General features: G+C 62.4%; 56 protein-coding genes and 1 pseudogene. 43 read left to right on the top strand and 14 right to left on the bottom strand.

Translation table 11 applies throughout. From position 1 onward, the window contains the following. Positions 1-288, top strand: a pseudogene (locus C666_RS07050) (ABC transporter ATP-binding protein); the annotation flags it as partial. Between the two features lie 16 nt (positions 289-304). On the opposite strand, the gene C666_RS07045 reads toward C666_RS07050, so the two are convergent. Then, the gene (locus C666_RS07045) at positions 305-1,507 is read right to left on the bottom strand and encodes a cyclic di-GMP phosphodiesterase (protein ID WP_004336012.1); all 1,203 of its coding nucleotides are present in this window, start codon (positions 1,505-1,507) and stop codon (positions 305-307) included. A 195-nt stretch (positions 1,508-1,702) separates the two neighbouring features. Between C666_RS07045 and thrH the strand changes: the two genes are divergently transcribed. Together thrH and purU are read left to right on the top strand one after the other, a co-directional pair. Further along, the gene (thrH, locus tag C666_RS07040) at positions 1,703-2,314 is read left to right on the top strand and encodes a bifunctional phosphoserine phosphatase/homoserine phosphotransferase ThrH (RefSeq protein WP_004336010.1); all 612 of its coding nucleotides are present in this window, start codon (positions 1,703-1,705) and stop codon (positions 2,312-2,314) included. Positions 2,315-2,421: 107 nt separating this feature from the next. Next, a complete protein-coding gene (gene purU / locus C666_RS07035) occupies positions 2,422-3,297 on the top strand; it encodes a formyltetrahydrofolate deformylase (protein ID WP_004336009.1) in 876 nt (291 codons plus the stop codon). 51 nt (positions 3,298-3,348) lie between these two features. Here the strand turns inward: purU and C666_RS20390 are convergent, their stop codons facing one another. Continuing rightward, complete coding sequence (locus C666_RS20390; protein ID WP_154666135.1) at positions 3,349-3,537, bottom strand: hypothetical protein; 189 nt, start codon at positions 3,535-3,537, stop codon at positions 3,349-3,351. A 169-nt stretch (positions 3,538-3,706) separates the two neighbouring features. Between C666_RS20390 and C666_RS07030 the strand changes: the two genes are divergently transcribed. Together C666_RS07030 and C666_RS07025 are read left to right on the top strand one after the other, a co-directional pair. After that, entirely contained in the window at positions 3,707-4,906 is a 1,200-nt protein-coding gene (locus C666_RS07030; RefSeq protein ID WP_004336004.1) for a tyrosine-type recombinase/integrase, read from the top strand. Further along, positions 4,903-5,970, top strand: a complete 1,068-nt coding sequence (locus tag C666_RS07025; protein WP_004336001.1) for a PDDEXK nuclease domain-containing protein — start codon at positions 4,903-4,905, stop codon at positions 5,968-5,970. Before C666_RS07030 ends, C666_RS07025 begins: the two co-directional genes overlap by 4 nt. Before the next feature lie 8 nt (positions 5,971-5,978). Here the strand turns inward: C666_RS07025 and arsH are convergent, their stop codons facing one another. From arsH to C666_RS07000, 5 genes are read right to left on the bottom strand one after another with little or no spacing between them, the layout of a single operon-like run. After that, positions 5,979-6,701, bottom strand: a complete 723-nt coding sequence (arsH, locus tag C666_RS07020) for an arsenical resistance protein ArsH (protein ID WP_004336000.1) — start codon at positions 6,699-6,701, stop codon at positions 5,979-5,981. Then, the gene (arsC, locus tag C666_RS07015) at positions 6,694-7,116 is read right to left on the bottom strand and encodes an arsenate reductase (glutaredoxin) (RefSeq protein ID WP_004335997.1); all 423 of its coding nucleotides are present in this window, start codon (positions 7,114-7,116) and stop codon (positions 6,694-6,696) included. Before arsC ends, arsH begins: the two co-directional genes overlap by 8 nt. Before the next feature lie 16 nt (positions 7,117-7,132). After that, complete coding sequence (gene arsB / locus C666_RS07010; protein ID WP_004335995.1) at positions 7,133-8,209, bottom strand: ACR3 family arsenite efflux transporter; 1,077 nt, start codon at positions 8,207-8,209, stop codon at positions 7,133-7,135. 11 nt (positions 8,210-8,220) lie between these two features. Then, a complete protein-coding gene (locus C666_RS07005) occupies positions 8,221-8,715 on the bottom strand; it encodes an arsenate reductase ArsC (protein WP_004335994.1) in 495 nt (164 codons plus the stop codon). A 4-nt stretch (positions 8,716-8,719) separates the two neighbouring features. Further along, positions 8,720-9,043, bottom strand: coding sequence for an ArsR/SmtB family transcription factor (locus tag C666_RS07000; protein WP_004335993.1), 324 nt, complete (start codon positions 9,041-9,043; stop codon positions 8,720-8,722). A gap of 294 nt (positions 9,044-9,337) precedes the next feature. Between C666_RS07000 and radC the strand changes: the two genes are divergently transcribed. Then, complete coding sequence (gene radC, locus C666_RS06995) at positions 9,338-9,934, top strand: RadC family protein (protein ID WP_425427281.1); 597 nt, start codon at positions 9,338-9,340, stop codon at positions 9,932-9,934. A gap of 163 nt (positions 9,935-10,097) precedes the next feature. Here radC and C666_RS06990 read toward each other — a convergent pair whose 3' ends face one another. Both C666_RS06990 and C666_RS06985 read right to left on the bottom strand, forming a co-directional pair. After that, positions 10,098-11,858, bottom strand: a complete 1,761-nt coding sequence (locus C666_RS06990) for a UvrD-helicase domain-containing protein (protein ID WP_028792029.1) — start codon at positions 11,856-11,858, stop codon at positions 10,098-10,100. Positions 11,859-11,860: 2 nt separating this feature from the next. Continuing rightward, positions 11,861-13,666, bottom strand: a complete 1,806-nt coding sequence (locus tag C666_RS06985) for an ATP-dependent nuclease (RefSeq protein ID WP_004335990.1) — start codon at positions 13,664-13,666, stop codon at positions 11,861-11,863. 637 nt (positions 13,667-14,303) lie between these two features. Between C666_RS06985 and C666_RS06980 the strand changes: the two genes are divergently transcribed. The 4 genes from C666_RS06980 (at position 14,304) to C666_RS06965 (ending at position 18,666) form a co-directional block, all read left to right on the top strand. Continuing rightward, positions 14,304-15,140: a DUF932 domain-containing protein gene (locus C666_RS06980; protein WP_004335989.1), complete on the top strand. Its 837-nt coding sequence runs from the start codon at positions 14,304-14,306 to the stop codon at positions 15,138-15,140. 79 nt (positions 15,141-15,219) lie between these two features. Beyond that, complete coding sequence (locus tag C666_RS06975; protein ID WP_004335988.1) at positions 15,220-17,295, top strand: ParB/RepB/Spo0J family partition protein; 2,076 nt, start codon at positions 15,220-15,222, stop codon at positions 17,293-17,295. Positions 17,296-17,357: 62 nt separating this feature from the next. Next, entirely contained in the window at positions 17,358-17,573 is a 216-nt protein-coding gene (locus C666_RS06970) for a hypothetical protein (protein ID WP_086013351.1), read from the top strand. Between the two features lie 778 nt (positions 17,574-18,351). After that, positions 18,352-18,666 carry a DUF736 domain-containing protein gene (locus C666_RS06965; RefSeq protein WP_004335985.1) on the top strand — a complete coding sequence of 105 codons (315 nt, stop codon included), beginning with the start codon at positions 18,352-18,354 and terminating at the stop codon, positions 18,664-18,666. 290 nt (positions 18,667-18,956) lie between these two features. Here C666_RS06965 and C666_RS06960 read toward each other — a convergent pair whose 3' ends face one another. Next, the gene (locus C666_RS06960) at positions 18,957-19,274 is read right to left on the bottom strand and encodes a helix-turn-helix domain-containing protein (protein ID WP_425427282.1); all 318 of its coding nucleotides are present in this window, start codon (positions 19,272-19,274) and stop codon (positions 18,957-18,959) included. A 269-nt stretch (positions 19,275-19,543) separates the two neighbouring features. Between C666_RS06960 and C666_RS06955 the strand changes: the two genes are divergently transcribed. The 9 genes from C666_RS06955 to C666_RS06915 all read left to right on the top strand — a co-directional run bounded on the left by C666_RS06955 (position 19,544) and on the right by C666_RS06915 (position 27,010). Next, positions 19,544-19,894 (top strand): DUF2958 domain-containing protein, encoded by a 351-nt coding sequence (locus tag C666_RS06955; protein ID WP_028792031.1) that lies wholly within the window; start codon positions 19,544-19,546, stop codon positions 19,892-19,894. Between the two features lie 343 nt (positions 19,895-20,237). Next, positions 20,238-21,008: a DUF2285 domain-containing protein gene (locus C666_RS06950; protein WP_004335980.1), complete on the top strand. Its 771-nt coding sequence runs from the start codon at positions 20,238-20,240 to the stop codon at positions 21,006-21,008. A gap of 112 nt (positions 21,009-21,120) precedes the next feature. Continuing rightward, positions 21,121-21,396, top strand: a complete 276-nt coding sequence (locus C666_RS06945) for a helix-turn-helix domain-containing protein (protein ID WP_004335979.1) — start codon at positions 21,121-21,123, stop codon at positions 21,394-21,396. 26 nt (positions 21,397-21,422) lie between these two features. Next, complete coding sequence (locus C666_RS06940; protein WP_004335978.1) at positions 21,423-22,280, top strand: replication initiator protein A; 858 nt, start codon at positions 21,423-21,425, stop codon at positions 22,278-22,280. A gap of 253 nt (positions 22,281-22,533) precedes the next feature. Continuing rightward, positions 22,534-23,172: a ParA family partition ATPase gene (gene parA / locus C666_RS06935; protein WP_004335977.1), complete on the top strand. Its 639-nt coding sequence runs from the start codon at positions 22,534-22,536 to the stop codon at positions 23,170-23,172. Continuing rightward, a complete protein-coding gene (locus C666_RS06930) occupies positions 23,169-23,432 on the top strand; it encodes a hypothetical protein (protein WP_004335976.1) in 264 nt (87 codons plus the stop codon). Before parA ends, C666_RS06930 begins: the two co-directional genes overlap by 4 nt. Beyond that, a complete protein-coding gene (locus tag C666_RS06925; protein WP_004335975.1) occupies positions 23,429-23,974 on the top strand; it encodes a DUF2840 domain-containing protein in 546 nt (181 codons plus the stop codon). Before C666_RS06930 ends, C666_RS06925 begins: the two co-directional genes overlap by 4 nt. Beyond that, a complete protein-coding gene (locus C666_RS06920; RefSeq protein ID WP_004335973.1) occupies positions 23,971-24,567 on the top strand; it encodes a S26 family signal peptidase in 597 nt (198 codons plus the stop codon). Before C666_RS06925 ends, C666_RS06920 begins: the two co-directional genes overlap by 4 nt. Before the next feature lie 457 nt (positions 24,568-25,024). Then, positions 25,025-27,010 (top strand): relaxase/mobilization nuclease domain-containing protein, encoded by a 1,986-nt coding sequence (locus C666_RS06915; RefSeq protein WP_004335972.1) that lies wholly within the window; start codon positions 25,025-25,027, stop codon positions 27,008-27,010. A gap of 9 nt (positions 27,011-27,019) precedes the next feature. On the opposite strand, the gene C666_RS06910 is transcribed toward C666_RS06915, so the two are convergent. Continuing rightward, positions 27,020-27,595, bottom strand: a complete 576-nt coding sequence (locus C666_RS06910; protein ID WP_004335970.1) for a TetR/AcrR family transcriptional regulator — start codon at positions 27,593-27,595, stop codon at positions 27,020-27,022. Positions 27,596-27,721: 126 nt separating this feature from the next. Here C666_RS06910 and C666_RS06905 point away from each other — a divergent pair, with 126 nt between their 5' ends. After that, positions 27,722-28,453: an SDR family oxidoreductase gene (locus C666_RS06905; protein WP_004335969.1), complete on the top strand. Its 732-nt coding sequence runs from the start codon at positions 27,722-27,724 to the stop codon at positions 28,451-28,453. A gap of 32 nt (positions 28,454-28,485) precedes the next feature. Here the strand turns inward: C666_RS06905 and C666_RS06900 are convergent, their stop codons facing one another. Then, positions 28,486-29,421, bottom strand: coding sequence for a LysR family transcriptional regulator (locus tag C666_RS06900; protein ID WP_004335968.1), 936 nt, complete (start codon positions 29,419-29,421; stop codon positions 28,486-28,488). Here C666_RS06900 and C666_RS06895 point away from each other — a divergent pair. The 12 genes from C666_RS06895 (at position 29,420) to C666_RS19705 (ending at position 41,407) form a co-directional block, all read left to right on the top strand. Continuing rightward, positions 29,420-29,926, top strand: coding sequence for a DUF4148 domain-containing protein (locus tag C666_RS06895; protein WP_051537090.1), 507 nt, complete (start codon positions 29,420-29,422; stop codon positions 29,924-29,926). The two genes, C666_RS06900 and C666_RS06895, sit on opposite strands and share 2 nt — an antisense overlap. 70 nt (positions 29,927-29,996) lie before the next feature. Then, entirely contained in the window at positions 29,997-30,758 is a 762-nt protein-coding gene (locus tag C666_RS06890) for an SDR family oxidoreductase (protein WP_004335966.1), read from the top strand. A 35-nt stretch (positions 30,759-30,793) separates the two neighbouring features. Continuing rightward, positions 30,794-31,717: an SDR family oxidoreductase gene (locus tag C666_RS06885; RefSeq protein WP_028792033.1), complete on the top strand. Its 924-nt coding sequence runs from the start codon at positions 30,794-30,796 to the stop codon at positions 31,715-31,717. Continuing rightward, entirely contained in the window at positions 31,710-32,201 is a 492-nt protein-coding gene (locus C666_RS06880; RefSeq protein ID WP_004335964.1) for a DUF1097 domain-containing protein, read from the top strand. The genes C666_RS06885 and C666_RS06880 overlap by 8 nt, the downstream gene beginning before the upstream one ends. Further along, on the top strand, positions 32,198-32,803 hold the full coding sequence (locus C666_RS06875) for a flavodoxin family protein (RefSeq protein ID WP_004335963.1): 606 nt from the start codon (positions 32,198-32,200) through the stop codon (positions 32,801-32,803). Before C666_RS06880 ends, C666_RS06875 begins: the two co-directional genes overlap by 4 nt. Further along, the gene (locus tag C666_RS06870) at positions 32,800-33,120 is read left to right on the top strand and encodes a DUF3861 domain-containing protein (protein WP_028792035.1); all 321 of its coding nucleotides are present in this window, start codon (positions 32,800-32,802) and stop codon (positions 33,118-33,120) included. The genes C666_RS06875 and C666_RS06870 overlap by 4 nt, the downstream gene beginning before the upstream one ends. A 21-nt stretch (positions 33,121-33,141) precedes the next feature. Beyond that, a complete protein-coding gene (locus C666_RS06865) occupies positions 33,142-34,341 on the top strand; it encodes an efflux RND transporter periplasmic adaptor subunit (protein WP_306415762.1) in 1,200 nt (399 codons plus the stop codon). Continuing rightward, positions 34,341-37,445 (top strand): efflux RND transporter permease subunit, encoded by a 3,105-nt coding sequence (locus C666_RS06860; RefSeq protein ID WP_051019881.1) that lies wholly within the window; start codon positions 34,341-34,343, stop codon positions 37,443-37,445. Before C666_RS06865 ends, C666_RS06860 begins: the two co-directional genes overlap by 1 nt. Beyond that, on the top strand, positions 37,442-38,860 hold the full coding sequence (locus tag C666_RS06855) for an efflux transporter outer membrane subunit (protein ID WP_081593395.1): 1,419 nt from the start codon (positions 37,442-37,444) through the stop codon (positions 38,858-38,860). The genes C666_RS06860 and C666_RS06855 overlap by 4 nt, the downstream gene beginning before the upstream one ends. A gap of 73 nt (positions 38,861-38,933) precedes the next feature. After that, positions 38,934-39,629 carry a putative quinol monooxygenase gene (locus C666_RS19300; protein ID WP_004335958.1) on the top strand — a complete coding sequence of 232 codons (696 nt, stop codon included), beginning with the start codon at positions 38,934-38,936 and terminating at the stop codon, positions 39,627-39,629. A 122-nt stretch (positions 39,630-39,751) separates the two neighbouring features. Beyond that, complete coding sequence (locus C666_RS06845) at positions 39,752-40,264, top strand: DoxX family protein (RefSeq protein WP_211206724.1); 513 nt, start codon at positions 39,752-39,754, stop codon at positions 40,262-40,264. Positions 40,265-40,273: 9 nt separating this feature from the next. After that, positions 40,274-41,407, top strand: a complete 1,134-nt coding sequence (locus C666_RS19705) for a DUF3500 domain-containing protein (protein ID WP_081593393.1) — start codon at positions 40,274-40,276, stop codon at positions 41,405-41,407. An 11-nt stretch (positions 41,408-41,418) separates the two neighbouring features. Here the strand turns inward: C666_RS19705 and C666_RS19700 are convergent, their stop codons facing one another. After that, entirely contained in the window at positions 41,419-42,576 is a 1,158-nt protein-coding gene (locus C666_RS19700; RefSeq protein WP_211206723.1) for an alpha/beta hydrolase, read from the bottom strand. A gap of 91 nt (positions 42,577-42,667) precedes the next feature. After that, positions 42,668-43,198: an ester cyclase gene (locus C666_RS19695; protein ID WP_157280483.1), complete on the bottom strand. Its 531-nt coding sequence runs from the start codon at positions 43,196-43,198 to the stop codon at positions 42,668-42,670. Positions 43,199-43,591: 393 nt separating this feature from the next. Here C666_RS19695 and C666_RS19690 point away from each other — a divergent pair, with 393 nt between their 5' ends. The 11 genes from C666_RS19690 to trbL all read left to right on the top strand — a co-directional run. Further along, positions 43,592-44,536 (top strand): LysR family transcriptional regulator, encoded by a 945-nt coding sequence (locus C666_RS19690; protein WP_004335953.1) that lies wholly within the window; start codon positions 43,592-43,594, stop codon positions 44,534-44,536. 14 nt (positions 44,537-44,550) lie between these two features. Next, complete coding sequence (locus C666_RS06830) at positions 44,551-44,796, top strand: EexN family lipoprotein (protein ID WP_442478145.1); 246 nt, start codon at positions 44,551-44,553, stop codon at positions 44,794-44,796. A gap of 134 nt (positions 44,797-44,930) precedes the next feature. After that, positions 44,931-47,066, top strand: a complete 2,136-nt coding sequence (locus C666_RS06825; RefSeq protein ID WP_425427284.1) for a conjugal transfer protein TraG — start codon at positions 44,931-44,933, stop codon at positions 47,064-47,066. Beyond that, a complete protein-coding gene (locus C666_RS06820; protein ID WP_004335949.1) occupies positions 47,063-47,539 on the top strand; it encodes a ribbon-helix-helix protein, CopG family in 477 nt (158 codons plus the stop codon). The genes C666_RS06825 and C666_RS06820 overlap by 4 nt, the downstream gene beginning before the upstream one ends. Next, the gene (gene trbB / locus C666_RS06815; protein ID WP_004335945.1) at positions 47,536-48,582 is read left to right on the top strand and encodes a P-type conjugative transfer ATPase TrbB; all 1,047 of its coding nucleotides are present in this window, start codon (positions 47,536-47,538) and stop codon (positions 48,580-48,582) included. Before C666_RS06820 ends, trbB begins: the two co-directional genes overlap by 4 nt. After that, entirely contained in the window at positions 48,579-48,965 is a 387-nt protein-coding gene (locus tag C666_RS06810) for a TrbC/VirB2 family type IV secretion system protein (protein ID WP_004335943.1), read from the top strand. The genes trbB and C666_RS06810 overlap by 4 nt, the downstream gene beginning before the upstream one ends. Next, the gene (locus tag C666_RS06805) at positions 48,962-49,231 is read left to right on the top strand and encodes a VirB3 family type IV secretion system protein (RefSeq protein WP_004335940.1); all 270 of its coding nucleotides are present in this window, start codon (positions 48,962-48,964) and stop codon (positions 49,229-49,231) included. Before C666_RS06810 ends, C666_RS06805 begins: the two co-directional genes overlap by 4 nt. A gap of 10 nt (positions 49,232-49,241) precedes the next feature. Next, a complete protein-coding gene (gene trbE / locus C666_RS06800; protein WP_004335938.1) occupies positions 49,242-51,689 on the top strand; it encodes a conjugal transfer protein TrbE in 2,448 nt (815 codons plus the stop codon). After that, a complete protein-coding gene (gene trbJ / locus C666_RS06795; protein WP_004335935.1) occupies positions 51,686-52,417 on the top strand; it encodes a P-type conjugative transfer protein TrbJ in 732 nt (243 codons plus the stop codon). Before trbE ends, trbJ begins: the two co-directional genes overlap by 4 nt. 11 nt (positions 52,418-52,428) lie before the next feature. Beyond that, the gene (locus C666_RS06790) at positions 52,429-52,767 is read left to right on the top strand and encodes a hypothetical protein (protein ID WP_004335932.1); all 339 of its coding nucleotides are present in this window, start codon (positions 52,429-52,431) and stop codon (positions 52,765-52,767) included. 5 nt (positions 52,768-52,772) lie between these two features. Next, on the top strand, positions 52,773-53,712 hold a 940-nt coding region (gene trbL, locus C666_RS06785), incomplete at its 3' end, for a P-type conjugative transfer protein TrbL (protein WP_442478144.1).

Genomic DNA, 53,712 nt, shown 5'->3' with positions numbered 1-53,712 from the left:
CGCAAGGCCGACCGCGCCCAGGCCGCGGCCGACCGCCAGGCGCGGCTGGCCGCGCGCCGCCCGCTGGTGAAGGAGATCGAGCAGATCGACAAGCGCCTGGCGGCATGGAGCAAGGAAAAGGCCGAGATCGACGCGCGCCTGGCCGATCCGGCCCTGTACACCGGCCAGCAGGCCGGCGAGGTGCCGGCCTTCAACAAGCGCCAGGCGGAGCTGGCCGGGCGCATCGAGGAGGCCGAGCTGCGCTGGCTCGAACTGCACGAGGCGCTGGAGGCGATTCCGGCCGATTGAGCCTTGCGGCCGCGCCTCAGGCCGGCAGCCACAGCGCCGGATCGATGTTCCAGGCGTCGAAATCCTCGTGGCCGACGATGTGGTCCTGCGAGCGGCGCAGGTCGATGGTCTCGGGGTTCAGGTAGTGGCCGTGGATATGGAAGATGACCTTCACCACCGGCTGCATCAACTGTTCCGTGTTCTGGGACTGCACCACTGCCAGGCGCTGGCTTTCGAGCCGCACCAGCGAGCCCGTCGGGTAGATGCCGACCGCGCGGATGAAGGCGTGCACCAGTTCCGGCTTGAAGTGGAACTTGCTCCATTCCAGCAGCTTGCGCAGCGCCTCGGTGGCCGGCATGCCCTTGTGATAGACGCGGTTCGAGGTGATGGCGTCATAGACGTCGACGATCGCCCCCATCTGGCCGTACAGGCTGATTTCGTCGCCCTTGAGCTTGTTCGGGTAGCCGGTGCCGTCGAAGCGTTCGTGGTGCTGCGCGGCGACGTCCAGCGCGATGTCGCTGATGCCCGGCGTGGCCCCCAGGATGATCTTGCTCTGCACGACGTGGCTCTTCATCTTCACGAATTCGGCGTCGGTCAGCTTGGCCGGCTTGTTCAGGATGTCGTCGGGCACCCTGGCCTTGCCGACGTCATGCAGCAGGGCGCCGACCGCGATCTCGTGGATGATCTCGCGCGGCAGTTCCAGCGCGCGCGCGAACGAGGTCAGCAGCGCACAGACCGAAACCGAGTGCTGGAAGGTGTACTCGTCGTGCGCCTTCAGCCGCGCCAGCGGCAGCAGGGCGTCCTGGCGGCTGAAGATCGAATCGACGATGCGCGCCACCAGCGGCTCGATCTGTTCCATCTCGATCTGCCTGCCCAGCCGGACGTCGACCATCACGTCGCGCACGATGCGATTGGCTTCGCCATGCAGGCGGCGCGCGCGCTCGACCTCGTGCCCGAACGACGGCTTGCGCGCCGATGCCGTGGTGCTGGCCGCGAGGGCGTGCATGGCCTTGTCCACCGCGTGCGCGTGGTCCGCCTGCGTCGGCGCCTCGGCCACGTCCAGGCCGCGCTCGGTGTCGATGTAGAGTTCATGCACGCCCAGCGCCCGCACCTTGGCCGCAACTTCTGCCGTATCGACGGCAAAGCGGTTGCGCACGAAGTTGTGCTCCATCCAATCGCAGTTCAGGTCATGGATGTACATGCCGGGTTGAAGCTTGTCGATGGGAATGAGCTTGATCATAGGGGTACGGGCACACCATTTGCCGGGAGTATTCCACCTGGTGCCAGCATACGCCACTGGGATTGCCCGGTAGTCGAGAAGTTGCGCACGGGTCGATGCTTGCGCGGAACGCCTTGTCGGGCCGACACGATTCGGCGCGGGAGCGCCGATGCTAGAATTGCGGCTTTGCCAAAATCTTGTCCGCAGGAGCGTACGGTGCGTATCGTCTGTCTCGACCTCGAAGGTGTGCTGGTCCCCGAAATCTGGATCGAATTCGCCGAGCGAACCGGCATCCCCGAACTACGCCGCACCACGCGTGACGAGCCCGACTACGACACGCTGATGAAGTACCGCCTGAACATCCTGGCGGAGAAAAAGCTCGGCCTGCCCGACATCCAGGATGTCATCGCCAGCATGGGGCCGATGGAAGGCGCGCGCCGGTTCCTCGACGAACTGCGCGACACCTACCAGGTGGTGATCCTGTCCGACACCTTCTACGAATTCGCCAAGCCGCTGATGAAGCAGCTCGGCCTGCCGACCCTGTTCTGCCACAGCCTCGAAGCCAACGACGAGGGCGTCCTGGTCGACTACCATCTGCGCATGCCTGACCAGAAGCGCGAGGCGGTCAGGCGGTTCAAGGAACTCAACTTCAAGGTCGTCGCCGCGGGCGACTCCTACAACGACACCGCGATGCTGGGCGAAGCCCACGGCGGCATCCTGTTCCATCCGCCGGAAAACGTCGTGCGCGAGTTTCCGCAGTATCCGGTGGTGCGCGACTACGCCGGCCTGCGCGCCGAGATCGACAAGGCCTTCGCCAAAGCCGGCTGAATCCTGCGAGCCCCGTGGCCAGGGGCCCGGGCCCGATCTTCACGCTTGCCGCCCCCGCCAAAGGGGGCGGCAGTCTCTTCTCCAACGAATCCCGGCAATCTCCGCTCATGCACCGCGAACGCTTCTACACCCTGTCCGCCTCCTGCCCCGACCGCACCGGCATCGTCGCCAAAGTGTCGGGCTTCATCGCCGAACACAAAGGCTGGATTCTCGAAACCGCGCTGCATGCCGAGCCGGCGGTGGAGGCCGACAAGCGCGGGCGCTACTTCATGCGCATCGAAATCCGCGCCGACTCGCTGCCTTTCATGCTGAGCGAGTTCCGCGAGCGCTTCCGCCCCATTGCCGAAGAACTGCAGATGGACTGGAAGATCACCGACAGCGCGGTCAAGAAGCGCGTCGTGGTGCTGGTCTCCAAGCAGGAACACTGCCTGTACGACCTGCTGGCGCGCTGGCAGTCGAAGGAACTGGACATCGAGATCCCTTGCGTGATCTCGAACCACGACACCTTCCGCGGCGTCGTCGAATGGCACGGCATCCCCTTCCATCACGTGCCCGTCACCGCCGACAACAAGGCCGCCGCCTACGCCGAAGTGCAGCGCATCTTCGAGGAAGTGCACGGCGACACCATGGTGCTGGCGCGCTACATGCAGATTCTGTCGCCGGACCTGTGCGCCGCCTACCCGGGCCGCATCATCAACATCCACCACAGCTTCCTGCCCAGCTTTGTTGGCGCCAAGCCCTACCACCAGGCTTACGACAAGGGCGTCAAGCTCATCGGCGCCACCTGCCACTACGTCACCGCCGACCTCGACCAGGGGCCGATCATCGAGCAGGACGTGATTCGCATCGACCACTCCGACGCCGTCGAGGACATGGTCCGCTACGGCAAGGACATCGAGAAAACCGTGCTCGCCCGCGGCCTGCGCTACCACCTGGAAGACCGGGTGCTGGTGCATGGCAACAAGACGATCGTGTTCCGCTGAGCATCGCGCCGCGAACTTGCACGGGGGCAAGGTGACCAAGGCATGGATCGGTCACCTTCCTTGGAGCATGAAGAAATGAAGAAGCAGAAGCGCCTGAAACCCCGGAACGCCCTGATTCCAGTCCTGTTCAACGCATGCGGACACGCGGTTCACAAGGACAAGCGCCGCGAAGAACGAGATCGGCGAGCTCGGCAAGAGGTCAAGAACCATACCCGCGACAGCGGGTTTTTTTTGTTTCACGATGACTCCAGTACCGCATTTCGCTGGACTACGCCAAGCCTCGATACAGCAGGTTTATCAATAACTTAGGCGCGTCCATCATATGCCGGTGCTTTCCGAAACTTGACCCGGCTTCCGGTCGCGTGGCTCCTATGCGGCTCTTGGAAACCGAGGTTTCCGAGGAGTCATCATGGCAAGAATCAAGCTCACCAAGTCCGCAGTCGATGCGGCCCAACCCCAGGCCAAGGCCATCGAACTGCGGGATACCGTGGTGCCCGGCTTCCTGTGCAAGATCACCCCGGCAGGCCGCAAGGTGTTCATGCTCCAGTACCGCACGAACGCTGGCGAGCGTCGCAAGCCCGCCCTGGGCCAGTACGGGGAGCTGACCGTCGAGCAGGCCCGCGTCATGGCGCAGGAGTGGCTGGCCGAGGTGCGCCGGGGCGGTGATCCGAGTGCGGCCAAGAACGCTGCCCGCAAGGCACCGACCATGAAGGAGTATTGCCACACCTTCATGGAGGACTACTCCAAGCAGCGCAACAAGCCCACCACCCAGCGCAGCTACCAAGGCGTGATCGACCGTTGCATCATCCCCATCATGGGGCGGATGAAGGTGCAAGACGTGAAGCGCCCGGACGTGGCCGCGCTGATGAAGAAGCTCGCATATAAGCCGAGGGAGGCGAACAAGACCTTCGGCGTGCTGCGAAAGATGTTCAACCTGGCCGAAGTGTGGGGCCTGCGCCCGGACGGCACGAATCCGTGCCGTCACGTCCCGATGTACCCGCCGGGCAAGGAAACCCGGCTCATCGTGGACGATGAGCTGGTGCGGATCTTCCGCCACTTGGAACACCTGGAGGCGGAAGGACTGGAGAACTACGTCATCCCGCTGGCGATCCGCCTGCAATTCGAGTTCGCCGCCCGCCGCTCCGAAATCTGCCCCCTCGAATGGGACTGGGTTGATCTGGAAAAGCGCCGCGTCGTCTGGCCCGACAGCAAGACCGGCGGCATTTCCAAGCCCATGAGCGAGGAAGCCTATCGGCTGTTTTCGACAGCGCCACGTCTGGAAGGTTGCCCCTACGTCCTGCCGTCTCCCAACGATCCGACCCGGCACCTGACTTTTGGCCAGCACTATTGCGGCTGGACGCGCGTGCTCAAGGCCGCTGGCGTGCCGCACGTCGGCACGCACGGCATCCGCCATCGGGCCACTACCGACATTGCCAATTCTGGCGTGCCGACCAAGGTTGGCATGAAGCTGACGGGCCACAAGACGGTGGCGATGTTCATGCACTACGTCCACACCGAGGACAAGCCGGTGCGGGATGCGGCCGAGCTGGTGGCCAGCCGACGTCAGGCCATCACGGGCGCGCGGCAACCGGCGGAGGCCCTGGCATGAGCAAACGCAAGGCATCCATCACGTCATCCGCAGCGCCGTCGGCGCTGCTGGGCGACATCCGAGCACTGATCGAAGCGTCGCGGCAACGCGTTGCCTCAACGGTCAATGCGGAGCTGACCCTGCTGTTCTGGCGTATCGGCCAGCGCATCCATACCGAGGTGCTGGCCGGACAGCGGGCCGGGTACGGCGAGGAAATCATGCCGTCCCTGGCCGAGCAGCTTGTCCGCGATTACGGGCGCAGCTTCGCGGACAAGAACCTGCGCCGAATGGTGCAGTTCGCCGCTACGTACCCGGACGAACCAATTGTCGTGACGCTGTCACGACAATTGAGCTGGTCGCATTTCTTGGCCCTGTTGCCGCTAAAAGACCCGCTCCAGCGGGACTACTACGCACAGATGGCCGGTGCCGAACGCTGGAGTGTGCGGACGCTGCGCGAGCGCATCGACTCGATGTTGTACGAGCGCACGGCACTGTCGAAGAAGCCGGACGAAACGATCGCGCAGGAGTTGGCGACCCTGCGCGATGCGCAGCGCATGACACCGGCGCTGGTCATGCGCGACCCGTACATCCTCGACTTCCTGGGGCTGCGGGATACCTGGCAGGAAGGCGACTTGGAGGCGGCGATCATCCGCGAAATGGAATCCTTCCTGCTGGAACTGGGCGCGGGCTTCTCCTTCCTGGCCCGGCAGAAGCGCATCCAGATCGACGACGAGGATTTCCATCTTGATCTGCTGTTCTACAACCGCAAGCTGCGGCGGCTGGTGGCGGTGGAGTTGAAGATTGGCGAGTTCAAGGCCGCGTACAAGGGACAGATGGAGCTTTACCTGCGCTGGCTCGACAAGCACGAGCGCGAGCCGGAAGAAGCCTCGCCGCTGGGGATCATTCTTTGCACCGGCAAGAAGCGCGAGCAGATCGAGTTGCTGGAATTGGACAAATCCGGTATTCACGTCGCCGAGTACCTGACCACCTTGCCGCCGCGTGCGGTGCTGGGCGAACGGTTGCAGCAGGCGACGGAGCGGGCGCGGTTGCAGATCGAGCAGCGCGATGGTGCAGGAAAGGCCTGATATGGCGTTTAGATCGCCGCCTGGCTGACGCGCAGGCTCAATGCCTCGGCGCTTTCCTTGCGCTCGCTGTACCGATCGACCAAGTACGGTGCCACGTCGCGCGTCAGCAGCGTGAACTTCATCAGTTCTTCCATCACGTCCACCACGCGGTCGTAGTAGGCCGAGGGCTTCATGCGCCCGGCCTCGTCGAACTCCTGGTATGCCTTGGCGACCGACGACTGGTTCGGGATGGTCAGCATCCGCATCCAGCGGCCCAGCACGCGCATCTGGTTCACCGCGTTGAACGACTGCGAGCCGCCCGATACCTGCATCACCGCCAGCGTTTTGCCCTGGGTCGGGCGCACCGCGCCGACCGACAGCGGAATCCAGTCGATTTGCGTCTTCATCAGGCCGGTCATCGCGCCGTGGCGTTCCGGCGAACTCCACACCATGCCTTCGGCCCATTGCGCCAGTTCGCGCAGTTCCTTGACCTTGGGGTGATCCTCGCTGGCGTCGTCCACCAGTGGCAGGCCCGACGGGTTGAACAGCCGCGTCTCGCCGCCCAGCGCCCGCAGGATGCGGGCGGCTTCCTCGGCAGCCAGCCGGCTAAACGAGCGTTCGCGCAGCGAGCCGTAGAGCAGCAGGAAGCGCGGCGCGTGCGTGGCGCGTTCGGGAGTTTTCAGACATTCCATGTCCGGCCGCTGGAACAGCGCGGTGTCGATGTTAGGCAGGTCGAGACGGGACTCAGACACGACGCCCCTCCGTGTTCACGACCGGCTCGCCGTCTTCCTTGTTGAACGCGCCGCGCTGCGGCTGTGGCAACAGGTCGAGCACGGTTTCCGAGGGCCGGCACAGGCGCGTGCCCAGCGGGGTGACCACGATCGGCCGGTTGATGAGAATGAGATGCTGGAGCATGAAGTCGATCAATTGCTCGTCGTCCCACTTCGGATCGCCCAGGCCGAGTTCAGCATAGGGCGTGCCTTTCTCGCGCAGCACCGAGCGCACCGGCACGCCCATCGCCGCGATCAGCGCCTTGAGCGTGTCGCGGTCGGGCGGCGTTTTCAGGTACTCGATGATAATCGGCTCCTCGCCGCTGTTGCGGATCAGGCCCAACACGTTGCGCGAGGTGCCGCAGGCCGGGTTGTGGTAGATCGTGATGGTGCTCATGGGATGCCCTTGAAGATTACGGAGTGGTAGCGCGGCGTTCGTACCAGCCACGTGAACGGTTGACCACGCGCACCACCAGCAGCATCACCGGCACTTCGATCAACACACCGACCACGGTGGCCAGCGCCGCGCCCGAGTGGAAGCCGAACAGGCTGATGGCGGCGGCCACGGCCAGCTCGAAGAAGTTGGATGCGCCGATCAGTGCCGACGGTCCGGCGATGTTGTGCTTCTCGCCTACCTTGCGATTGAGCCAGTAGGCCAGGCCAGAGTTGAAGAACACCTGGATCAGAATGGGCACGGCCAGCATGGCGATGACCAGCGGCTGGCGGATGATGGCCTGACCTTGGAAGGCGAACAGCAGCACCAGTGTCAGCAGCAGTGCGGCGATGGACAGCGGGCCAATGCGCTCCAAGGCCCGGTCGAACGCGGCCTGGCCCCGGCGCAACAGCGCCCGCCGCCACAGCTGGGCGAGGATGACTGGGATGACGATGTAGAGCACCACCGAGGTCAGCAGCGTGTCCCACGGCACAGTGATCGCCGACAGGCCCAGCAGCAACCCCACGATGGGCGCGAAGGCGAACACCATGATGGTGTCGTTGAGCGCCACCTGCGACAGCGTGAACACCGGATCGCCGCCGGTCAGGCGACTCCAGACGAACACCATGGCCGTGCAGGGCGCAGCGGCCAGCAGGATCAACCCGGCGACATAGCTGTCGAGCTGATCGGCCGGCAACCAGTCGGCAAAGACCTGGCGAATGAAGATCCACGCCAGCAGCGCCATCGAGAACGGCTTGACCGCCCAGTTGACGAACAGCGTCACGCCGATGCCGCGCCAGTGCTGCTTGACCTGGCCGAGCGCACCGAAGTCCACCTTGAGTAGCATCGGAATCACCATGACCCAGATCAGCAAGCCCACGGGCAGGTTGACCTGGGCCACTTCCATGCGGCCGATGGCCTGGAACACGCCGGGTGCGAACTGGCCCAGCGCAATGCCGGCGACAATGCACAGCAGCACCCACACGGTCAGGTAACGCTCGAAGCCGCTCATGGCGGAAGGGGCCGGCACACTGCCGGCGGTATCGGTTGAGGTCATCGGGGCTGGCCTCACTGGTGGCCGATATCGCGCAGTTCGCGCTGCAAGGACATGGCATCGAGGCGCTGGAGCGGCAAGGACAGGAACAGTTCGATGCGTCGGCGCAGCGTGATCGCCGCGTCGAGGAACGCCTTGCGCTGCTGTTCCTCGGTGCCTTCGACCGCTGCCGGGTCAGGCACGCCCCAATGGGCCGACACAGGCTTGCCCGGCCATAGCGGGCAAGCCTCGCCGGCGGCGTTGTCGCAGACGGTGAAGATGAAGTCGAATACCGGCGCACCCGGCGCTACGAACTCGTCCCAGCTCTTGCTGCGGTAGCCGGTCGTCGGCAGGCGCAGGCGCTCCAGCGTGGCGAGTGCCAGCGGATGCACTTCGCCTTTCGGGTGGCTGCCAGCCGAATAGGCGTGGAAGCGGCCCTGGCCCAATTCGTTGAGCAGCCCTTCAGCGAGGATCGAACGAGCCGAATTGCCCGTGCAGATGAACAGTGCGTTGTAGGTGGTGTCGGTCATGGCGTCAGCAGTTGCATTGAGTGGATTCGGAGACTTCGCACACGCCGCCTTGGCAGCAGTGTTCGGTCAGGTAGCCGATCAGGCCGTTCATATGGGCGTATTCGGCGCGATAGATCAGGTTGCGGCCCTGCTGTTCGATGGTGACGAGACCGGCGTGGGCCAGTTCCTTCAGGTGGAACGACAAGGTGTTGCGGGCCACGTCGAGCTGGTCGGCCAGCACGCTGGGCGTGAGTCCTTCCGGGCCGGCAACGACCAGGGCGCGGAACACGCGCAGACGTTGGGTATGCGCCAGCGCGCTCAGGGCGGAAACGGCTTGATCTTCGTTCATTGTTCGATAATACAACAATCATTGAATTAATGAAAGGAGGATAGACGGCCGAGCTTCATGGCGTACCGCCGTCGGACTCACGGGCTGCGCCCCGTGCTTCGTGTCGAATCACAGCCATTCGGCGCTGATCCCTGACGCCTCCGGCCTGGCTCGTTGATCCGGGCCTGCGCGTGCTGCGCACTTGCTAACGGCGGGTGTGTGGCTGGTGGAGGTGTAGGCGGCTTGCTGTTCCCTTCACCGTATCACGGCGGTCGCAGCCGTAAAGGACTGCGCGTGCTCGCACGCTTGCGGCCCATGGCCGTCTTCGATCCTGTGACGGCTGCGCTGCGCCGTGCTGGCCACGGTTCCGGGCAATTCCGCCCGAGCAACCGGAGCACGATCATGTCGCAATTGTCCTTTTCCTCGTTCGATGACGCTTTGCTGGTGCGTGACGCCCAGGGGCGCTACCTGCCGGCGTCGGCGGATCAGATTCTTGAAGCGGCACGCCAGGCCATTGAGCAGAAGATGCAGCGTGGTGCTGAGTTCAGTTCGCCAGCAGTGGTCAAGGAGTACCTGCGCAACATGCTGGCAGGCTTCGAGCATGAAGTCTTCGCGGTGATGTTCTTGGATACGCGCCATAGGCTGATCGAGTATGCCGAGATGTTCCGGGGCACCATCGACAGTGCATCGGTGTATCCACGCGAGGTGGTCAAGGCTGCGCTTCGGCTCAATGCGGGTGCGGTTGTCCTGTCGCATAACCATCCGAGCGGGAATCCTGAGCCATCGCAGGCAGACAAGGCGCTGACGCAACGGCTCAAGGATGCGTTGGCATTGGTGGAGGTGCGCACGCTGGATCACATCATCGTGGCGGGAAGCGACACCGTGTCCTTCGCCGAACGCGGCCTGATCTGACCAAGGGGCTTCGGCCCCTCTTGCCGTGGATTTTTCCTCAGACATGAGACCGAGTTCTACCCGGGGCGGGCGTTGGACTGAGTATTTCCACTAAGGGGCTCAAGTTCGGCGAAATAGTCCGTCAACTCTGTCGGTAGGCAGAGCTTTGCTCGTAGCCTTGCCCCTATAACTTATGTCCGCGAAGAATTGGACATGCTGGCCACATGGGATCGACGATCAACGTGTGAATGCGAGCACGCGTGATCCCCACGCGCAGGACTTTGCGGCTTTTGGGATGTGGCGCCTCATCTCCTCGCCAAACGAAGGAAGACTGTACTCCGTCAGCCGTGCGTCGTGCTTCTCGGACAATGACAACTCCATCGAACTGCTTCCCCTTGGCCTTGTGAAAGTTCATCACCTGAAGCCCAACGGGAGCCTCGATACCATCCAAAATTTGCTCTTGTGCGAGGGCTTGGTCCAATGCTGACCGAGCGTTCGTATAGACACCGTCGCGCAGCCATTCGTTGGCTAAGCCTGCTGAAATTCGATGTCCACGTCGGAAGGCGACTAGGAAGTCAAGCTGGGAGGCCACGCGCAGCAACTCATTTTGACCAGTGGCTCGAAGTGCGTGTTTGACGGTAAGCCAATCGGTGGCTGGGTCTCCGGTGAAACCGTCGGCGTGAAGACCAGAAATTAACCCCCGCAACGCTTTAACGATGTTGATGTTGAGGGTCTTGCCGCCTCGAATCTTTCCGGCCTGCTCCAAGAGTTTGGCCACGGCGGCTTTGGCTTGGCCGGTCGCCCGCCGCGCAGCGGCGATCAACTCCATGCTGGCTGCGACATCGAGTTCAAGCTGTGCAAAGTCTTTGGGCTCAAGCAGAAAAGCCGCAAATCGTGCCGAGAGTAGGGCCTCGGCTTCGTCGAACAGCAGTTTGTGGCGCACAGCCTTACCCACATTGGGTTCGATGGCGTTGAGCGCGTTGGACATGCGCAGCGCACTTTTGTTGTTTGACACCAAGATTGCGAGCGTTTTGGGGCGGAAATCGGACTCCGCGCGGATTCTCGACAGCAACTGAGCTATAGCACGCCGTAGAACATGGTTCCAGTTTGGTGTTGGGTTCTCTGGCCGATAGGAAAATGAAGAGACCCCTTTATAGGACGCACCGCGCGCCTGCCCGGCCAGGATGTCGTTGGCAAAGATCAGGATTTCAGAATCTGGGCTGCGATGGTTCTGAGTGCCTAGATCGACTTCGAGTGGATTAAGTGCGGCGCGAATCGCTTCGATCCGCTCGGGCCCAACGCCGGGCAGGTAATCGAAGATTTGCTGTTCAAGGTCGGCGAGGCAAATGATCTGCGCGTGTGGTGCAAGCATTTCAACGCATTGCCACGCAAATTGGCCGGTGTCCTGGGCTTCGTCCACGATGATGATAGGATGCCGCCGCGCGAGCGATGAAAGTAAGTGGCCGCTGGTAGCGAGCAAGCGAGTGGCGTTGGGAGCAAACAAGTCGAACGCGATGCGGCCCTCTTCGTGGAACAGCCGCTCGCGCTCAACCAGCCATTGCTCCCATTCATCGTCCTCGTCGTCGATGCCGCCGCTCAGAGCCTTCTCATCCTGTGGCAGCAAAATCGACAGCTTACGCGGGGCACCGAGCAGGTACGCGTGCGCCTTGAGAATGTCCCAGAAGAAGGAATGGAAGGTCTGGATCGAAAGTTGCTCTTGCTCGGCTGCTGTAGCTTCTAACTTGGCCGCGTCGAGGATGCGCGCCACTGCGGCGCGCGAGAAGCTCAGGAAGAGAGCGGACTGCCCAGGCGTCATTCCCTGTTGAATACGCTTGACCGCCTTTCGCAGTGCAATGGTCGTCTTACCACTGCCAGGGCCACCAGTCACTAGCGCGTGCCCGTCGCAAGCAAGGACACTGTCGCGAAGCGGGCAAGGCTCGTTCACGGTCAAGCGAACAGATCGGCGTTTTCGCCTCCGCCCTCGTCGATGGGCGGAGGCGGCGGGAAAAGAGCGAACACGGACGCGAGGAATTGTGTGACGGTAGCCGGCAGCTCGTTGAATTCGCACCCTTCAAGAAGGCGGGCCGACCAGCCTGCGCCTTTGTTTCCGCCGAGAGCCTCCTTGGCGATGGCCTTGACCGCGTCGTCGGATGGGCGCGCGTCGGGGATAGCAATATTGCCATGCTCGCCGTTTGCTTTGAGGCTTGCGAGGAACGACCAATGCCGATCCACCGGCACTTCAGCCACCAAGAGGTCCTCAAAGCCCTTGTAGGCGTGCTCGACGTTAATCTCGAAATTTTCCGCGAGAGCCTGCGCCTGCTCAGCCTTGCGCTTCTTCTTGTAGTCGAGGTCGTAGAAAGCGAAGGTGCGCAGTCCCAGCGTTTTGAAGAACTTGCCAAATTTAGGCATGTTCGACTCACCGTCGGCGTCGAAGAAGGCCACGCCAGCGATGTCCAGGGGCTGCAAGTTAGGGTCGTTTTCTTCCATGCGGCGCGCGATGATGGGCATAGCATGCAGCTCGGTGACGCCCTCGACGACGATGGCTGCTCGCCCCAGCATGCATTCGGACAGCCCCGAGCGAGAGAAGCGCTTGTAGTCGTTGTCTTTGAGACCCGTTGCGTCGGAGACCTTGCGCGCGCTGACCATACCGCCGTCACGCGAAAGAAGTAGTGTTTTCGACGGTTCGAATTTCTCGATCACAAAGGGTGAGTGGGAGGTCACGAAGGCCTGGGTGGTCTTCGTCAGCAGGTATTGGGCGATCCGGCGCTGCGTGTGTGGAGGTACTGCGATCTCGGGTTCCTCCATGGCGAAGATAACGGTGTCGGGTTTTAGATCCGCGATGAACGACAGCAGAGCGAGCACGAGCGTGTTGACAGTGCCGGTGCCCGCGTGGGGAAAGGGGACGGGGCCTTGGTCCGCAGAGATGGACAAGAAGAACGACATCGTCTTGCGAAGATGCTCGCGCGTAAGCTCAGAGACGTGCAGCTTCGTCGCGTTGCCGGGCGACTCCAGTGCAATGTAGCGGGCGAGCCGCTTTTCGACCGAGCGCAAGACAGGAGCGATCTCGGCGGCGTCGGCTTCAATGTCGAGGCCGCGCAGTCGCTCAATGGTCTTTTCCCAAAGGGCCGTGCGAACGCCCTTGGTGCGTAGGATGATATCCAGTAGCGAGCCGCGCTCAAGGCTCAGCGCCCGCGATCCCGTCCGCAATGCTCGCAGGTAGAGAAATCCGAACTGCCGCTTGATCGGCTTGGATACGGGCGTCAGTGTGCCTTCCTGTGCGTCGGGGCTGTGGGAAAAGAAAGTCCTGGCTTCGAATTCGTCCTCGGCGAGATCGTATTTGCCAATGGTCTCCAGACGAAGGCAAGGAACCACATGTGGCGGGTTGGCGGCCTGGACTTCGCCCGCACCCAAAAGACGCTGTTCTTCCAAGTGCCAGAATTCTGTGTTGCCACCACACTTGGCGTCGATTTCAGCACTCAACTCGATCAAGACGACTTCGACGCGTAATGGAATTGATTCGGGCTCGGCACCCTCTTGCGCAGGCGTGGCCAGATACTGGGCGTTGTAAAAGTCAAACTCGTCAATTGGTGGGAATCGGTTCAGTCGATCTGGCCCCAAGACAAGGTCTAACGCGTCGCAGATGGTGCTCTTACCGACGTTGTTGGAGCCGACCATGAGCGTGTGCCCATCGAAAAGCAGTTCCGCAGACTTGATGCCTCGAAAGTTCGAGATGCCTAGACGAACTACTCTCATTTTCTTTTTTCCGTTCCAGTTGTGGGCAATCCCCAAGGCTAAACGCAGAGTTCTTCCAGCCCAATTCTCTATGAAGCGTTAGATAAGAAATTCCAACCGTCCGTGCTTGGCAAAAAGCAAGCATTGATGCAAATGGATAATAAACGAAACGCATCCTTGCGTCTCCGCTTCGCGGACCGCGCTGCTCCAGGTTCGCTATTCGCTCATCCCTGACGGGATTGGCATTCGCCAGCCTTCCACATCCCTGACGCCTACGGCCCGGCTTCCAGCTTCGGGCCTGCGCGCTTGCGCTTGCGTACGGTTTGCACATCGAGGCGGCCGTTGCCATGTCCAGCCGTCTCCCCTGACTTCATCACCTTGCTCGCGACTGTAGCCCGTGGCCGTGTGCCGTCAAGGCGCGCCAGGCCGTGTCCTCGGCTGCGCCTGCGGGCCGCTCCACCCTGACGCTTTTCTCCTTGACGGCCCCCGTCCGTGGGCTCCTGACCGTCGCGGGCGATGAACTCAGGAAAGACGGTGGCAACAGGGCCAACCGGGTTCCTCGTGCCAACCGCACCGAACAGCCACAAAGGCTGGGCTCCGAATCTTGGAATCCGGTGTGCGGTGTGAACAGCAAACCCTTTTCGTCAGGAGAAATACCATGTACGCATCCCCCCTTGCTTCGCGCTTTGCTTCCCATTCCCCGGTACTGCGTAGCGATTACCCGCTGTCCGACGACCAGATTCACCGCGTGGCCCCGTCCATCTTCGCAGACGCCCCGCATGAGAGCCGTTCCGATCGGTACAGCTACATCCCCACCGCCGCCGTGCTGGCAGAACTGCGCAAGGAAGGGTTCCAGCCCTTCATGGTGGCGCAGACCCGCACCCGCCATGCAGACCGGCGCGACTTCACCAAGCACATGATTCGCCTGCGCCACGCCAGCCAGATCAACGGCGCGGAAGCCAATGAAATTGTGCTGTTGAACTCGCACGACGGCACCAGCAGCTATCAGATGCTGGCCGGAATGTTCCGGTTCGTTTGCAGCAATGGCCTTGTCTGCGGCGACACCGTGGCCGATGTGCGCATTCCCCACAAAGGCGATGTGGCCGGTTCCGTGATCGAAGGCGCTTACGAAGTCTTGAGCGGCTTCGAGCGCGTGAAGGAGAACCGCGAAGCCATGCGGGCCGTGACGCTCGACGAGGGCGAAGCCGAAGTATTTGCCCGCGCAGCCCTGGCCTTGAAATACGACGACCCGGACAAGCCCGCGCCGGTGTCCGAGTCGCAAATCCTGATGCCGCGCCGCTTCGATGACCGCCGCCCGGACTTGTGGAGCGTATTCAACCGCGCCCAGGAGAACCTGACCAAAGGCGGTTTGTCCGGGCGCAGCGCCAACGGACGCCGCCAGCGCACCCGCCCCGTGCAGGGCATTGATTCCGATGTGCGCTTGAACCGCGCCCTGTGGCTGCTGGCCGATGGCCTGCGCCAGTTGAAAGCCTGATTCCCCACGCGGCAGGGGCAGGCAGCAGCCCTTGCCGCATCCCTCGCTGCTGCATCCCTGAACCGTTAGGAGTGTCACCATGAACGCCATCAATCACACCGAAGCCCAAGCCATCCACGCTACCGGTGCGCCTGCCATCCCGCTGGAAGCTGCGGACCCCACCAAGAACCTGATTCTTGTCCCGCTGTCGCGGCTGGTGTCGCGCCCCAAGGGTCGCAACGTGCGCAAGACCCCGCGCATGTCCATTCCGGAACTGGCCGCCAGCATCCAGCGTGTCGGCCTGCTGCAAAACCTGATCGTCACCGCAACCGCCGATGGCGCGCAATACGAAGTCGTGGCCGGTGGCCGTCGCCTTGCCGCCTTGAAGCTGCTGGCGAAGAAGCGCCGTATCAGCAAGGAATGGGAGGTGCCTTGCCTGCGGGTGGCCGATGGCACCGCCCGCACGGCCAGCCTCACCGAGAACGTGCAGCGTGAAGCCATGCACCCGGCAGACCAGTTTGAAGCCTTCGCCGCGCTGGTGGCCGAAGGCCGACCCATCGAGGACATAGCGGCCGATTTCAGCGTGTCCCCGCTGGTGGTGCAGCGCCGCTTGAAGCTGGCGAACGTCTCGCCGCGCCTGCTGGCCGACTACCGTGCCGAAGCCGTGAGCCTTGACCAGTTGATGGCCCTTGCCATCACCGATGACCACGCCGCGCAGGAAAGCGCCTTCTATGACGCGCCGACGTGGCAGCGCCAGCCGTCCGCGCTGCGCGACCGCCTCACCGAAAGGGAGATTGACGCCTACCGCCATCCGCTGGTGCGTTTCGTTGGGCGGGACAACTACGAAGCCGCAGGCGGCGGCATCCGCCGCGACCTGTTCGCGGAAGGGGATGCGGGCGTGTATCTGACCGATGCCGCGCTGCTGGAACGGTTGGCGCAAGACAAGCTGGCAGGCATCGCCACCGAGGTGAAGGCCGAGGGCTGGACGTGGGTGGATGCAACCCCCGCCGTGACCCATGCCGACCTGCACGCTTTCCAGCGTGCGCCGAGGGAGCGCCGCGAACCGACCAAGCGCGAAGCCGCCCGCATCGAGAAACTGCAATCCAAGCTGCACGAACTGGCCGCAGCCGTGGATGACGCGCTGGACGCTGACGACGAGGAAAAGGCCGACGCCTTGCAGGAAGAAGGCGAAGCCCTGGGCGAGCAGTTGCAGGCGCTGGAAGATGGTTTGCAGGACTACGGTGCGACAGTGAAGGCCGCAGCCGGTGCCATCGTCACCATCGACCGCAACGGGCAGGCCGTGATTCATCGCGGCCTGCTGCGCGAAGCCGAAGCCAAGGCGCTGCGCACGCTGGAACGCCTGCGCCAAGGTTTCAGCGGCGAGGATGCCGGGAACGACGACGAAGGCGAGGACGGAGACAGCGAGGGGCAGCCCAAGACCGCCGCCATGTCCGACAAGCTGGCGCAGCGGTTGAGCGCCCACCGCACCGTCGCGCTGCAAATCGAAGTCGCCCGGCATCCGCAAGTGGCGCTGGCCGCGCTGGTGCATGGCATGGTGCAGACCGTCTTGCAGGGAAGCCACTACGGCCACGACTTGCCGCTGGGCGTGAGCCTCAAAGCGCAAGACCGGCTGGAAAGCCTTGCCCCTGACGTATCGGAATCGCCTGCCGCCGTGGCGCTGCACACCTTGCAGGAAGTCGCGGGCGAAGCCTTGCCCGAGGACAGCGCCGAACTGTTCGCCGTGCTGCTGGCAAAGCCGCAGGATGAACTGGTGCGGCTGCTGGCCGTGTGCATGGCGTCCACGGTGGATGTAGTAACGCCACGCGCCACGGCGCAGCAACCGGGCGCGGAGCTGGCGCAGGCCGTAGGGCTGGGCATGGCCGCATGGTGGCAGCCGACCGCCGAAGGCTACTTCAAGCACGTTTCCAAGGCCGCGATTCTGGATGCCGTGGGCGAGTTCGCGCCGGAGCATGTCACCCGGCTGGCGAAGTTGAAGAAGGCCGACATTGCCAGCGAAGCCGAGCGGCTGGCAGATGGCACTGGATGGATGCCTGCCATCTTCCGTGACGAAAGCCCGCAGCAGGACGCGCAGGAAGTGACGACCGAAGCCGAAGCGCCGGAGGACGCCGACACCGTGGCGGATGAGCAGCCGCAGGCCGAGGCACTGGCCGCGTGACCCTGCACCGCAGATAAGCGCCCCGGTTTCGACCGGGGCGCTTCATGCCGAGGATGCCGACCATGACCCACACCCACACCCACACGAGCCGCCCACGCATGGGCGCAATCTACGCTCCCGGCACGGTACGCGCCCGCCGCTGGCATGGCGATGGCGACGTGCGCGGCTACCGTCCGCCTCGCGGCTGGACAGCGCGCGCCGACCTGACCGACCTGCACCCCATCACGGGCCGCGCCTTGCCGCGTGCCGTGTGGTGGATCATCGAAACCAAAGAATAGGGAGCAGCCCGCGCCCAAGCCGTTCCGTCATGGGCGCGGGGAATGCCAAAAATCCGGGCGCGGTCGTGGCCGCGCCCGGTGTTCAAGGCCCAAAGCCAGAGCGCCCCTGCGCCGCCTTCGGGCAGGCGGCGCAGGGGCGGCGCACAAGTAATCTAGTGCGCGGGAAACCCTCGAAGCCCATCAAAGCCCATAAGTGCGTCGGCGCACAGCGCCGACGACATCCCGACCCAATGCGCGCCGCCACAATGATCGGGGCTTGTGGGCCTACGCCCTGGCTTGCTGCCACAGGTTGCATGGAAAGCGTGCCGTCCTCGACGCTGGCGGTTCGTCGCTTGTACGTCACGAAGGACGGTTCACCGACCCGCCGCCCGGCCTTGCAATGGAGCTTCCACGCCACGCCTCAAGCAAGAGGCCACCTGCTACGTCAGGGACGCTTTCACCTTGTCGCTGGGCGTTGTCCTTGCCCGTGTCAGGGCGCAAGCCGGTGAAGCCGTCACGCGGGGAGCCGAGTCGGCCATGTTTCCTTTCGGAGCGGGTCGGCCCAAGGCGTCCTGTCTGTTTGTGAATCCTGGCGGTGGCCGGGCTTCTATGGCTGCAACCTTCCAGCGAAAACAATTTCCCCTGCGCTGCGCGCATTCCTCGCGGGACAAATTCTTTTCGCTTCCAGGCGCTCCACTGCGTTGCGCCCGCAAGCGGTGCAGCCAGCCCGTCCCCCGCCGGTCGGATCACAACAGGACGCGATGGGCGCGAACCCTGTTCAACCGAAAGGAAATTCATCATGGCAAACATCGGCACCTTCACCGCAGAGAAAGACGGCTTCACCGGCACGCTTCGCACCCTGACCCTCAACGTCAAGGTCAAGCTGGTTACCAACGACAAGGGCGACAACGAAAGCGCCCCCGACTTCCGCCTTCAGGCGGCCGGCCACGACATCGGCGCGGCATGGAAGAAGACCAGTGAAGCCGGACGGCCCTACGTGTCCGTATCCCTCGACGATCCTTCGTTCCCGGCGACGGTCTATGCCCGCCTGATCGAGAGCGAGGACGGCACGCACGACCTGATCTGGTCGCGCAGCAAGCCCAAGGCGGCCTGACGGCCGCCCACCGCGCCCCGTCCCTTTCGGCGGGGCGCGGTGCTGCTGATCGCAGCGCCGCACGTACATGGTTTCGGCGGTTTTCTCATGCCCCGCATGTCCAGGGCCGGCATCGCATCGGTGATGGTCGAATGGCTCGAAGCCCGTGGCAACAAGCCCAAGATGGCGTGTCGGCGCTGGAAGCGCCGCCGGGCTTTCGGGCTGCGCCCCGTGCCGGCAAGCCGTCACGGCCATGTGGCTTCAATCCCTCACGCCTTCGCGCCTGGCGGCGCTGCGCGCTCCGCTTGCGGCTACGTCTCGGACGCCGCGATCTGGCTTTCCGTCTCGGCCATCAGCACCGCCGTACTGCAATCGAGTGCGCGGGCGATCTTGAAGATGGCCGCCAGCGTGGGCATGTGTTCGCCACGCTCGACCTTGCCCATGTGCGAACGCTCGATGCCGGCCAGGTGCGCCAGCGATTCTTGCGCAATCCCTCGCTCCATCCGTAGCGCGCGCACCGCCGCGCCGAAGGCTTGCGCCAGATCGGCATCGAAGGTGGTAACGCCGGCCGGTCGGCCTGGCTGAACGGATCGCTTCTGCATAGACAGAAGCGTCGAATCGAAGGACAATTAAAACCACGTTATCTTTAACTCATTTGCGAAAAAACGCTGTTCCGTGCCTTTACGGAAATCCGTATCTACGGATTCCAGCAGAACCGGGGAATCGCATCCGTGTCTTTCCGGCTTTCTACAATTCCGCTTTTGCGCTTGCGTTCTTCTCAGGATGCGATGGCTTGTGCATCCGTGCTTGCGCACGAAAGCACGGAGACGGTTTGGCGGTTCCGTGCTTCGACGCAGAAGCGCATCCGCGCATCCTCGGTTTCGTGGAGGTTCCGGCCATGACCCTGCCACTTGTCACCGCCGACGAACGCGCCCGGCTGCTCGCCCACGGCGCGGCGCTCGCCGCTGGCCAGCACCTCGACCCGTTGCCCGTGGTGCGGCTGTTCACCCCCGATGCGCATGTGACCTGGCTGCTGGTGTCGCTCGACCCGGTGGACGGAGACACGGCCTACGGGCTGATCGACCTCGGTATCGGGATGCCCTCGCTGGGCACGGTCAAGCTCTCCGACCTGGCCGGCATCGTCGGCCCGCGCAAGCTGCCGGTGCGGCGGGATCGCTATTTCCAGGCGCTGCGCCCGCTGTCGGAATATGTCCGGCTGGCGCAGGAAAACGGCGCGATCACGGACTGATGAAGGCCAGCGCAGCCCGGCCAGCCGGGGCGCATTGTGACTATTTCGGTCTTACCCAAGACCTGTACGGTCTCAATCGGCATTGATGCACCGAAGCGGTGCCAGCCTGATGCAAACAGTCATGATCTTTGGCGCGGCCTGCGGCACGGTATCCGATGCCGCGCACCATTTCCGGGTTGCGTAGCCGTCGCATTCAGACGATTTCCGCAACACGCCGGAGCCAAACGGTCTTGACACCGACAGTTACAGCTTAACCTTTCTTGATGACGACCTGATGGCGATTCGATAGCTCCCGCACGGCGGAATCCGTGGCGACGCACCCCAAGCACAGGGAGGTTTCGCCATGACTGATCGCAGCGCCGAACACTGGTATCCGACAGCGGCTTATCTCTACGTCCTGCACCTGGACGGCCCTGCGCTGGCCTGGGAGTACCTGCGAAGGAATCCCGACTACCGCCGCGACTGGCGGCGCCGTCGTCGCCGGCCGGACGCAGCGCAGGCGTGGGGCCTGCGCCTGCTGGAAGATCCCGCCCTGGATGCGCGTGACGCGCATCCGGCCTGGTTCCCCGATCACGATGCCGTGGTGCAGCTCTACCCCGATGCTGACCCGCCGCCTGACGCCTGCGCCTTCGAGTTCTGGCGCGTGCCTGGCCGCAAGCAACTGATCCACGACGGCAAGCGCCTGGTGCTGGTGTCGCACTGGCCCGGCTGCTGCCTGCGGCTCGTCCTCGCACCGGGCCTGGAGGATGGCATGGCCTACCTCTACGCCACCCGCGCCTGCGCCACGCCCTGCGCGCGCTATCGCACGCTCGCGGCCGAGCTGGATGCGCTGTCGGCCGCGACCGTCGCCGCACCTACGGCGGCGGCCCGCTCCCGGCCCACACCGGCCGCGGTGCTGGAACTGCACACCTTGCAGGCGCTCGACGCCACCCTGGCGGGCGCGTCCTTGCGCGAGGTGGCCGAAGGCTTGTTCGGCGCGGATGCCGTCGCGGCCGACTGGCACAAGGACAGCGCCTTGCGTGCCCGCGTTCGGCGGCTGGTGCGGCGTGGCAAGGCGTTGATGCGCGGCGGCTATCGCAGCCTGGCGCAGCTTCCGCCAGTGGTAGCGCAGTAAGGGGGGACGTTTTGCAGTCCCTGCAATTCGTCCCTTAGCAAGAAGCCTCGCTTTCTTGAAAGTGCCTCTATCCGGCCGCGTGGTGTGGCCGGGCTTGATGGAGGTACTTCCCATGCGACCTGCTCCCTTGCGGCCTGCCGCCGCTGCGCCCGCGCAGCCCCAACGCTACCTGACCAACGACGAAGCCGCCGACTACCTGCGGCTGTCGCCGCGCACGCTGGAGAAACAGCGCGTGATCGGCGGCGGGCCGAAGTTCCGCAAGTTCGGCCGCCGCGTCATGTATGCCGTGAGCGACCTCGACGCCTGGGCCGATGCGCGCAGCTACGCGGCGACTTCCGACCCGGAATATGCCGAGCGGCACGCGGGCGACTACCGTGACGGCCGCTGATCTCTGGCTCGCCGGTGGCCATCGCCATGTCCAGCCCATCGCTGCCCCTGCGGCAGCGACCAGCGCAGCAGCGGGAACAGCTCGACCTGTTCCGCGCGCTGCCGGGCGACATGGCGCCGCGCGACAGCCAGGACTTGATGGCCTTTCCGTTCTTCTCGCTGGCGAAGTCGCGGCGCACCGCGCCGATCGACTTCCGAGCGGGCGCCATCACCATCCGCGTGGAAGGAACGCAGGAACACGGCATCGCGACGATCTGGGATGCCGACATCCTGATCTGGGCCGCCAGCCAGATCGTGGAAGCCCGCGATGCGGGCATCCCGACCTCGCGGCTGATGCAGGTGCGCCCCTACGAAATCCTGCGCTTCATCGGGCGCGGTACGTCGCTGCGCGACTACCAGCGCCTCAAGGCCGCGCTCGACCGGCTGCAATCGACCACGGTGGCCACGTCCATCCGCGAAACCACGGGACGGCGGCTGCACCGCTTCTCGTGGATCAACGAGTGGAAGGAGCTGGCCGACGCCAGCGGCACGCCGCAGGGCATCGAGCTGATCCTGCCGGACTGGTTCTATGCGGGCGTGGTGGACGCCGCCCTGGTGCTGACCATCGACCCGACGTATTTCCGGCTCACTGGCGGCATCGAACGCTGGCTCTACCGCCTGGTGCGCAAGCACGGCGGCCGGCAGGAGCACGGCTGGCAGTTCGACTTCCAGCACCTGTACCGCAAGTCGGGCAGCGTGGCGCGCTTCTACGACTTCGCCGCCGACTTGCGCGCTCTGGTGGCGCGGCAGTCGTTGCCCGGCTACGTCCTGGGCATCGAGCGCATGCCCGGCGAGAAAACCGAGCTGCTGACTTTCCGGCCCGTGCCGCCCACGGCACGGGGATAACTGCGGGAAAACCTGTTAATTCACTCGTGCTATCAGGCAACAGAAGGTTCGTGCTATCAGGCAACAAATCCTCGTGCTATCAGGCAACAAAATCGGCCGCAAACCATTGCCAGCATTGGGTTTTGACGCCCTCTAACATTCCTAACTTTAATTCTCTAACTTTTAGTAGAGAAGCGCCGTTTCGGTGGACAACCACCCAACGGCACCAAACGCAGGAGCGAAAGACCGGCTTTCCAACGCGGAGGGCCGCGTCATGATCTTCGCTCTGCTCAACCAGAAAGGCGGCGTCGGCAAGACCACGCTCGCCACGCACATCGCGGGCGAGCTGGCGATGCGCGGCCAGCATGTTGTCCTGCTGGATGCCGACCCGCAGGGTTCATCGCTGGACTGGACGCAGCGCAGAAGCCAGCAAGGCTTGCCACGGCTGTTCAGCGCCGTGGGCCTCGCCCGCGAAACGCTGCATCAGGAAGCGCCAGAACTCGCCAGGCGGGCCGATCACGTCGTCATTGATGGGCCACCCAGGATCGCCGCCTTGGCGCGCTCCGCGCTGCTGGCGGCCGAGCGCGTGCTGATTCCCGTGCAGCCCAGCCCGTATGACCTTTGGGCCAGCGCCGAGATGGTGGCGCTGATCCGTGAGGCGCAGGTGTTCCGGCCTGCGCTGCGCGCGGCCTTCGTCATCAACCGGCGCGTCAGCACCACCATCATCGGCCGCGAGGCGCGGCAATCGCTCGCAGAACAGCCGCTGCCCGCGCTGCGCTCGGAAGTGCATCAGCGCATCGTGTTCGCCGACAGCGTGGCCGCTGGCCGGCTCGCCCGTGAGACGGCACCCGACAGCGCCGCCGCCCGCGAAATCACCGCCCTGGTGGACGAACTGCTGCGGTGGCCGACATGACAGCGAAGCAGCCACCACGCCGTAAGCGCGTTGGCATCGGCGCGCGTCCGCCCACGAATCCGCACGCCGAGGCGTGGATTCGCCAGGGCGACGCCGATGCACTCAACAAGGGCGACCTCTACACGGCCCGCCTGACGCTCGACATCACGCCCGCCATGCGGGCACGCATCAAGGTATCGGCCTTCACGCGAGGCGTGACCGTGGCCGAACTCTTGCGCGCTCTGCTGGAACGGGAATTTCCCTCGGAGAGCACGCCATGAACGCATCCGCTTTACCTTCGGCGCACGCGCCCACGGCTGGATCGCGGCCCGCGCTTTCGACACTCGCCGGCCAGGCCGGCAACGTGCCGCTGACGCGCGTGGCGCTGGCTTACATCGAACATCGCTTCAAGCTCTATTTGCGCTTTGGCGAACCGGCGCGCACGCTCCAGCTCGACCGCTGGCGGCGCTGCGCCGTGTTCCTGCCGAACGCGATGCTCTGCCGCATCCGCTGGCAGGCCAACGACTACGGCACGATCCGCTGGCAGCTCATGGTGATGCAGACCGCCACGCCGTTCGACGCCGTGCAACGCATCCCCGGCGTGCAGCCGGGTGCACGCCTGCTGCTGCACGCCGAAGGCGATGCCAGCGTGCGCGCCGTGCTGGAACGCATCGACGGCATCGAGGCGCTGGGCATCGCATCCGCCGCCACGTCGCCCGCGTACTGGCGCACGCTCGCCAACCGGCTCGCAGCGCGCTCGCCGCTGCCCGAATACAGCATCGAACGGCACGCCGCCTGGCTGGCCGGAAGGACATTGCCATGAACAGCATTTCCACAACCGGCCCCGCGCCGCGTCCTCGCTCGCCCCGCGCACGTTGGCGCGCTCGCATCGTCCTGGCGGGCTTCGCCGCCGTCGGCCTCGCTGCGCTGGCCTGGGCGGCTTTCGTGTCGCCGCTACCGCGCCTGACCTACAACCCGTCCGACAGCGTGGCGGTCGGCTGGTATCGCATCGAGCCGTTCGACCCGCGCACCACCTCGCTGCCACGTCCGTTGTCCGTGGACAGCATTGTGCTGGTGCCGCTGCCCGCCAGGGCCGCCATGCTGGCCGCGCAGCGCGGCTACCTGCCGACGCGCGTGCCGCTGCTCAAACGTGTGGGCGCAGTCGCGCCGCAGCACGTTTGCATCGTCGCCGGGCAGGTACGCATCGACGGCGTGCCTGCGGCCGCCGCGCTGCCTGCCGACCGGCTGGGCCGCGCGCTGCCATCCTTGCAGCTTTGCCGTCGCCTTGAACCGGGCGAACTGTTCCTGTTGAGCGTGACCAATCCGGCATCGTTCGACAGCCGCTATTTCGGCCCGGTCAGCGCATCTGCCGTGATCGGCGTCGCGCATCCGGTCTGGCTGGAGACACGCCCATGATGGCCGACTCGCTGCACGTTGCCGTGCATCTCATCGTGTCATCGGGCATGTCGTTCCGGTTGCTGTTGCCGTGTCGTCGCGCGTGCAGTGCGAGCGCATCCGCGCCGCACTTCGCGCTGTCTCCGGCGCAGCCGTCCAGTGTGCAGGCGTCTTGCATCGAACGTGCCTGGCCTGCGGCCCTTAGCACGTCCATCTGCGCGTTCGCCGGCGGGCTGGCTGCAAGCAGCACAGCGCCGCCGGGCCGCCGACGCCCGGAGCGACAGCGAGGGGCAAAGGCGGAAGGCAAGACAAAAGGACGCGGCACCGGGCCGCGTCGAAAACTTGTCTGCACATGGGGGTTGCGCGGCACGGAGCGGCTTTGCCGCCGTGCCGCGCAGGAAGCGAGGCCCGCGCCAATGCAGACATGTCCGTGTGCTTCGCACGACAGGACACGCCGTAGCTTGTGGGGAGCGCAACCATGACCGACCGCCGCGACGACGATCTCCGTGTGCGCCCCAGCGCCCCGAAGAACCGGGGCAAGGGCCAGGGGCAGAGCTTCGTTTCCAAGGTGCTCAAGCAGGCGGGCAAGGCCAGCGGCGGCAAGTCCGCGGTACGCCGTCCGGCATCGGCGCGCGGCACCGGCCAGCGCCCCGGCTCGCGTCTCGGGCGCGGCCACACGGCGGCGCGCTTCGCCGGGGCGAAGCTGACGCCTACGTCGCGGCGCGTGACCATCAAGACGCTTCTGGTCAACCAGCGTCACGCCAGTCCGCAGTCGCTCGCCAAGCACCTGCGCTACATCGAGCGCGATGGCGTGGGCCGCGACGGCAAGCCGGGCCAAGCCTACGGGCCGCAGACCGATGTGGCCGACCTCGACGCTTTCAAGGAACGCTGCGCCGATGACCGGCACCATTTCCGCTTCATCCTCTCGCCCGAGGATGGCGCGGAGCTAGAAGACCTGCGCACCTACACGCGGCACCTGATGCAGCGCATGGAGGCCGACTTGGGCACGGGCCTCGATTGGGTGGCCGTGAACCACTGGAACACTGACAACCCACATACGCACATCGTCGTGCGCGGGCGCGACGACACCGGCAAAGACCTCATCATCGCGGGCGACTACATCGCCGATGGCTTCCGCCACCGCGCTGCCGAGGTGGCGACCGAATGGCTAGGGCCGCGCACCGATTTGGAGATCCAGCAGACCTTGCAGCGCGAGGTGGCGCAAGAGCGGTGGACGAGCCTCGACCGCACGCTGCAACGTGAGGCCGGCGAGGATGGCCGGATGCAGATCGAACGCTTCAACGAGCCGAACTTGCAACGCCAGCGCCTGCTACTGATCGGCCGCCTGCAACACTTGCAGCGCCTGGGCCTGGCCGACGAGGTGCAGCCCGGCACCTGGGCCATCCATGCCGATGCCGAGAAGACCTTGCGCGCCCTGGGCGAGCGTGGCGACATTATCCGAACGATGCAGCGGGCGATGAGAGGTCAGCCGCGCGAGCTCGCCGTGTTCGAGCCGGGCGACGATGGCCGCAGCATCATCGGCCGCGTTGCCGCGAAGGGGCTGGCCGACGAGCTGCACGACCGGGGCTATCTGGTCATCGACGGCGTGGATGGCAAGGCCCACTACGTCGCGCTGAACGCCCGCGACGAGTTGGCGAACTACCCCACGGGCGCGGTGGTGGAGGTGAAGGGTTCGGCCGACGTGCGCACCGCCGACAAGAACATCGCCGCGCTGGCGAGCGATGGCCTGTACCGCGCCGATCATCACCTGGCCATCGAACAGGGCCGGGCCAAGCCCGGACGCGACCCGCAGGAAGTCATCGCCGCCCACGTCCGGCGGCTGGAAGCCCTGCGCCGGGCCGGCATCGTGGAGCGCGTGGCCGAAGGCCTATGGAAGGTGCCGGACAACCTAGCCGAGCGTGGCAGTCAGTACGACGCGCAACGGCTGGGCGGCGTGGCGGTGGAGCTGAAATCGCACCTACCGATCGAGCGGCAGGCTCGCGTGATTGGGGCCACCTGGCTCGACCAACAACTGATCGGTGGCGGCCGGGGGCTGGGCGATCTGGGCTTTGGCGGCGACGCCAAGCAGGCCATCCAGCAGCGCGCCGACTTCCTGGCGGAACAGGGGCTGGCCGAGCGGCGCGGGCAGCGCGTGATCCTTGCCCGGAACCTGCTGGGTACGCTGCGCAATCGGGAACTGGCGCAGGTCACCAAGGACATTGCCGCCGATACCGGCCTGGAGCATCGGCCGGTGACGGACGGGCAGCGCGTGGCAGGCATCTACCGGCGCTCGGTCATGCTCGCCAGCGGGCGCTACGCGATGCTGGACGACGGCATGGGGTTCAGCCTGGTGCCGTGGCGGCCGGTGATCGAACAGCGCCTGGGGCAGCAGCTTGCTGCCACGGTACGCGGCAGTGGCGTGTCGTGGGAAAGGGGTCGGCAACGGGGGCCCTCGCTGGGTTGACTCGCCCATTCATGCCGATCGAGAAACCGATCGAAGATACGCTTGGATCAGCCTGCATAGATGCGCACGCAAGGCCTTCGTGAACTCAGCGGACGCATCCTCTTCCAGCAAAGCCTGCACTGGGCCGATCATGGCGCTCATGGTCAGCAGACTCACCGTGTTCAGCTCATTGAAACGGGCATCGGTGGCCGTGTCGAGCATCAAAGCCACCGCTTTGTGCATGCGGGCCTTGGCGTGTGTGACCAGGGCCGCACCTCCATGCTCTTCGGCCACCGCATAAAGGGCTTTCGACGCGGCGGGATGTTCCAGCTTCGCACCGATGAAGGCATGCACCAGCGCCTGTGCCATGTCAGCTATCGGCTTGCTTCTCTGCGCGATACATGTCTGTTCTACCGCCTCGGCCACATGGTCGAGGTGCCGCCCCAGCACTGCGGCAAGCAGCGATCTGCGGTTGGGGTAGTACTGGTAGAGACTGCCGACCGACACCCCTGCGCGTTCGGCAACACGAGTAGTTGTACACAGGGCAAGACCTTCGGCTGCCAAAACCTGAATCGTTGCCGTGTGGATGGCGTCCACGGTCGCCATGGATCTCGTCTGGATGGGCGATTTTCTTGGTTTGGGCGGTGGTGCGGATACGGTCATCGAATGCGAATTCACAATGTGAAGAAACCTTCATATTATGAGCATTCTTCAAAGTCAAAGGAATCCCCCATGAAAACAGATGCGCAGCCCGTGGCGCTGGTGACCGGTGCCAACAAGGGCATCGGTCTGGCCATCACGCAGCAATTGGCCGCACGCGGCTATATCGTCTATCTCGCCAGCCGCGACGAACAACGCGGTGCCGAAGCAAAGGCCAGTATCGAACGCCTTGGACTGGACGTTCGACCGATCCGCCTTGACGTCACTGATGCCGATTCCATTGCGACGGCGGCGGGCCGACTGCAGGATGAAGTCGGATCGTTGGATGTGCTGGTCAACAACGCCGGCATTGCCGGCCAACCCTTGCCTCCCAGCCAGTGCGATGCGCAGACGCTACGCGAGGTCTATGAGGCCAATGTAATCGGCCCGGTATCGGTCACCCGGCGGCTGTTGCCGTTACTGCGTGCCGGGCACAGGCGCACCATCGTCAACGTCTCCAGCGAGCTGGGGTCCCTCACGCTGCACAGCTACCCCGATTTCCCGTTCGCACCTGTCAATCTGCTGGCATATTGCTCATCGAAGACAGCACTCAACGCATTCACCGTACTGCTGGCAAAGGAACTCCAGGGCGAAAACTTTCGGGTCAATGCCGTCAACCCTGGGTTCACCGCGACCGACCTCAATGGCTTCACGGGCAAGCGCTCGGTTGAGCGGGCGGCGGAGATCGTGGCGAAGTACGCGACCTTGGATGCTTCAGGCCCAACCGGAGGATTCTTTACCGAGAGTGGAATGCTTCCCTGGTGAATGGTGACAAGCATCCGTTTCGCAAATCGCGCCTACGCGGAGTCGACATCTTTATCAGTCATGCTTATGGGGTCGAATTTTTCGGCATACAAGTCGCGAGCCCAATCAATGAATACGCGCACCCTGGGAGAAAGATGGCGATGGAATGGGTAGAGCGCACAGACGGGTAGTTTGGGGCAAGTCCATTCAGGCAGTACTTGAACCAGACGTCCGGCTCGCAGATGCTCTTCCAGTCGGAAACGAGGCACCTGAATTAATCCACAACCAGCGAGTGCCGCGCTCGTGTAGCACTCTGCATCGCTCACTGAAATCCAGCCACTCGCCTCGAACTCGGTCACCTCTCCATCAACGATGACTGTGAAGGGATAGCGGCTGTCATTGCCCCGGGAGAAGAAGCCGATCCCTTGGTGCTTCGTCAATTCACGCGGATGTGTTGGGGTGCCGTATCGAGCCAGATATTCGGGGCTGGCGCAGATGATCTCCGGCATATCTGCCAACCTTCGAACCACCAGCGACGAGTCGCGTGGTTGACCAGCCCGGACCACGCAGTCGATGCCTTCCTTGACCAGATCCACCAGACGGTCGCCGCTGCTGATAACGATATCAATCTGAGGGTAGCGCTCCCTGAACTCGCCAATGCGCGGCAGGATGATCATCGTCGCATGTGCCCCATGGAGGTCCAGTCGTAGCGTCCCATGGGGATTGGCGACATGGGTGCTCAGGGAAGTTTCCGCGTCTTCCAATTCAGCCAAGACGCGCTTGCTGCGTTCGTAAAAGGCCTGCCCATCTAGGGTGGGCTTCACTTGGCGCGTGGTTCGATCCAGCAGGCGAGCTCCCAGCCGTTTCTCAAGCTCTTTGATCGCATGTGTTGCCGTAGCACGCGGGATATTCAGCACACCTGCGGCTTCGGTGAAGCTGCCGAGCTCCACGATTCGAGTGAAGAGCTGCAAAGCATCGAAGCGGTCCATGTCTATCCAATTGTTGATGTTTTTTGAATTGATAAACCAATTTAACCCCATTTATTCATTGGTGGTCAATCGACATCATAGCTTCCGCGGCGCCAATCGTCTCGCTACTCGGGCTTGGCAGGTGTTGTGCCCGCATATCCAGCTTCATCGCATGTATCGAAAGGAATTGACCATGAACGTGAAAGCCATCCTCGCGGCTTTGTGCCTGAGCGCTTCCGGCGCCGCCTTCAGCGCCACGTCGGGCGAAGACACTGCTCTTGTACCCCCCACTGCCAACGGCCAGGGCCTCACTCGTGCAGAGGTACTCGCGGATCTCGCACTCTGGACGCGTGCGGGGATGCCGCAGCACGCCAACAGTGAGTCCGCCTCGGATTTGACCAGCTCGGCTTATCGCGAGGCGTATGCCAGATACCTGCGCTTGCGCAGCAGCGCAGCCTATGCCGAAGAGGTTCGTCGCATCGCCGACCTTCGTGGCGAACCCGCTCCGCTCGCCAGCGGTGGCTAACAACTCCCATGGGTGATAGGCCCGTCGTGTCCCCCCTCTGCCTATCCCCATTCACATCAAGGAAACCATCATGAGTACCAGCAAGTCGTCCACCGCAGCATCGCCTGTCCAGACGGCCATCGTTACCGGAGCCTCCCGAGGCATTGGTCGTGCGATCGCTCTGCGCCTGGCTGCGGACGGATTCAAGATCGCAGTCAACTACTCGGGCAATGCAGCCAAGGCGCAGGAAGTCGTCTCGGCCATCCAGACGGCGGGCGGGGATGCGGTCGCCGTGCAGGCGGACGTGTCCAATGTAGAAGATGTACAGCGGCTCTTTGCCACAACCCTGGAGGCCTTCGGCACCATCAGCGCCGTAGTGCATAGCGCAGGTGTGATGCCGCTGGCTCCCATCGTCCCCGACAGCATCGAGACATTCGATCGCGTTGTTCAGACGAATCTTCGCGGTGCCTTCCTGGTGTTGGGGCAGGCCGCTCAGCACTTGCAAGCCGGCGGCCGCATCGTCGCGCTGTCGACCAGCGTGATCGCTAAGTCCTTCCCTCAGTACGGGCCATACATAGCGGCCAAGGCCGGCGTCGAAGGGCTGGTGCATGTTTTGGCAAACGAGATGCGTGGCCGAAGCATCACAGTCAATGCGGTTGCGCCCGGTCCTGTCGCCACCGAACTGTTTCTCGACGGCAAGACTGACGAACAGATTGCCCAGCTCAGCAAGGTTGCTCCCTTGGAACGCCTGGGACAGCCCGAGGACATCGCACGTGTGGTGTCGTTCCTGGTTGGCGCCGATGGGGGATGGGTCAACTCCCAGATCGTGCGTGCCAACGGCGGGTTCGCTTGAGCGAACACCTCTTCAACCCATAGGAAGGAAGGCTTATGAGTCTCACCATTTTGATCACCGGCGCTTCCAGCGGTTTTGGTGCGCTGAGCGCAAGAGCTTTGGCATTGACCGGTCATACCGTCTATGCCGGCATCCGAGAAACCCAAGGACGAAATGCCCCGCAAGTGGAGGCATTGAAGACCTATGCCACCCATCACAAAGTGGCACTGCATGCGGTTGAGCTGGACGTGCAGTCCGAGACTTCGGCGCAAGCAGCCGTCGATCAGGTCATTGCAGCGCAAGGACAGCTCGATGTACTGATTCACAACGCCGGGCACATGGTGTTTGGGCCTGCGGAAGCCTTCATTCCCGAGCAATATGCACAACTCTACGACGTGAATGTCATCGGCACACAGCGTGTCAATCGCGCCGCGTTGCCACAGCTACGCAAGCAAGGCCAAGGACTAGTGCTTTGGGTTGGCAGTAGCAGCCACCGCGGTGGCACACCACCGTATCTCGCACCGTACTTCGCAGCTAAAGCGGCGATGGACGCGTTGGCCGTCAGCTACGCTGGAGAACTGGCCCGCTGGGGTATCGAGACATCCATCATCGTCCCCGGTGCGTTCACTAAAGGCACCAATCATTTTGCGCACAGCGGCCGGCCAGCCGACACCAAGCGCGAGCAAGCCTATGCGCAAGGAGCCTACGCTGGATTCGAACAGGAAGTCCTGGATGGTCTAGCCACCTGCGAACCGGAAGATGCCGACGTGTCTACGGTAGCGCAGGCGATTGTGGATATCGTGGGCAGCCCCTACGGTCATCGTCCGTTCCGTGTGCATGTCGATCCATCCAGCGATGGTTGTGAAGTGGTCAACGCGGTAGCGGATCGCATCCGCGCCGAATTTCTGCGTCGCATCGGATTGTCTGACGTTCTGTCGCCAAGGCTCATCCCCGCGCCCCAGGAGTCAAGCCATGGCTAGTAACGCCTTTTCCACGCACCTGAAAGTGGTGATTGGCGAGTCGGTCATTGCATCGTCGGCCGCTACCCTAAGCGTGATGGCATTCGAGGTTCCTGTGTGGGCCATGTTCGTTGGCTGGATCTCGTTCTTCACCCGTGGACTGAACTTGAAACAGGGCGCGATCAACCTGGCATGCGTTCTGATTGGCGTCACTTTAGGTATCGGTGCAGCCCATGCAATGGCAGCTCTAACGCCTATTCTGGGTAGCTATGCCATCAGCGCGGTGGTATTCGCCATCACCGTGGTTGCGCTGTCCTTGGCCAAGGCGCCGGTGTTCAACAACTTGCTCGGCTTCTTCCTAGGCCTCGTGGCGTACTTCGCTTCGCACCAACCTCCGTCGATCACGACATTCGGGATGCTGGCCTTGGCCGCGACTCTGGGAGCGACAGCGGCCTTCCTTGCTCACTCGCTGCAAAAGAGAGTTCATCAGAACGCTGCTCATTGACCATCAAGGACATCCACATGCATCGGGTCTCGATCGTCTACTTCTCCCAAGCCGGCACAACCGCATTGCTGGCTGAGGCCATTGGCCGCGGTGCACGCGCGGACGCAAATGTCGATGTCGCACTCCTGCGGATTCGCCCGGAAAGCATCCACGAGGGTCGTTGGCAGGACGACGACACGCTGCATGCACTCGCCGATTCCGACACGATCGTGTTTGGTGCACCGACTTATATGGGAGGGGGGGCCGCGCAGTTCAAAGCATTCGCTGATGCCACAGCCCATGTGTGGTACCAGCGGCAATGGAAGCACAAGCTGGCGGCCGGCTTCACCATCAGCGGAAGCCCCAGCGGGGACAAGCTCCATACCCTGAGTTATTTAAGTGCCCTTGCGGCGCAGCACGGCATGGTTTGGCTGAACTGGGATGAGCTTCCCCGCCAGGCGGATGGCACCAACCGCATCGGCTCGTTTTCTGGCTTGATGGCACAGAATCATGCGCCCCCCGGTACGCCTCCGGCGCTTGATCCAGCCGATGAACTGTCCGCCGAAAACTTTGGCCGCTATATCTCCAGCAGCACTCGGCGGCTGTCGCGGGTGGTCGCATGAACGGCAAGCGCAGTCACAAATATCGCGTTCGGCTGGACGTGTTAAGCGAACACACGCCAAGCACTCTTGCCGGGAACACGTTGTTACGGTTCGAGATTCAAAACCATGACGACATTCTTGCCATCGCCGAACGTCTGAAGGTCGGAACACCCTTTGCCGAGCCAGAGGCCTATGCGTTGGCCGTGGGCGTGAAGCTCTTCACAGGCGTCATGCTGGCGCATTCCAGCGATCCGCTGTTTTCCGATATCCAACCCGCCATGCGCGCCTTCATACGCAACCTCAAGTCACAGGTTGCCGCGTCGCTGTCTTCCGCCTGACTTCCATCGACGGGAACCCCCATGACTTCTCAGCAGCCCCCAGTCCCGAGACGCAAGCGCCGATGGGCGATTGCAGCAGTGCTTATTCCGCTATTTGGTATCACAGCCTGGATATGGATGACGCGTGAGAGAGATGTGTCTCGTCCATCGACTCCGCCCCCGGTTCCCGTCACAGTGACTCCGGTAGAGGAGCGCGATATCCCAACGATCATCCGCGCAGTTGGAAGCGTTCGATCCAATCAAAGCGTGGACATCCGCTCCCAGGTCGATGGGCTGCTGGTTGAACTGCTTGTGAACGAAGGACAGCGGGTCATTCGCGGCCAACTTCTGGCCCGCATTGATGACCAAACTATCGCGGCGAACCTCCAGCAGGCACGCAGTCAGTTGGCCGTGACACGTTCACGTCTGGCGACTGCCAAGACGGATCTTGCTCGCTACCGGTCACTCGCCGAGGACGAGGCCGTTTCTGGACAAATGCTCGACCAACAGGCCTCTTCGGTGGCTGAGTTACAGGCGACTTTGGCCATGCACAAAGCTGCCGTGCAGGCTAACGAGGTTCTGTTGGGATACACGCGCATCCAGTCACCCGCGACGGGGCGCGTAGGCATTCGCAACGTGGATCAAGGCAATTTCGTGCGCAGTAGTGATGCGGAGGGATTGTTCTCCGTCGTCCAGCTCGATCCGATAAGTGTCGAATTCGCGCTACCGCAGGCCCAGCTACCGCGCTTGCAAGAGTTAATGTCCACCTCGGGGCAGCGCCCCATTCCGGTTCTTGCCTATGCGGCTGATGGAGGAGCGCAGTTGGCTCAGGGCCAACTCTCTGTCATGGACAACCGTGTCTCCAGCCAATCCGGAACAATCCGGCTCAAGGCCGTATTTGCCAATGCACAGGGGCGTCTGTGGCCTGACCAATCAGTGGTCGTTGTCGTCCAATCAGGCGTACTGGCGGCGGCGCGGGTCATTCCACCGCGCGCCATCCAACAGGGCGCCGACAGCACGCGCGTTTGGCGTGTGCGCGATGGCAAAGCCGAGTCAGTCGAGATCGGTATCCGCTATGCCGATGAGCAGGTTGCTGCTGTAACGGGACTCGATACGGGTGATGTCGTCATCATCGACGGGCAGTCGCGTGTGCGCGCCGGCGCCCTTGTGCGCCCTCAAGCCGCCTCCGCCGGGGCGAGTGCGCCGAAAAGACTGGCTAGCACAGTACGGGAGGCACGCTGATGCCACCCCGCGGAATCTATGCCTGGTGCATGGCACATCCGATAGGCACGGTACTACTGACAATGGCAGCGGTGCTGCTGGGCGTGCTGGCTTATCCCCGCTTACCGGTGGCGCCACTGCCGGAAGCGGATTTCCCGACCATACAAGTCACTGCACGTCTGCCTGGCGCCAGCGCAGAAACCATGGCGTCTTCGGTAGCCACTCCGTTGGAAGTGCAGTTCAGCTCGATTCCTGGCGTGACAGAAATGACATCGGCCAGTGCGATGAGTTCCGTGACATTGACGCTACAGTTTGCCCTGGCAAAGGACATCGATGTCGCGGCGCAGGAAGTTCAGGCGGCCATCAATACGGCCGCGGGACGACTGCCCAGTGATATGCCCAGTCTGCCAACCTGGCGCAAGGTGAATCCGGGAGACAGCCCGATCCTGATCCTTGGAGCGACATCGGATACGCGGTCGTTGACCGAGATCAGCGACCTGACCGAAACCGTTCTAGCGCGCCAACTGAGCCAGATTGAAGGCGTGGGCGTGGTGAATCTGGTTGGGCAGAGACGACCGGCGATTCGTATCCAGGCCAAGCCCGAGAGCCTCACTGCGGCACAAGTAACATTGGCCGAGGTACGCAGTGCGGTGCAACGCACGAGCGTCAACCTGCCCAAAGGTGCGCTGTTCGGACAGAACCGTGTTTCCACTCTGCAGGTTAACGACCAACTGTTCGATCCAGCAGAGTATGGCGAACTGATCGTCTCCTATCGCGACGGCCTGCCAGTTCATCTCAAGGATGTCGCAACGGTCACGCGCGGCTCGGAGGATGACTACACGCAGGTCTGGCCCAATGGAAAAAATGGGGTCGCGTTGGTCATCATGCGACAGCCAGGGGCCAACATTGTCGCAACCGCAGATCGTTTGAACGAAGCGCTTCCTCGTCTGGAGGCCGCGTTGCCGGCGGACATGAAGGTCGAAATTTTCAATGACCGTACCCGCACTATTCGCTCGTCCCTGCATGAGGTCGAGCTGACGCTCGTCATCACGATGATCCTAGTGATCGGCGTCATGGCGCTGTTTCTGCGCCAGCTTTCAGCCACGCTGATCGTTTCAGCGGTTCTGGGAGTGTCTCTGATCACCACATTCGCTCTGATGTACCTGGCGGGATTCAGTCTGAACAACCTCACGCTGGTCGCTGTCGTCGTCGCTGTGGGATTCATCGTGGATGACGCCATCGTGGTCATCGAGAACATTCACCGGCACCTAGAGGCGGGCGAAAGCATGCGCGAAGCCGCACTGAAGGGAGTGCGGGAAATCGGCTTCACGGTGGTATCGATCAGCGTGTCGCTGGTGGCCGCCTTCATCCCCTTGCTGTTCATGGGCGGTGTTGTTGGCCGGCTCTTCCGCGAATTCGCGCTCACGGCCACCGGCGCCATTCTGGTGTCCGTCGTGGTGTGCCTGACGCTGGCTCCCACGCTGGCCAGCCTATTTATGAAGGCTCCGCAGCATCACAGCAACAGGCCGGGCCTGTTCGATTGGCTGCTGGACCGATATCGGCATGTGCTTGATTGGGTTCTGGTGCACCAGCGCACCACGCTTGCAGCTTTCGGACTAACCATCGCCGCCAGCGTTGCAGGCTTCGTGCTGATCCCGAAGGGCTTCTTTCCCCTTCAGGATACCGGCTTCATCATGGGTGCGACGCAGGCGGCCTCCGACATCTCATACGAGGACATGGTCGCTAAGCACAAACAACTGGAAGCGATCTTCAGTGCTGACCCGGACGTGACGGGCTTCAATCATGCAGTAGGTGGCGGAAACTCCGTCGGCAATGGACGCCTTTGGCTGGTTCTCAACGACCCTGGGGAACGGAATGCGACGATCAGTGAGGTCATAGATCGGCTGCGGCCGAAGCTTGCTCAAGTGCCTGGCATTCAAGTGTTCATGCGGGCAGCACAGGATATCAACATCGGTGCCGGCCAGCCCCGCGCGCAGTATCAATACGTGCTCCGTGCTCAGGACAGCGCTGAACTGGCCCGCTGGACTCGCACACTGACTGAGAGTTTACGCTCCGAGCCGCAATTTCGTGACGTATCCAATGACCTGCAATGGGATGCGCACGTCACTCGTTTGACGCTCGACCGCACCGAAGCAGCACGCTACGGATTTTCGGCTGCGGATCTGGACAACGCGCTCTACGACGCTTTTGGTCAACGTCAAATCAGCGAATTTCAAACGGAGATCAACCAGTACAACGTCATTCTGGAGATCGACTCCCGCCAGCGGGGCAATGCGGACAGCCTAGCATGGTTCCACCTGCGATCGCCATTGACGGGGCAGATGGTGCCGCTGCTGAGCTTCGCCAAGCTTGACCCGGCCACCAATGGTCCCGTGGTGATTACTCACAACGGCATGCTCCCGGCGGCCAACCTGTCGTTCAACCTCGCGCCCAATGTCGCTTTGGGCGATGCTGTCGCGCGCTTGCAGGCCTTGGGAGTGGAGATTGGCATGCCCGTCAGCGTGACAGGCACCTTCCAAGGGGCGGCCCAAGCCTTCCAGGATTCCTTGGCGACCCAGCCATTGCTGATCCTCACGGCACTTCTGGCGGTCTACATCATCCTCGGTGTCCTGTACGAGAGCTTTGTGCATCCCCTCACTATTCTGTCCACCTTGCCCTCGGCAGGGATCGGTGCGGTGCTTTTCCTGTGGCTCTGGAAACTTGATTTCTCGATCATGGCATTGATCGGCCTAATCCTCCTGATCGGCATCGTCAAGAAGAACGGCATCCTGCTGGTGGACTTTGCCTTGCAGGCGCAGCGTGAACGCGCGGTCTCACCGTTGGATGCAATCCGTGAGGCTTGTCTGACCCGATTCCGACCAATCCTGATGACCACGCTGGCGGCATTGCTGGGTGCCGTGCCATTAATGCTGGCCTTCGGTACAGGAGCTGAACTGCGCCAACCGCTGGGCGTTGCCATTGTAGGTGGCCTGATCTTTAGCCAAGTGCTGACTTTGCTGACGACACCTGTGGTCTATCTCGCGCTCAACCGAATGTTCCTGGAGCGGCGTGCGGTTCCTGCCACGGTAGATACTGCGCACGCACAAGCCGGGGGCCACGCATGAAGTCTACATTACATTGTGTGCTAGTTGGCTTTTTAACGCTTTTGGTGAGCGCATGCGCAACAACGGGACGAGATACCGACCCGATGACGTTGCAGGACCAAATGGTGCGTGATGAAAGGCTTGTCTTAGCCGGAATGCCATTGCGCTGGTGGGAGAGCTTTGATGACCCGGCTTTGACAAAATTGTTGGATATCGCGCTCCGAGCAAACCTGGATCTTGCCATCGCGGCCGAGCGTATCCGGGAGCTTCGTGCCGAGCGTCAGTTAGCCGCAGCTTCCCTCTTACCCAACACAACTTTGTCAGGCGCCGCCGGGCGGGAGTTCGGCGGTTCGGATAGCTATCGATACGGGATGGATTTGGCCTGGGAGCTTGATGTGTTTGGACGCCTAAGGTCCACGCGCAATGCTGCCGACGCAGAAGTTCAAGCGAGCAGCTTCGACTATCAGTCGCTTCGGTTGAGTCTGATGGCAGAAGTTGCTACTGCCTATCTACAGTTGCGATTGGGGCAACAGCAAGTGCAATTGGCTGAGCGCACCAGTGCTGCTCTGAAGCGCACCACAGAACTCATTGATGCACGTAGGAAACGGGGGCTGGCAACCCGCCTGGATATAGAACGCATGATTGCTCAGGATCGCATAACACAGGCGGAGATACCTGCCGCAAGCCAGCGAGTTACCGTCGCCCGCCATGCACTGACCTACCTCTTGGCGAACGACCTTGAAGCGGTCGATGACATCATTGCCGAGGGGCCGCAGCAACCCAAGTCCCCGCATAACGACGCGGTGGCCGATTTGCTCAAGTTACCCGTGGAGCTACTTCGGTTGCGGCCGGATGTTCGAGCTGCAGGCGAGCGCATGCAGGCAGCAGGAGATCATTTGGCTGCCGCCCGTGCATCGCGCTTCCCCCAATTCACGCTTGGTTTGCTGGGCGGGTTCGAGCGGGGAGTAGATGGCCCTACTTGGTCAATCAGCACACAGCTATTGCAGCCATTGTTCGATTTTGGGCGCATCCGTTCGCGCATTGAAGGTGCCGACGCACGGTTGGCACAAAGTCGCCTAGCCTATGACGCAGCGCTACTGCAAGCAGCGCGTGACAGTCAGACAGCAATCCATGCCTATGGACAAGGATTGATTCGCCTCCAGCACCTTGACCAAGCCACTGCCGCAGCCGAGCGAGCAGCACGGCTTGCCCGCCGCCAGTACGAAGCCGGCACGGTCTCAATGCTGGAAGTGCTCGATGCCGAGCGCAGTCTGTTCGATATCCAGCGAAGCCAAGCCCTGGCTACTTCCGAGTTAGGGCAGCACTGGATAGACATCTACCACACGTTGGGCGTGGGGCCAGAACTTCGACCGGAAGAGGAAAACGACTTTCCCTCCGATGTCGCCACGGTATCAGCCGGGCCTGCGGCACCGTAACTCGCATTAATTGCACGTCAATGGAGTACTTCTTATGTTCAGAAAACGCTTTTCCAGAGGAACACTTTTCGCCATGAGCACTATTGCCACTATCGCCACGGCATCGGCACAACCCGCGAACGCCTTCGCTACAACATCCATTCAGTCGCCCCTGCAACTTTTCGTGACCTTGCCTGTCAAGCCGCACCATCTTGACGGATTCCTGGAGACGATGCGCAAGGAAGTTGTGGGTGCGCGCTCTGAAGCTGGGAACCTTGCCTTTAACGTATATGAGGACGCCGGTAGTCCAAGCACCTTATATCTCTTCGAGCATTGGGCAAACGCTGCTGCGCTAGACGCCCATACCGGTCAGCCCTACTACAAGGCGATTAGGCGCCAGGAAGCAGACGACCTTAGTGGGGATGTGGCGGAGCGAAAGTTGTCTGAACTACTCCCCGCTCAATCAGCCGGGATCAGCGCCCCCCTTGGCTCATACAACCTGCTGACCTTGATTCAGGTGAAGGTGGATGCGCACATCAAGTTGGCTGAGGTCTTTGCCGAAGTAGCCACCGCCATCAGGTCAGCCCAGGGCAATCAAGGCTTCTGGCTGTATCGGGATTTGGACCAGCCGCTCGAATTTCTGCTGATTGAGCGCTGGACAAGAAAAAGTGCACGCGATGAAAGCATTGCGACTAAATCAGGCCGGCAGTTCCAATCTGCTTTGACCGAACTGACGAGCACACCTGTTCGGCAGACCCAGTTAATCGATCGATCGCGCGATCAAGACTGAACCCTGCCAACGTCGCATGAAGCGATACAGCATCTGGCTGTTTCGCTTCGGCATTCACCCTCAAAGCGGGCAGCTTGAGGGATTTTGTGGATTCCCACGCATCAATTCTAAGGACTACCAAGATGGAAAAATCACAAGCCCAATCCAATATTTCTTTCGGAGAAATATCCGCAACTCACGAGCGCCTTCTGTTTCCAGCGCTGATGACGTTCTACACTCGGGCAGAGCCCATCCTTTATGCGGTGTTGCGCTTCGCCTTCGGCGTCGTCATGTTTACCCACGGCCTTCCCAAAGCCCTAGGGATATCTCATGGCTCCATGGCTGACCCCATGGCTGGCTCCATTAATCTGATCCAAAACGTCATGGGCCTGCCGTTCGCACCGCAGCTGGCATTTCTGGTCATGCTGCTTGAAACTGTCGGAGCCGTCATGCTGGCTATTGGACTATGGGTGCGCCCAGTCGCGTTCATTATCGCGTTGCAAATGATTGGCATCAGTTATGCGCTCGGCCCTACCTGGCCTTGGATTGATCGCGGCATAGAGTTTCCGGTACTGATGGGATTTCTTGCACTTTATATCGCTGTGCGTGGTAGCGGCGACTTTGCGGTGGATCGAAAACTCAAGTTTTCCGTCTGAGATTGCGTGATGAGCATTGCGAATTTAATGCCATGGGTATTGGCGGCGCTGCTCACGCTTGTACTCGGTGGGGGTGGAATCTATCTACTTGGCCACCGCGTGCATGCCGCGCAGACTCCTTCTATGCAAGACAATCGCGCCGTGGATTCCGTGTCACCCGAGATGCAGCGCATCACTGGCGTTAACACAGTTCCCATCGCCGCCGCTGCTCGTGATCTCTTGGCGGACTTAACGCCAGAGCAGCAAGTAGAACTGCTTCAAGTTGTTGATAGTCCTCAATGGCATGTATGGAGTAATTTTCACCGCTCATCCAACCGACTTGGCTTGCGCCTTGGGAACCTTTCGAATGATGCGCGTCAACGCGTCTTCGGATTGCTGAACGTAGCATTGAGTGCGCAAGGAATGAAAATGACAAGGGACATCATGCGCCTTAATCGGGTGCTTGGTGAACTTGTTGGGAATACCAAAGAACTCAACGAGGATGAATACTATTTGATGATTTTCGGGGTGCCCTCGGAGTCCCTCCCATGGGGATTCCAGCTTGAGGGGCATCATCTGGTCATCAACTATTTCGTGCTGGGAAACCAAGTCGCGATGAGTCCAACATTTTGGGGCTCGGAACCAACAAGCACCCCCTATGGAATCACTCTACCAACTGGCTATCAAAACTTGGTTGTGCTGGAGCGCGAGCGCGAACAAGCGCGAGCCTTTATCGAATCGCTCAACCCGGTGCAACAGCACAAGGCACGACTGGATGCTAGTCCTGGCATCTTGACTGGCGCCGGTAACGACGACGCCAATGTTCCAGAAGCGGGCCTGTCAGGACGTGAGATGAGTGCCTCGCAACGTAGCCTGCTTCTCAGAATGATCACTGCTTTCGTGGGCAACGTGCATGCGGATCAGTCACGCATTGATATAGAACGAATTTCGCAACGGATCGAGGACACCTGGTTTACTTTCACCGTCAGGAGCGACGGACGAATCTTCTATCGGACCGTCAGTCCTGAAGTTTTGATTGAATTCGACGAAGTCCCTGGGGTTTTCTCCAAGGAAAATCATGTTCATGCTGTGGTGCGCCGCCCAAATGGTATGGATTACGGTAAGAGCCTGCTGGAGCAGCATCTACGCCGTCACCAACACTAATATGTTCAGACTCAGGGCGATTCTTGCGTGGAGGCAGAAGGGGAATTCTGTAAAGCCTCATTCAGCACTTGACCTATGACATTGGATTGCCATTCGAAGTAGGGATTAAAGGTCAGACGTGCATGGATTTTTCCTTCCTCCTTATGTCCCCAGTCGGAAAACCAAACGGTAGCGCCCTGTTCGCAGGCAGTGGTGGCTGTTTCGCTCTGGCCGTTCCAGCAAATGCGTAGACGGCCTTCATTCCCATAGAGGGGATTATTCGGGGAGAACATCATTCCCATATGCGAGAACTGACTAATACGTGCTTCAGGAAGTTTGTCGGTCTTAACAAGTACACGCGGGTCGGTCTTTGCTTGGTTTGGAGCATTGCCATACCAGATAAGTCGGCTGGCAGGATGGGTCAGTCGCGTTCTAAAAATTTCAGACAGATACGCAGTATCCAAAACCGAGTCGTGCTCGGCTACCACCATCAGTACTGGTTTGTTATATGAAGCATGGTGTAGCGCACGTCTAGCCCTTCTGCTACTGCGATAGAACTGTGCAAAACCATTGGTAGGCACTGTCATGTAGCGAACAGAATTCTGCATAGGACGTACCTCGCTTGGCTCCAATAGCCATGGGCGAGCCCAAGCTATCAGTGGGGTCAACCAGTCGAAAGCACTGTCGGACTCGAACGCTGGCGAAAAAAGTAGCAATCCAGCGATGTCAGTATGGGCATAAGCATAGTCTACGACTAGGTTGGCGCCTGTCGAAAATCCTCCCAAATAGACCAGATCCACCTCGGCGCTAAGCACCTGCGCTTGCTCTTCAACAACACGGCGCCAGTCCTCTAACGTAACGTCCAACATGTCTTCTGGTCGTGTCCCGTGACCAGGCAGCAGTACCGTTCGCACCAAGAACCCACGCTTCGCCAACTGCTCACCAATGTCATGGAAGGACCAAGGCGAGTCACCTAGTCCATGGACTAGCAGTATGCCTTGATGCGGTTTCCCTTGCGGGCGCCATTCCCTGGGGGTGTTCAAAGTCAATTCCGTTGACTTGTCCTCACTTTGAAAGACACGGCGCTGCTTTAGCCATTCAATCGAGTCTCGTTGATAGGCCTCGAAGGATCTTTTCTGCTCGAATCGATGTTCATCACCAATATCGGCACAGGCGATGGCGGTTATCAAAGCTGTGCCAGTCAATATACAGCAGCATATAGCGGCCCGAAATCCACTTGGCGCCTTCACAATGAAATCTTCCCTTCAGTTATTCTGCATATTATTGGCCGCGTAACTGTCGCGCGGCGCCAGCCCAATCTTCCACATGAAAGATGCTGCTCAATAGCCCTTGCTCAACTGTATGAACATCGATCGCAAGTATGCGAAAACTCCGGCCACTATACGGAACACCTAAGAAATCTCCGCTTGGTGTACCGGTCCCTTCTCCGCGAACGATTATCTTATTGCCGGTAACTATTATTTCCTTAAATTCCCATTTCATATCTGGCACAGCATGGACTCTTCGAGACCAGCGCGAAATCACCGATTTGCGATCCTCGCAGGAATCATTGGTTGCGCAGGAGGTCCATCCCAGACTTGTGACAGAAGTGAGGTGTTCCTCGACCTCCTTTTCTGATTTAGCCGTAAGAGCCTTGTAAAAAGGCCCGATTAGCGATTTTGCGCGATCCTCATTGAGGACATACTGGCCATCAGCACGAATATCTGCGGCGATCGCTGGATTCGCGCCGCCAGATGAAAATGGCAAAACAAGAATACTTAAAATTCCGAGCCTACAAATTCTGTTGCTCAATGATTTATGTGCATGCCAAGACATATTAACACCTCAAAATTAACTATTTTAATCATTGCCTCCAATGGAGCTTCATGGCAACCACTCCTGTTGAAAACAGAATTCAAAATATATCAACAAATTTTGCATTCTCTCAATTTTCACCAACCGATCTTCGCTCCATTGTTGATGAGTATTGAAAAGACTTGGCAGAAACCATGTACATTTCACACTGAGAAATGTGCATACCATCTCATAACGAGTGACACGTCTCGTAGCTGAGAATTGCAACCTACATCGCTGAAGCCATGGGGATCGTTTAGAAATTAATTTCGCCTTATTAGCATGCCCACTAGATGGAAAGCGTTGGCCTGCGAAATATAGAAATACCTATTAACTGCGAAAGGAGTTGGTATGGAAATTCGTCATTTGCGTTGCTTCTTCGCAGTAGCAAAAGAACTTCATTTCGCGAGAGCTGCAGAAAAACTTCATATCGAGCAGTCGCCCCTATCACGCACCATCAAGGAGCTAGAAGAAGATTTAGGCGAGCAGTTGTTCATTCGGACCAGCCGTAGTACGCGTCTTACACGGGCGGGCGAATTGTTTCTAGAGCATGTGCCACGTATTTTTATCGCCTTGCAGCAGGCGCGGGATAGCGTGAAATCAGCGACTAACGGGTTCCGCGGCCAATTACGTATTGCGCTTTCCGATGACATCACGCCGTCGCGTCTTCCGTCTTTGCTAGCGCTTTGCCGTCAGGAGGAACCTGATGTCGATATTCGGCTGTTCCAAGTGCCGCTGTCGCAGCAGATCAAGGGACTGCAAGACGATCTGTACGACGTGGGCTTTGCGCAGTCTGATGATGTCGGCGAAAATATCGCTGCAGAAGCCGTGTGGAGTGATCCCCTGATGGTGGCAGTACCTGCGCGACACCATCTGCTCAGGTACAAGCGAATTCCACTGGACGATGTGCTGCAATTTCCGCTGGCACTATGCGATCCAGAGACTTGCGAGGGCCACGCTCGGCAAGTTGAGCGCGTACTACGCCGCTCTGACCGGCAACCCCTGATTGCCGAACGCGTTTCCTCGTTTGACCTGATGATGGTAGTGGTTTCGGCCGGGTTCGCCTTAGGACTAGCCGGTGGGCCACAAATTGTGGCAAGCCGCGAACCTGGAGTGGTCGCTCGCCCCTTGGCCGGGCGCTCGCCCATGCTGACAACCTATCTGCTTCGACGCGAGGGGGAGACCTCAGAGGTGCTGTCCAGATTCATCGAGAGGGTACAGGCCATCGACCTACCCGGAGGCACGAGACCCGCACCTCCATCGGAGCCTGGCGTCCAAGATGAGGTCGAGCTATGAGGCAAATGACACCTATGCTGCTAATTGTGGTACTCACGGCCTGCGGCCCGTCGGAGACACCCAAGCAGCCCAGCGTGCCGATTGTAGAAGAACTGGCCGCCGATCCGGCACGCTTGAAGGATCTGCGCCAGCAATGCAAGACCGATCGCGCAACGCTTGGCGACGTGTTGTGCAACCGGGTGGCCGAAGCCACGCGCAAGCGGTTCTATGGCGATGGAAAGACGCCTTACACGCCATCGGATACACCACCGAAGTTCTGATCGCCAGTCCTTCGCAAGAAATTCTGTATTTTCTTCTAACACGCCGCAGCGCGCCCGCGCCTGCGGCGTTTTTATTGGGTTCTTTGCAGCCAGAAGCGATGTTTTTTTCATCATCTATCTTCCGATAACGGTCTTTGACCGGCACCGACCCGGCACTGATCCTCACGCCATGCGGCACGTCCTTGTGCCGCTTTCGAGCGAGGAATCAGCGCAGGAGAAATCGGAGGCCAGTCATGCAAGCTCAGGGCGTGCTGTTTGGGCAGATCGCTGCCGTTTTCGGCATCGTGATCGCCGGTGTATGGAGTGCAACGCAATGGACAGCCGCCGCCCTGGGCTATCAACTACGCCTTGGCTCGCCGTGGTTCGACTTCTTCGGAACGCCGATCTATCACCCCTGGCGGCTGTTCGAGTGGTGGTTCTTCTTCGATGCCTACGCGCCCCAGGTCTTCGACATCGGCGGGGCCATCGCGGGCGGCAGCGGCCTGCTGGCCGTGGTGGTGGCTATCGCGATGTCGGTGTGGCGCTCACGGCAATCGCGCCTGGTCACCACCTACGGTTCGGCACGCTGGGCCGATGCGGATGACGTTCGCAAAGCCGGGCTGAGGCAGCACGCTGGTGTATTCCTCGGGCTGCATCGCGGCCAGTACCTGCGGCACGAAGGCCCGGAACACGTCCTGACCTTCGCGCCCACGCGCTCGGGCAAGGGCGTCGGCCTGGTCGTGCCCACCTTGCTGAGCTGGCCCGCGTCCGTCGTTGTTCACGACATCAAGGGCGAGAACTGGACGCTCACCGCAGGCTGGCGCTCCCGCTTCTCGCATTGCCTGCTGTTCAACCCGACCGATGCGAAGTCGGCGGCCTACAACCCGCTGCTGGAAGTGCGGCGCGGCGCGCATGAAGTGCGCGACGTGCAGAACGTGGCCGACATCTTGGTCGATCCCGATGGTGCGCTCGAACGCCGCAACCACTGGGAGAAAACTTCGCATGCACTGTTGGTCGGTGCCATCCTGCATGTGCTCTACGCGGGTGAGGACAAGACGCTGCGCGGTGTCGCCAACTTCCTCAGTGACCCGGCGTGCCCGTTCGAGCTGACGTTGCACCGGATGATGACGACGAAGCACCTGGGCAGTGATGGTGATGGTCGGTCGCACCCGGTGGTCGCATCCGCTGCGCGGGAAGTGCTCAACAAGTCGGACAACGAGCGCTCCGGTGTGTTGTCCACCGCAATGTCGTTCCTCGGCCTGTACCGCGATCCCACGGTGGCCGAAGTCACTTCGCGCTGCGACTGGCGCATCGCCGACCTGATTTCCGCCGAACACCCGGTTTCGCTCTATCTGGTGGTGCCGCCGTCCGACATCAGCCGCACCAAACCGCTGATCCGGCTCATCTTGAACCAGATCGGGCGGCGACTCACCGAATCGCTCGACGGTTCCGATGGCATCGCTCGCCGGCACAAGCTGTTGCTGATGCTCGATGAATTTCCGGCGCTGGGTCGGCTCGACTTTTTCGAGTCGGCGCTTGCCTTCATGGCCGGCTACGGCATCCGCAGCTTCCTCATCGCGCAGTCGCTCAACCAGATCGACAAGGCGTATGGGCAGAACCATTCCATCCTCGACAACTGCCATGTCCGCGTGACGTTCGCCACCAACGACGAACGCACGGCAAAAAGGATTTCGGAAACCCTGGGCACGGCCACCGAGCTGCGCGCGCAGCGCAACTATGCCGGCCACCGGCTCGCGCCGTGGCTCGGGCATTTGATGGTGTCGCGGCAGGAAACCGCGCGCCCGCTGCTGACGCCGGGCGAGGTGATGCAACTCCCACCCGATGACGCCGTGGTGATGGTGTCCAGCGTCGCGCCGATCAAGGCGAAGAAGCTGCGCTACTACGCCGACGCCAATTTCAAGCGGCGCGTGCTGCCGCCGCCGGCGCTCGCGGCCGAGCCAGTTACTGGACGTTATGCCGATGCGCCACCGGCCCGGCCCGACGACTGGAGCGGGCTGGCGATCCCGGCCGTGCCCGTCGCGCTGGCAACGGCATCCGCCGACGACCTGGGCGGCACCGAAGACGGCGGCCCGCGCCGCCAGCCCGAGCTATCCGAAGTCACCGGATACAGCCCCGAACCGCTGTCCGCAGGCAACGACCTGGGGCTGCTCGATGACGACGACGACCTGCCGCTGCCTTATGCGGCCTCTCTCCCCGGTCAGTTCGATCAGGCCATGCAGCGCACGGCTCGGCTGGCTTCCATCGACCCCAACGACGGAATCGACTTATGAGCCAATACCGATTGAACCTGTTCATCCAGCGCGAGCACGCCAAGCGTCTCGATGAACTAGCCGCCAAGAAAGGCGTGTCGAAGTCCAGCATTGTTGCCGCTGCCCTGGCGTCCTGGCTGTCGCCGGACGCGGGCGACCAACGCGAGGCCGCCATCGCCAAGCGACTGGATCGCCTGTCGCGGCAGGTCGAGCGCCTGGAGCGCGACCAGGCCATCCAGATCGAAACGCTGGCGCTGTTCATCCGCTACTTCCTGACCGTCAGCACGCCGGTTCCCGAGGCCCATCAGGACGCAGCCCGTGCCCAGGGCAAGGCTCGCTTCGAGCAGTTCGTCGAACAGCTCGGCCGCCACCTGCTGCGCGGGCGCAGCCTGGTGCGCGACGTGGTGGAGGAACTGCACCCCGACCCGATGCGGATGGATGACGCGGCGGCGCAAGCCGAGGCCCATGAACGTACTGCGGAGCGTGCGTCATGAGCGCCGTTCCGCAGATCCCACCTGAACCGCGTTCGTCGGCCGCGACCTCGCTGGATCGCCGCATCCAGATGCTGCGCACGGCAATGGGGCCGCTGATCGCCACCGCACTGGAAGACCCGGATGTGCTGGAAATCATGCTCAACCCCGACCGCACCCTCTGGGTGGATCGGTTGTCTTCGGGCCGCACACCACTGGGCGTCGAACTGCCCGAGGCCGATGGCGAACGCATCATTCGCCTGGTGGCCGCGCACGTCGGCGCGGAAGTGCATTGCGGCCAGCCGCTGCTGACCGCCGAACTGCCGGAGACGGGCGAACGCTTCGAGGGCATCCTGCCGCCGGCTGCACCTGGCCCGGCCTTCGCGCTGCGCAAGCGGGCCGTGAGCATCATCGGCCTGGATCGCTATGTCAGCGACGGCATCCTGACGGCAAGCCAAGCGGACTTCCTGCGCCGCGCTGTGCGCGAGCGCCAGAACATCCTGATCGCGGGCGCGACCAGCAGCGGCAAGACCACGCTCGCCAATGCCTTGCTGGCCGAGATTGCCGCCACGGGCGACCGCGTGCTGGTGCTCGAAGACACCATTGAGCTGCAATGCGCAGCCCGCGACCATGTGCCGCTGCGCACCCGCGCGGGCGTCGTGTCGATGACCGAGCTGGTGCGCACCACGATGCGCCTGCGGCCCGACCGCGTAATCGTGGGCGAAGTACGCGGCGGCGAAGCCCTCGACCTCATCAAAGTGTGGGGCACCGGCCACCCCGGCGGAATCGCAACGATCCACGCCGGTTCCGCGCTCGGCGCGCTGCTGCGCCTGGAACAACTGATTCTCGAAGTCGCGGTGAACCCCCCGCGTGCGCTGATCGCCGAGGCGATCAATGTCGTCATCCACATCGCCGGACGTGGCCGCAAGCGCCGCGTCGGAAGCATTGCCCGCGTCGTCGGCTTCGACGGCGCCGGCTATCGCCTGGCGGACGCGCTGGAAACGCCGCTTCCCGAGCTGCCGCCGCTTTCTTCCCCGTCCCTTGACCAACCTGGAGAACTGCCATGACGCACGTTGATGCTTTCCGTCTTTCTGTAAATCCGCTTTCTCGCCTGCCTATCCTGGCACGGCTGCGCAGCCTGGCCCGCCCTGCAAGGCAAGGGCTGCTGCTGGCCGCGCTGCTGCTGTTCCTGGCCGGCACGGCACAGGCCGCCGGCTCCTCGATGCCGTGGGAAGGCCCGCTGCAATCCATTCTGGAGTCGATTCAGGGGCCGGTGGCGCGCATCGTCGCGGTCATCATCATCATCGCCACGGGCCTCGCGCTTGCCTTCGGCGACACGTCGGGCGGTTTCCGCAAGCTGATCCAGATCGTATTCGGCCTGTCCATCGCTTTCGCCGCGTCCTCGTTCTTCCTGTCGTTCTTCTCGTTCTCCGGCGGGGCCGTCGTATGAGCACGGCCAACGATCTTCCGGGTTTCGAGGTGCCGCTGCATCGCTCGCTGACCGAACCGCTCCTTATGGGCGGTGCGCCGCGAACAGTCGCCATTGCCAACGGCACGCTGGCCGCCGCCGTCGGGCTGGGCCTGCAACTATGGATTCCCGGCGTGGTGCTCTGGATCGTCGGCCATTCGCTGGCGGTGTGGGGCGCCCGCGTCGATCCGCAGTTCATGCAGGTCTTCGCCCGGCACATCAAGCACAAGCCGCTGCTGGACGTGTGAGGGGGATGCCATGCTGAACCTTGCCGAATACCGCCAGCGGCCTGCGCTGCTGGCCGACTGGCTCCCCTGGGCCGGACTGATCGCGCCGGGTGTCGTCTTGAACAAGGATGGCAGTTTCCAGCGCACGGCGCGCTTTCGCGGGCCTGATCTGGACAGCGCGACGCAAGGCGAACTGATCGCCACGTCGGCGCGGCTCAACAACGCGCTGCGCCGGCTCGGGTCGGGCTGGGCCTTGTTCATCGAAGCCGAGCGCGGGCCGGCGGCGGACTATCCGCATTCCGACTTCCCCGAACCGCTGTCCTGGCTGGTGGAGGAAGAACGCCGCGCCGCCTTCGAGGAATCAGGCCATCACTTCGAGAGCGGCTATCACCTGACGCTGGCCTACCTGCCGCCGGAGGAGTCCCGCGCCCGCGCCGCCAAACTGCTCTACGAGAACTCGCCGGGCGATGGCGTGGACTGGCGCGGCCGGCTCGATGCCTTCGTGGCGGAAACCGACCGCGTATTCGACCTGCTCGATGGCGTGATGCCGGAAATCGCATGGCTCGATGACGCAGAAACGCTGACCTACCTGCACGCCACGGTTTCGACGCGCCGCTACCGGCTGGCGGTACCGGAGGTGCCGTTCCACATCGACGCACTGTTGGCCGATTCCGCGCTGGTCGGCGGCCTTGCGCCGACCTTGGGCGACCAGCACCTGCGGGTGGTGTCGGTGCGGGGCTTCCCGACCTCGACCTGGCCGGGCCTGCTGGACGACCTCAACCGCCTGGGCTTTGGCTACCGCTGGAGTACGCGCTTTGTCTGCATGGACAAAGCCGAGGCGGAAAAGGAGTTGGGCCGCCTGCGCCGCCAGTGGTTTGCGAAAAGGAAGAACGTCGTCGCGCTGCTGCGCGAAACCATCTTCCAGCAGGAAAGCCCGCTGGTCGATACCGACGCCAGCAACAAAGCCGCCGATGCGGATGCTGCCTTGCAGGAGCTGGGTGGTGACCAAGTGGCCTTTGGCTACCTCACCGCCACGGTGACGGTGCTCGACGCCGATCCGGCCGCAGCCGACGAAAAGCTGCGCATGGTGGAGCGTGTCATCCAGGGCCGGGGCTTCGTCACTATCCCCGAAACCTTGAACGCGGTCGATGCGTGGCTGTCGTCGATTCCTGGCAACGCATACGCGAATGTGCGCCAGCCCATCGTCTCGACGTTGAATCTCGCGCACATGATGCCGCTGTCGGCGGTATGGGCCGGGCCGGAGAAGAACGACCACCTGGGCGGGCCGCCGCTGATCGTCACCCGCACCGATGGTGCGACGCCGTTCCGGCTGGTGACGCACATCGGCGACGTGGGACACACGCTGGTGGCTGGCCCGACCGGCATGGGCAAGTCGGTACTGCTCGCCATTCTGGCGATGCAGTTCCGCCGCTACTTCGGCTCGCGCATCTTCGCCTTCGACATGGGGCGCTCCATGCGCGCCACCATACTCGGCTTGGGCGGCGAGCACTACGACCTCGGAGCCGATGGCGGCATTGCCTTCCAGCCACTCGCCCGCATCGACGGCGAGGGCTACCGCACCTGGACGGCCGAATGGGTGGAAGGCCGCCTGCTGCATGAAGGCGTGACCGTTGGCCCCGACGAGAAGGCGGCCATCTGGTCGGCGCTCGGCAGTCTCGCCGGTGCGCCGATTGAACAGCGGACGATGACCGGGCTTTCGGTGCTGCTGCAATCGAACGCGCTGCGCCAAGCCTTGTCGCCCTATGTGCTCGGCGGCGCGCACGGCAAGCTGCTGGACGCCGACCGCGACCGGCTGGGTTCCGGTTCGGTGCAGGGCTTCGAGATGGAAGAACTGATGCACAGCCCCGCCGCCGTGCAAGCGGTGCTGCGCTACCTGTTCGCGCGCTTCGATGAGCGTTTCGACGGTGCGCCGACGCTGCTGATTCTCGATGAGGCGTGGCTGTTCCTCGATGAACCGGCGTTCGCCGCCCGCATCCGGGCGTGGCTGAAAACGCTGCGCAAGAAAAACGTCAGCGTCATCTTCGCCACGCAGAGCCTGGCGGACATCAAGGACTCGACCATCGCGCCCGCGATCATCGAGAGCTGCGCCAGTAGGATTTTCTTGCCGAACCCGCAGGCGACCGAGCCGCAGATTCGCATGATCTACGAGGGCTTTGGCCTCAACAGCCGGCAAATCGAGATCGTCGCCACCGCGCAGCCCAAGCGCGACTACTACTACCAATCGCGCCTCGGCAATCGCCTGTTCGACCTCGACCTGGGGCCGGCCGCGCTCGCCTTCGCGGGCGCATCCACACCACAAGACCAACGCGACATCGACCGCGTGCTGACGCAGGCCGGCGCTCCCGGCTTTGCCGGTGCGTGGCTGCGCCATCGCGGCCTTGATTGGGCCGCCGACCTGCTGCCGTCCTCGCCGGCGGCGGCTTCCTTCCTGTCCCAAACACTGGAGAACCAGCCATGAAAAAGCGTCTTCTCGCCGCCACCGTCGCGGCCATGCTCTGCACCGTTTCCACCGTCCAAGCCCAATGGGTGGTGGTCGATCCCACCAACCTCGTGCAGAACACACTGACGGCGATCCGCACGATGGAGCAGATCAACAACCAGATTCAGCAGCTCCAGAACGAAGCGGACATGCTCATCAACCAGGCGCGCAACCTGGCGAATCTGGATTTCAACATCGTCAACCGGCTGCGCTCGACACTCGCCACCACCGAACGCCTGATTGCCGAAGCGCAGGGACTGGCCTATGACGTGCAGAACCTCGACAGCGAATTCGCACGGCTGTACCCGGAGCAGTACGCCGCCACCATCAGCGGCGATCAGATGTTCCGCGATGCTCGCGAGCGCTGGAAGAACTCGCTCGACGGGCTGCACACCGCCATGCGGATGCAGGCGCAGGTGTCGCAGAACCTGGCCCAAGACGAAGGCGCGCTGGCCGACCTCGTGAGCCAAAGCCAGTCGGCCACCGGCGCGCTGCAAGCCATGCAGGCGACGAACCAGCTTCTCGCCTTGCAGGCCAAGCAGTCCATCCAGGCCCAGCAGCTCCAGATCACGCAAGACCGGGCCGCCTCGCTGGAACTGGCGCGGCAGGCGGCGGCCACCGAGCGCGCCCGCGAAGTGCGGCGGCGCTTTCTCGGCACCGGCACGCCGTACACGCCGCAGGCCGTCGATTTCTACAACAACAACTGACGGAGGCGGCCATGCGATGCGCTTCCGTCCTGCTGGCCGTGCTGCTGACCGCGTGCGGCCAGTCGTCCGATGAACAACGGGCCGGGAACCTGGCCGACGACTTGGCCGCCAATCCCGTGCGGCTCAAGGCGCTGCGCGCGCAATGCGCGGCCGACCGACGGGCCGTAGGCGAAGACACCTGCTGCGCCGCCGCCGATGCTTTCCGGCGGCGCTTCTTCGCCGGCCACACCGGGCCGGACGAGTACGGCTCGCTGGCCGACCTGCCGCCGATCCCGCCCAGCTTCGATACGCCCGAGGACGACGCGCCAGAAGGCGATGCGCCGCTCGCGGCTACGGAGGACACGCCATGAATGACGTGACCATCATCGACAGATTCCTCGATACGTTCTCGCGCTACATCGACTCCGGTTTCGGACTGCTGCAAGGCGAAGTGGCGTTCCTGACGGCCACGCTCATCGTCATCGACATGACCATCGCGGGCCTGTATTGGGCCATGAGCCATGCGACCGGCCAAGGCGAGGACGTGATCGCCAAGCTGCTGCGCAAGGTGCTCTACGTCGGTGCCTTCGCCTACATCATCAACAACTTCAACTGGCTGGCCAGCATCGTGTTCCGCTCCTTTGCCGGGCTGGGTATCACCGCCACCGGCTCGGCCATCACGATGGAGAACTTCTTGCAGCCGGGCCGGCTGGCAAAGACCGGCATCGATGCGGGCGCGCCGATCTTGGAGCAGATCGGCGACATGGCGGGCTTTCCCGAGGTGTTCGTGAACCTCGATCCCATCGTGGTGATGTTTCTCGCCTGGCTGGTGGTGATCCTCTGCTTCTTCGTGCTGGCGGTGCAGCTTTTCATCACGCTGATCGAGTTCAAGCTGACGACGCTGGCCGGCTTTGTCTTGATCCCGTTTGCGCTCTGGAACAAAACCTCATTCCTCGCGGAAAAGGTGCTCGGCAACGTGGTGTCGTCGGGCATCAAGGTCTTGGTGCTGGCCGTCATCGTCGGCATCGGCTCGGGCCTGTTCGCTGAGTTCCAGGTTCACCCTGACGAGCCTTCCATCGACCACGCGCTGGTCGTGATGCTGGCCTCGCTCGCCTTGCTGGCGCTCGGCATCTTCGGCCCCGGCATCGCCACGGGCCTCGTGTCCGGTGCGCCGCAACTCGGCGCGGGCGCGATGGCCGGCGCGGCGGTTGGTGCTGTCGGCACGGGTGTTGCCATCGGCGCCGCCGCGACTGGCGTGGGCGGTGCGGTCATGGCCGGAGCGCGCATGGCCCCGGCCGCCGCGAAGCTGGCCGGCG

Source organism: Thauera linaloolentis 47Lol = DSM 12138, assembly GCF_000310205.1.
Lineage (GTDB): Bacteria > Pseudomonadota > Gammaproteobacteria > Burkholderiales > Rhodocyclaceae > Thauera > Thauera linaloolentis.
Note: the sequence above shows the minus strand (reverse complement) of the source record. Positions and strands in the feature narration are given on the sequence as shown.

Bases quoted from the DNA above. Each gene is read 5' to 3' on its own strand.
- C666_RS07045 (WP_004336012.1), bottom strand. From the start codon at position 1,507: ATGATCAAGCTCATTCCCATCGACAAGCTTCAACCCGGCATGTACATC.
- purU (WP_004336009.1), top strand. From the start codon at position 2,422: ATGCACCGCGAACGCTTCTACACCCTGTCCGCCTCCTGCCCCGACCGC.
- C666_RS07030 (WP_004336004.1), top strand. From the start codon at position 3,707: ATGGCAAGAATCAAGCTCACCAAGTCCGCAGTCGATGCGGCCCAACCC.
- C666_RS07025 (WP_004336001.1), top strand. From the start codon at position 4,903: ATGAGCAAACGCAAGGCATCCATCACGTCATCCGCAGCGCCGTCGGCG.
- arsC (WP_004335997.1), bottom strand. From the start codon at position 7,116: ATGAGCACCATCACGATCTACCACAACCCGGCCTGCGGCACCTCGCGC.
- arsB (WP_004335995.1), bottom strand. From the start codon at position 8,209: ATGACCTCAACCGATACCGCCGGCAGTGTGCCGGCCCCTTCCGCCATG.
- C666_RS07005 (WP_004335994.1), bottom strand. From the start codon at position 8,715: ATGACCGACACCACCTACAACGCACTGTTCATCTGCACGGGCAATTCG.
- C666_RS07000 (WP_004335993.1), bottom strand. From the start codon at position 9,043: ATGAACGAAGATCAAGCCGTTTCCGCCCTGAGCGCGCTGGCGCATACC.
- radC (WP_425427281.1), top strand. From the start codon at position 9,338: ATGGCCGTCTTCGATCCTGTGACGGCTGCGCTGCGCCGTGCTGGCCAC.
- C666_RS06985 (WP_004335990.1), bottom strand. From the start codon at position 13,666: ATGAGAGTAGTTCGTCTAGGCATCTCGAACTTTCGAGGCATCAAGTCT.
- C666_RS06980 (WP_004335989.1), top strand. From the start codon at position 14,304: ATGTACGCATCCCCCCTTGCTTCGCGCTTTGCTTCCCATTCCCCGGTA.
- C666_RS06975 (WP_004335988.1), top strand. From the start codon at position 15,220: ATGAACGCCATCAATCACACCGAAGCCCAAGCCATCCACGCTACCGGT.
- C666_RS06970 (WP_086013351.1), top strand. From the start codon at position 17,358: ATGACCCACACCCACACCCACACGAGCCGCCCACGCATGGGCGCAATC.
- C666_RS06965 (WP_004335985.1), top strand. From the start codon at position 18,352: ATGGCAAACATCGGCACCTTCACCGCAGAGAAAGACGGCTTCACCGGC.
- C666_RS06955 (WP_028792031.1), top strand. From the start codon at position 19,544: ATGACCCTGCCACTTGTCACCGCCGACGAACGCGCCCGGCTGCTCGCC.
- C666_RS06950 (WP_004335980.1), top strand. From the start codon at position 20,238: ATGACTGATCGCAGCGCCGAACACTGGTATCCGACAGCGGCTTATCTC.
- C666_RS06945 (WP_004335979.1), top strand. From the start codon at position 21,121: ATGCGACCTGCTCCCTTGCGGCCTGCCGCCGCTGCGCCCGCGCAGCCC.
- C666_RS06940 (WP_004335978.1), top strand. From the start codon at position 21,423: ATGTCCAGCCCATCGCTGCCCCTGCGGCAGCGACCAGCGCAGCAGCGG.
- parA (WP_004335977.1), top strand. From the start codon at position 22,534: ATGATCTTCGCTCTGCTCAACCAGAAAGGCGGCGTCGGCAAGACCACG.
- C666_RS06930 (WP_004335976.1), top strand. From the start codon at position 23,169: ATGACAGCGAAGCAGCCACCACGCCGTAAGCGCGTTGGCATCGGCGCG.
- C666_RS06925 (WP_004335975.1), top strand. From the start codon at position 23,429: ATGAACGCATCCGCTTTACCTTCGGCGCACGCGCCCACGGCTGGATCG.
- C666_RS06920 (WP_004335973.1), top strand. From the start codon at position 23,971: ATGAACAGCATTTCCACAACCGGCCCCGCGCCGCGTCCTCGCTCGCCC.
- C666_RS06915 (WP_004335972.1), top strand. From the start codon at position 25,025: ATGACCGACCGCCGCGACGACGATCTCCGTGTGCGCCCCAGCGCCCCG.
- C666_RS06910 (WP_004335970.1), bottom strand. From the start codon at position 27,595: ATGGCGACCGTGGACGCCATCCACACGGCAACGATTCAGGTTTTGGCA.
- C666_RS06905 (WP_004335969.1), top strand. From the start codon at position 27,722: ATGAAAACAGATGCGCAGCCCGTGGCGCTGGTGACCGGTGCCAACAAG.
- C666_RS06895 (WP_051537090.1), top strand. From the start codon at position 29,420: ATGTCTATCCAATTGTTGATGTTTTTTGAATTGATAAACCAATTTAAC.
- C666_RS06900 (WP_004335968.1), bottom strand. From the start codon at position 29,421: ATGGACCGCTTCGATGCTTTGCAGCTCTTCACTCGAATCGTGGAGCTC.
- C666_RS06890 (WP_004335966.1), top strand. From the start codon at position 29,997: ATGAGTACCAGCAAGTCGTCCACCGCAGCATCGCCTGTCCAGACGGCC.
- C666_RS06885 (WP_028792033.1), top strand. From the start codon at position 30,794: ATGAGTCTCACCATTTTGATCACCGGCGCTTCCAGCGGTTTTGGTGCG.
- C666_RS06880 (WP_004335964.1), top strand. From the start codon at position 31,710: ATGGCTAGTAACGCCTTTTCCACGCACCTGAAAGTGGTGATTGGCGAG.
- C666_RS06870 (WP_028792035.1), top strand. From the start codon at position 32,800: ATGAACGGCAAGCGCAGTCACAAATATCGCGTTCGGCTGGACGTGTTA.
- C666_RS06865 (WP_306415762.1), top strand. From the start codon at position 33,142: ATGACTTCTCAGCAGCCCCCAGTCCCGAGACGCAAGCGCCGATGGGCG.
- C666_RS06860 (WP_051019881.1), top strand. From the start codon at position 34,341: ATGCCACCCCGCGGAATCTATGCCTGGTGCATGGCACATCCGATAGGC.
- C666_RS06855 (WP_081593395.1), top strand. From the start codon at position 37,442: ATGAAGTCTACATTACATTGTGTGCTAGTTGGCTTTTTAACGCTTTTG.
- C666_RS19300 (WP_004335958.1), top strand. From the start codon at position 38,934: ATGAGCACTATTGCCACTATCGCCACGGCATCGGCACAACCCGCGAAC.
- C666_RS06845 (WP_211206724.1), top strand. From the start codon at position 39,752: ATGGAAAAATCACAAGCCCAATCCAATATTTCTTTCGGAGAAATATCC.
- C666_RS19705 (WP_081593393.1), top strand. From the start codon at position 40,274: ATGAGCATTGCGAATTTAATGCCATGGGTATTGGCGGCGCTGCTCACG.
- C666_RS19690 (WP_004335953.1), top strand. From the start codon at position 43,592: ATGGAAATTCGTCATTTGCGTTGCTTCTTCGCAGTAGCAAAAGAACTT.
- C666_RS06830 (WP_442478145.1), top strand. From the start codon at position 44,551: ATGCTGCTAATTGTGGTACTCACGGCCTGCGGCCCGTCGGAGACACCC.
- C666_RS06820 (WP_004335949.1), top strand. From the start codon at position 47,063: ATGAGCCAATACCGATTGAACCTGTTCATCCAGCGCGAGCACGCCAAG.
- trbB (WP_004335945.1), top strand. From the start codon at position 47,536: ATGAGCGCCGTTCCGCAGATCCCACCTGAACCGCGTTCGTCGGCCGCG.
- C666_RS06810 (WP_004335943.1), top strand. From the start codon at position 48,579: ATGACGCACGTTGATGCTTTCCGTCTTTCTGTAAATCCGCTTTCTCGC.
- C666_RS06805 (WP_004335940.1), top strand. From the start codon at position 48,962: ATGAGCACGGCCAACGATCTTCCGGGTTTCGAGGTGCCGCTGCATCGC.
- trbE (WP_004335938.1), top strand. From the start codon at position 49,242: ATGCTGAACCTTGCCGAATACCGCCAGCGGCCTGCGCTGCTGGCCGAC.
- trbJ (WP_004335935.1), top strand. From the start codon at position 51,686: ATGAAAAAGCGTCTTCTCGCCGCCACCGTCGCGGCCATGCTCTGCACC.
- C666_RS06790 (WP_004335932.1), top strand. From the start codon at position 52,429: ATGCGATGCGCTTCCGTCCTGCTGGCCGTGCTGCTGACCGCGTGCGGC.